Source organism: Streptomyces sp. NBC_00647 (assembly GCF_045207245.1).
In the GTDB taxonomy this organism is placed as follows: domain Bacteria; phylum Actinomycetota; class Actinomycetes; order Streptomycetales; family Streptomycetaceae; genus Streptomyces.
In genome coordinates this window covers 2,693,082-2,750,600 of record NZ_CP109040.1, presented here as the reverse complement: position 1 = coordinate 2,750,600, position 57,519 = coordinate 2,693,082, and the positions used below count along the sequence as shown (strand labels likewise).

The following is a 57,519-nucleotide window of genomic DNA, read 5'->3' as shown; positions in this document are numbered from 1 at the left end:
TCGCCGGAATGCCGCGCGCCCTGCGCTTCCCCAGCCCCCGGGCGGCCGAGGACTGGCTGCGCGTCCGGCAGCCCGCGCTGCTCGCGTCGGCCCGGCTGGCGGTCGCCGACGGGGAGCTGGACACCCTCGCCCGACGGCTGATGGCCGCCCTGGTGCGGGCGATGGTCGTCCATTTCGGCACCCAGGCCGCGGCGTCCGAGCTGTACGGGATCCACCGTCTCGTCCTGGACGTCGCCGAGCGCCGGAATCTGCCCCGCGAGAAGGCCGCGGCCCTGCTCAACCTCGCCGACCTGGACGCGCAGACCGGCCGTACGGCCGACGCCCTCGCCCGCTACCGGGCCGCGCTCGACGCCGGACGCGAGGCGAACGACCCGTACGCGACCGGCCGCGCGATGGAATCCGTAGGCGGTGCCCACCAGGAGCTCGGGGACTACGACCGGGCGGCCGACTGGTACGGCAGGGCGCTCGCCCAGCGGCTCGCACGGGGGGAGCGCGTGGACGCCGCCCGGCTGTACGGGCGCATCGCCACCGTGCACACCTACGCGGGCCGCTACGGCGAGGCGCTGGTCAACTGGCGCGCCGCCGTCGCGGGACACCGCAAGGACGGCGATGTCGCCGCCCAGGCAAGGGCGTTGAGCGAGATGGCGCGCGTCCAGGAGTACGCGGGACGGCCCGAGGAGTCGCTGCGTACCTGCCAGGAGGCCGTCGAGTGGGCGCGCCGCGCGGACGACGTACGCCTGCAGGCCGCGTTGCAGCTGAGGCTGGCCGACACCCTGGACCGGCTGGGCGACCCGGCCGCCGCCCGGCTGCACCGCGCGGCGGCCGAGCGCATGCTGGGAGATGAGCTCCCTGAGAGTGCATCCGGCATGGAACACGACGCTAATGCCTGCGAAATCCGCAGTGCATCCGCTGAAGATTGATGCATTGAAAGGCTAGACAGAGAGAATCCCTTCATTAGACTGGCTCCGCCGCGTTCTTCCGTGGTGTTTCCCGGTGTGCTCCCGTACGTCGGGTATGACATGCATTGCCAGGCTTGTGCCGCCTCGGCATGCATAGCCCCAGAGCCCTCTGAGTCAAGGACCGTGATCGACGTGAAGGTCGGCATCCCCCGCGAGGTCAAGAACAACGAGTTCCGGGTGGCCATCACCCCCGCCGGCGTGCACGAGCTGGTGCGCCACGGCCACCAGGTCTTCGTCGAGCAGAACGCCGGCGTCGGCTCCTCGATCACGGACGAGGAGTACGTCTTCGCCGGAGCCCAGATCCTCGGCACCGCCGACGAGGTCTGGGCCACCGCCGACCTGCTGCTGAAGGTCAAGGAGCCCATCGCGGAGGAGTACCACCGGCTCCGCAAGGACCAGACGCTCTTCACCTACCTGCACCTGGCCGCCTCCAAGGAGTGCACGGACGCGCTCCTGGAGTCCGGCACCACGGCGATCGCGTACGAGACCGTCGAGCTGCCCAGCCGCGCGCTGCCGCTGCTCGCCCCGATGTCCGAGGTCGCGGGCCGTCTCGCCCCGCAGGTCGGCGCCTACCACCTGATGCGCGCCAACGGCGGCCGTGGTGTCCTGCCCGGCGGTGTCCCGGGTGTGCTGGCGGCCAAGGCCGTCGTCATCGGCGGTGGCGTCTCCGGCTGGAACGCCGCGCAGATCGCCATCGGCATGGGCTTCCACGTGACCCTGCTCGACCGCGACATCAACAAGCTCAAGGAGGCGGACAAGATCTTCGGTACGAAGATCCAGACCGTCGTCTCCAACGCCTTCGAGCTGGAGAAGGCCTGCCTCGAGGCCGACCTCGTCATCGGTGCCGTGCTGATCCCCGGCGCCAAGGCTCCGAAGCTGGTCACCAACGAGCTCGTCTCGCGGATGAAGGCGGGAAGTGTCCTTGTCGACATCGCGATCGACCAGGGCGGCTGCTTCGAGGACTCGCGTCCGACCACGCACGCCGAGCCGACCTTCCCGGTCCACAACTCGGTCTTCTACTGCGTCGCCAACATGCCCGGCGCGGTGCCCAACACCTCGACGTACGCGCTGACCAATGCCACGCTGCCGTACATCGTCGAGCTCGCCAACCGCGGCTGGGCCGAGGCGCTGCGCCGTGACAACGCGCTGGCCAAGGGCCTCAACACCCATGACGGCAAGGTCGTTTACCGCGAGGTGGCCGAGGCGCACGGGCTGGAGCACGTCGAGCTCGAGACCCTGCTCGGCTGAGACCCCCGGCAACTCCAGGAGTCGACATTCCGGCCGACTCCGGGCCGACAAAAGGCGATACGTCAACACAGGTCGTCAACACCGCGCACCCGGCCGGACCTTGCCCGACAAGGTCCGGCCGGGTGTGTGTCGGGTCACTTTGCGACACTCGTTCAACTCGCCGCGAACGTAACTCTTCAACCGATTCGCACACCGGTGAAACCTGCCGTGCGACGGCCTTACGCCCTTGACAGAGGGGTGTTCGGTTGCCGACACATCGGGTCGGGTCCGGCGGATTGTGTTGCTGCGGAGCGGTGACACGCCATAGAGTCGCCAACCGTCGGCATGGTGCCACGCTGACCTATCTAGAAGTTTCCTGGTCACCAAGGAGGTAAGACGACTTGTGAATGAGTCGACATTTACTCCCGGGGGTGGTCAACCAGGAATGCCGGCGCGGGGCCAGAGCCCCACGGGGCTCGAGGCTGTCGGCTCCGTCGCTGTCCGAACCTTCGCAGCCCACCAGAGTCCCCGGATGACTCAGACAGCACACCCGAGCATGGATGGCCATCACGTGAACGCCATGGCCGGCAACGGAAGTGGCGAGAACCACACCCACTTCGCCGACTACGACGAACTGCCCGAGGGGCACTTCTACGACCCCGACGCCGAGTACGAGCCCGATCCGGAGTACGCGGCCACGCTCGCGCCCGACGCGGCCCGCCAGCGCCGTGAGCGCATCGGCCCGACGGGGCGCCCGCTGCCCTACTTCCCGATCCCGGGTCCGCTGACCAGTCACGGCCCCGCGACGATCATCGCGATGTGCAACCAGAAGGGCGGCGTGGGCAAGACCACGTCGACCATCAACCTGGGGGCCGCGCTCGCGGAGTACGGACGCCGGGTGCTGCTCGTCGACTTCGACCCGCAGGGCGCGCTGTCCGTGGGTCTCGGCGTCAACCCGATGGAGCTCGACCTCACCGTCTACAACCTGCTCATGGAGCGGGGCATGGCGGCCGACGACGTGCTCCTGAAGACAGCGGTCCCGAACATGGACCTGCTGCCCAGCAACATCGACCTGTCCGCCGCCGAAGTGCAACTGGTGAGCGAGGTCGCCCGCGAGTCCACGCTGCAGCGCGCCCTGAAGCCGCTGATGGCCGACTACGACTACATCGTGATCGACTGCCAGCCCTCGCTCGGCCTGCTCACCGTGAACGCGCTGACGGCGGCCCACAAGGTGATCGTGCCGCTGGAGTGCGAGTTCTTCGCGCTGCGCGGTGTCGCCCTGCTCACCGAGACCATCGAGAAGGTCCAGGAGCGGCTCAACCCCGAGCTGGAGCTCGACGGCATCCTCGCCACGATGTACGACTCCCGCACGGTGCACAGCCGTGAGGTGCTCGCACGCGTCGTCGAGGCCTTCGACGATCACGTCTACCACACCGTGATCGGCCGGACCGTCCGCTTCCCGGAGACCACGGTCGCCGGTGAGCCGATCACCACCTACGCCTCCAACTCCGTCGGTGCCGCCGCTTATCGCCAGCTCGCCAGGGAGGTGCTCGCCCGGTGTCACGCCGAGTGAGTCTGCCGGGGGCCGACGAACTGTTCCGTACCACCGGGGGCATGGCGCTCCAGTCGTCCACGCCCTCGCGCCGGACCAACGGTGAGGCCCGGGTGCCGGCTCCGGCCGGCGAGAGCGACGCGGCGGCCGCCGGGGAGGACGGGCCCCAGTCGGTGCCGGTCCGGGGCGGCGACGGCGAGGGCGACGAACACGTCGCCTCCGACGCCGAGTCGTCCGACGCGGGAGAGTCCCGCAGCCGGGGCGGTGCCCCGGACCGCTCGGGGCGGCGTCAGCCGGCGCAGGAAGGTTCCGCAGCCCCCGCCACCTCCGTGCAGTCGTCCCGCAAACGCGGGCGGGCCGCCAACCGCCGGCCCAGTGGGCGGGAGCGGCACGACGAGAAGATCACGGTGTACGTGTCCGCCGAGGAGCTGATGGACCTCGAGCACGCGCGCCTGGTGCTCCGCGGTGAGCACGGGCTCGCCGTGGACCGCGGGCGGATCGTCCGTGAGGCGGTCGCGGTGGTCCTCGCCGATCTGGAATCCCGCGGGGACGCGAGCATCCTCGTACGACGTCTGCGCGGGCGGTAGCGGTAGCCTGCGACGGCTATGACCTCGAACGTCCCGCCCCCGTCCGCCGCCTCCGGCGGTCGTCGGCGTGCGCTGGGGCGCGGGCCGGGGACGGCACCGTCCGAGGTGCCCGAGGTGCCCGCCGACCTGCCGGAGGCGCCCGCCGAGACACCCGCGGAGGGCGCTGAGCCGTCCGCGACGGCCACGGAGGTCGCAGAGCCGTCCGAGACGCCCGCAGAGGGCGGCGCCGAGCTGTCCGCGACGCCCACAGGGGTCGCTGAGGCGCCCGCGGGGCCGGGCGCGTGGTCACAGGCGCCCGGAGAGGCCGCTGAGGCGGCTCCGGGGTCCTCGGGGTCCGACGGGCCGCCGGAGGAGCCGACAGGGCTGTTCCAGGCGCCTGGAGAGGGCCCGGTGCGATACGCGGGGCCGGACGCACCGGTCGAGTTGCCCGAGACGCCGGGGGACGGCCCAGGGGCGCCCGGGACTCCGGCCGGCCCGGCCGGGGTGTCCGCGGAGGTCTCCGACGGCGCTCCCGGTGCTCCCGGTGACGGTGTCTTCAAGGTGCGGCTCTCGAATTTCGAGGGCCCCTTCGATCTGCTGCTCCAGCTCATCTCCAAGCACAAGCTCGATGTCACCGAAGTGGCGCTGTCCAAGGTCACCGACGAGTTCATGGCGCACATCCGGGCGATGGGCCCGGACTGGGACCTCGACCAGACGACCGAGTTCCTGGTCGTCGCGGCGACGCTGCTCGATCTGAAGGCCGCCCGGCTGCTCCCGACCGCCGAGGTCGAGGACGAGGCCGACCTGGCTCTCCTGGAGGCGCGGGACCTGCTGTTCGCCCGGTTGCTCCAGTACCGCGCCTACAAGCAGATCGCGGACATCTTCAACGCGCGGCTCGAAGAGGAGGCCCGCCGCTATCCCCGTACCGTCGGGCTCGAGGCGCATCACGCCGAACTGCTGCCCGAGGTCGTCATCAGCATCGGGGCGGAGGGGTTCGCGAAGCTCGCCGTGAAGGCGATGCAGCCGAGGCCCAAGCCTCAGGTGTACGTCGACCACATCCACGCGCCGCTCGTCAGCGTGCAGGAGCAGGCCGGGATCGTGGTGGCGCGGCTCCGGGAACTCGGCGAGGCCAGCTTCCGCTCGCTCGTCGAGGACACCGACGACACCCTCACCGTGGTCGCCCGGTTCCTGGCCCTGCTGGAGCTCTACCGGGAGAAGGCCGTCGCCCTGGACCAGGAAGAGGCCCTCGGCGAACTGATGGTGCGCTGGACGGGCGGAGAGGGCGACGACCGGCCCAGGGTGACCGACGAGTTCGACCGGCCCGCGGAAGCGGTGCGGGACGAGGCAGGGCGCGGGACCAAGGAGGAGAAGGCGTGAGCGAGGAGACCACCGACACCCCCGCGGGGCCGCGCACCGTCGCCGACCTCGATCTCAGGCCCGCCCTGGAGGCCGTCCTGATGGTGGTGGACGAGCCGGCCACCGAGGAACATCTCGCCAAGATCCTCGAGCGGCCCAGGCGGCAGATCGCGGACGCGCTGCGCGCACTGGCCGACGAGTACACCGTCCAGGGACGCGGTTTCGAGCTCAGACTGATCGCGGGGGGCTGGCGCTTCTACTCGCGTCCCGCGTACGCGAGTGCCGTCGAACGCTTCGTCCTGGACGGTCAGCAGGCCCGGCTCACCCAGGCAGCCCTGGAGACGCTCGCCGTCGTCGCGTACCGTCAGCCGGTCAGCCGATCAAGGGTCTCGGCGGTCCGCGGAGTCAACTGCGACGGCGTGATGCGCACCCTCCTCCAGCGGGGTCTGGTCGAGGAGGCGGGCACGGAACCCGAAACAGGTGCGATCCTGTACACGACGACGAACTACTTCCTGGAGCGAATGGGCCTGCGCGGTCTGGACGAGCTCCCGGAGCTCGCGCCCTTCCTCCCCGAGGCGGACGCGATCGAGGCCGAGACGCTGGAAGGGGTCCCGTCGTTCGATCCGGATGCACCGGATGCAGATGCAGACGACACGACGACGACGGAACTTTGATGCGAAGCAGTGGCAGCGGCAGTGGCAGGAACAGCGGGCGCGGCAACCCGCGGGGAACCGGCGGGAGCGGCGGTGGCGGTGGCTCCCGTGGGGCCGGCGGGAGCGGCGGTGGCTCCCGTGGGGCCGGCGGTGGCGGTGGCTCGCGCGGCGGAAGCGGCGGAAGCGGCGGTGGCTCGCGCGGCAGCGCCGGAGGCGGCGGTTCGCGTGGGACCGGCGGAAGCGGTTCGCGTGGGACCGGCGGCAGCGGCTTCCAGCCGAGGAGCTCGGCGGCAGGGCGCGACGACCAGCCGAAGCGTCCCAGCAAGCCCCGTCCCGAGGAGCGTCGCTACGACGTAGGCCCCGGAGGCACGCACGAGGGCCCGAAGTCCGGGCGAGGAGCCTCGGCGCGCGGTGGCGCCAAGGGCGGCCCCAAGCAGGGCCAGCAGCGCGGCGGCCGGACGGAGCCCGCGCGCTCCCGCGAGTACGAGACGCGGACCGAGGAGCGCAACCGGGACCGGTACGCGGGCAAGCCGGAGATCAAGCTGCCCAAGACCTTCCCGGGCGCCGAGCAGGAGGGCGAGCGCCTTCAGAAGATTCTCGCGCGCGCGGGCTACGGCTCGCGGCGCGCCTGTGAGGAACTGGTCGAGCAGGCCAGGGTCGAGGTCAACGGCCAGATCGTCCTGGAGCAGGGTCTGCGCGTCGACACCGAGAAGGACGAGATCAAGGTCGACGGGCTGACCGTCGCGACGCAGTCGTACCAGTTCTTCTCGCTGAACAAGCCCGCCGGTGTCGTCTCCACCATGGAGGACAACGAGGGCCGTCAGTGCCTGGGCGACTACGTGACGAACCGCGAGACGCGGCTCTTCCACGTGGGCCGGCTCGACACCGAGACCGAGGGTGTCATCCTGCTCACCAACCACGGCGAGCTGGCGCACCGGCTGACCCACCCGAAGTACGGCGTGAAGAAGGTCTACCTCGCGCACATCGTCGGCCCGATCCCGCGCGACCTGGGCAAGCGGCTCAAGGACGGCATCCAGCTGGAGGACGGGTACGCCAAGGCGGACCACTTCCGCGTCGTCGAGCAGACCGGCAAGAACTACCTCGTCGAGGTGACCCTGCACGAGGGCCGCAAGCACATCGTGCGCCGCATGCTCGCCGAGGCCGGCTTCCCGGTCGACAAGCTGGTGCGCGTCGCCTTCGGCCCGATCACCCTGGGCGACCAGAAGTCGGGCTGGCTGCGCCGCCTGTCGAACACCGAGGTCGGCATGCTGATGGCCGAGGTCGGCCTCTAGCCCCGGAGTCCTCGCGGCTCTCGCAGCCCCTGGACGCCCCACGCGTACGACGGCCGGTCCCGGAACTTTTCCGGGGCCGGCCGATTCGTTCTCGGCGTCCCGCCGGTCTGTACCGGTGAACGGACCACCGGTGCGCTCCGAGGCGCCCCGGTGCGAACGAAGGGAGCGGCGATGACCGCGACGACGGACCGCGACGAGTTCGTCCGGCTGACCGATCCGTACCGGCGGGAGCTGCTCGCCCACTGCTACCGCATGCTCGGCTCGGTCGACGACGCCGAGGACCTCGTCCAGGAGACGTATCTGCGGGCCTGGCGGTCCTACGAGAGGTACGAGGGCCGGGCGAGCCTGCGCACCTGGCTCTACCGGATCGCCACCAACACGTGCCTGACGGCGCTGGAGGGGCGCGGGCGCCGTCCGCTGCCCACCGGGCTCGGCGGGCCGGGAGACGCGCCCGAGGAGCCTCTGCGGGCCCCCGCGACGGACATCCCCTGGCTCCAGCCGCTGCCCGACACGCTCGTCGACCCGGCGACGGTCGTCGCGGCGCGCGGAAGCCTGCGGCTCGCCCTGGTCGCCGCGCTGCAGAACCTGCCGGCGCGGCAGCGGGCCGTGCTCATCCTGCGGGACGTCCTGGCCTGGCGGGCGTCCGAGGTCGCCGCCCTGCTGGACACCTCGACCGCGGCGGTCAAGAGCACCCTCCAGCGCGCACGTGCCCGGCTCGACGAGGTCGCCCCGGAGGAGGACCTGGTGGTCGAGCCCGAAGGGACCGACGACCGCGAACTCCTCGACCGCTACATGAGCGCCTTCGAGAACGCCGACATGGAGTCGCTGCTGGGGCTGCTGCGCGACGGTGTCGAGCTGGAGATGCCGCCCTACCTGGAGTGGTTCAGCGGCAGGAAGGACGTGCTGCGGTTCCTGCGTGTGCGGGTGCTCTCGGGGCGCGAGGCCGGTTGGATCCGCATGGTGCCCGTCCGGGCCAACGGGCAGCCCGCCGTGGCGGCGTACGAGCGCGGGGTCGACGGGGTGCTCCGGGCGCACTCCGTACAGGTGCTCACCGTCGAGGAGCGCGCTATCGCGCGGCTCACCGTCTTCCTGGATCCGGGGCTGTTCGCCGGCTTCGACCTGCCCCGGATTCTCCCGTGAACCCGGGAGAGCTCCTGGAGCGGTCGCTCGCCTACGCGCTGGGCAGCGTCGCCGCGGTGCCGCGGGAGGGCCTGCGACGGCCGACGCCGTGCGCCGAGTGGGACCTGGGGGAGTTGCTCCGCCACCTGGACGACTCGGTGGACGCGCTCTACGAAGGCGTCGCGGACGGGCGGGTCGGGCTGTGTCCGGCCCCGCCCGCCGCCGATCCGGTGTGCGTCTTCCGCGAGCGGGCCCGTGCCCTCCTCGGCGCCTGGGCGGCCGTGTCCGTCGCGCCGTCCCCCGCGGCCGTCGGGGACCGGTCCATGGACGCGGGGCTGCTGGCGGCCGTCGGCGCCCTGGAGATCGCGGTGCACGGCTGGGATGTCGCCCGGGCCTGCGGGCGGGCGCGGCCGATCCCGTCCGGGCTCGCCGTGGAACTGCTGCCCGTCGCGCGCTTCGTGGTCGCGGACGCCGACCGCGGTGTGCGCTTCGCCGACCCGGTCGGCATACCGTCACCGGCCCGGCCGGATGACGTGCTCCTCGCGTTCCTGGGACGGCGCCCCGGCCGCGATTCCTTTTCGGCGCGGGCCCGGTCCGTCTTCCGTGAGTGATCCTCACGGAAGGAACCGTCATGACCGACACCACCGCACGCGCCCCCGTCCAGCAGCCGTCCGCCGTGCCCGCACGCCGTGTGTGGACCGTCGTCCTGGCCGGACTGGGGGCGCTGCTCTGTTCCCTCGACGTGGTCGTCGTGGCCACCGCGCTGCCCGCCCTGCGGGCCGATTTCGGGGCGAGCCTGTCCGACCTGGAGTGGACGATCAACGCGTACAACCTCGTCTTCGCCTGTCTCACCCTGACCGGTGCCGCGCTCGGCGACCGCTTCGGGCGGCGGCGGATGTACGTCGCCGGACTCGCCGTGTTCACCCTGGCCTCGGCCCTCGCGGCGCTGGCCGCCGGGCCGGGCCAGCTGATCGCCGCGCGGGCGCTCCAGGGCGCCGGCGCCGCCGTCCTGCTGCCGCTCACCCTGACCCTGATCAGCGAGGCGTTCCCGGCCGAGAAGCGGGGCGTCGCCATCGGGGTCTGGGGCGGGGTGACCGGACTCGGTGTCGCGGCCGGGCCGGTGCTCGGCGGCGCCGTCACCGAGGGCCTGTCCTGGCAGTGGATCTTCTGGCTGAACGTGCCGACGGGGCTGGCGATGCTGCCCCTGGCCGCGCTGAAACTACGCGAGAGTCACGGCCCGCGTCCGCAACTCGACATCGTGGGACTGCTGTTGGCCGCCGTCGGGCTGACCGGCCTCGCCTGGGCGCCGGTGCGGGCCCCGCAGGCCGGCTGGGGGAGCGCCGAAGTGCTGGGCGCGCTGGCCGTCGGAGTGGTCTTCGTGGCGGCCTTCCTCGGCTGGGAGCGGTCGCGGGCGCGCTACCCGATGCTGCCCCTCGGGTACTTCCGAAGGCGTGCCTTCTCCACCGCCAACGGCGTCGCCTTCCTGACGTTCATGTCGCTGCTCGGCTCCCTCTTCATGATCACGCAGCTGTTCCAGCTCGGCCTCGGGAGTTCACCGTTGCAGACAGGCGTCCGCATCCTGGTGTGGACCGGCATGCCGCTGCTGGTGGCACCGATCGCGGGCGCCCTGGCCGACCGGTTCGGGAACCGGCCCTTCATGCTCGGGGGACTCGTGCTCCAGGCCACCGGCCTCGGACTGCTGGCCTGGCAGGTGCAGCCCGGCGTCGGCTACGGACGGCTGGTGCTGCCGCTGATCGTCGCGGGCGTCGGCATCTCCATGGTCTTCCCCACCGTCGCGAACGCCGTGACCCTGTCGGTGCCGCCCGCCGACGCGGGCGTCGCGGCCGGCGTCAACAACGCGCTGCGCGAGCTGGGCGGAGTCTTCGGAGTCGCCGTCGCCGCGGCCGTGTTCACGCAGTACGGGGGCTACGGCTCGGCGGCGGACTTCGTCGACGGCTGTGGTCCCGCGCTGTGGGTCTCGGCGGGCGTAGCGGCCGTGGGGGCGCTCGTGGCCGCTCTCGCTCCGGCGCACGCTCGGGCGCAGGGTCAGGACGCGCGCCGTGCCGAGGTCCGGCGTCCGGAGGTGTCGCGCGCCCGGGTCCAGGGCTGATCCGAACGGCCTCCGCCCGTGACGGAACACCTTCCGTCGCCCCCGCCGCACGCGCGGACAATTTTCTCGCGGCGAGTCCGAGAAACCGCAACTTCGCCAGCGGAGAACCTTGTTGGTATCCTCCCGCCCCCTTTATAGTCGTACTGACCATAGTCAGGCTGACCATAAAGGGGGTGGAGTGTGGCGACAGGAGAAGGCCGCGCGCCGGGTGGCACGGCGCCCGAGGGATATGACAAGTACGCCTTCGAGCCCTTCGCCGTCACCGTCGACCTGGCCGTCCTGACTGTGCGCGCGGGCGCGCTGCAGGTGCTCCTCGTCGAGCGGGGCCAGGAGCCGTACGCCGGCCGCTGGGCGCTGCCCGGCGGCTTCGTGCTGCCCAACGAGTCCGCCGAGGCGGCGGCCCGCCGCGAACTCGCCGAGGAGACCGGGCTGTCGGACACCTCGGGGCTCCACCTGGAGCAGCTGCGCACCTACAGCGAACCCGACCGCGACCCCCGCATGCGGATCGTCTCCGTCGCGTTCGCCGCGCTGCTGCCGGACGCTCCCGAGCCGCACGGCGGCGGCGACGCGGCACAGGCCCAGTGGCTGCGGTTCAACGCGCTCGATCCGCTCGCCTTCGACCACGACCGGATTCTCGCCGACGCCCACGAACGCGTGGGCGCCAAGCTGGAGTACTCCTGTCTCGCCACCTCCTTCTGCTCGCCCGAGTTCACCCTCGGCGAGCTGCAGCAGGTCTACGAGACCGTGTGGGGCACCGTGCTCGACCGGCCCAACTTCCGGCGCAAGGTCCTCGCCACACCCGGATTCGTCGAACAGGTCCCCGGTGCCGCACGCCTGACCGGCGGACGCGGCAAGCCCGCCGCCGTCTACCGCGCGGGCGGCGCCAAAGCCCTGCACCCACCCCTGCTGCGTCCCACCTCGGAAGGACGGCCCTGATGACCACCACGACCCTCGCGAAGCGCGCCGCCACCGGATCCCTCATAGGCCTGGCCCTCGGTGACGCGCTCGGATTCCCCACCGAGTTCAACTCCGTGCCCGCCATCCTCGACAAGTGCGGTCCCTGGCGGCAGATGGCGCTGCCCCGGCCCGCGATCGTCACCGACGACACCCAGATGACGCTGGCGCTGGCGCGGGGGCTGCGCACCGCGATGAACCGCGGTCTGCTCGGCCCGCTGCGGATGGAACGGCCGGTGCGCGAGGAGTTCGTGGACTGGTACCAGTCGCCCGAGAACAACCGCGCCCCCGGCCGTACCTGTCTCGTCGCCTGCAACCTCCTCAAGAACGAGAAGCGCCGCTGGCAGGAGGCCAGCCAGATCGGCTCCAAGGGCTGCGGCGCCAACATGCGCGTCGCCCCCGTCGGGCTCGTCCGCGGGCTCAGTGACGAACAGCGCGCGGGCGCCGCGCAGTTCCAGGCCGCGCTGACCCACGGCCACCCCACCGCGCTCACCGCCGCGGACCTCACCGCGCACGCGATCTGGCTGCTCACCCAGGGCGTCGAGCCGATGGGACTGGTCGGCCGGCTGCGCTCGTACGCGTACGAGAACCGGCACCGCTATCACTCCCGCTGGCTCGGCGACCTGTGGTCCTTCAGCGAGGACGCCACGACGGAGCAGTACATCTCCCGCGGCTGGGACGAGTGCCTCGACGTCCTGGACAACCTCCGGCACGCCGTGCGCACCGTCTCGCCCGAGACCGACCCCTGCATGGCCACCGGCGGGGGCTGGATCGCCGAGGAGGCGCTCGCCACCGGCCTCCTGTGCTTCCTGCTGTTCGTCGACGAACCCGTCACCGCGCTGCGCCGGGCCGCCTGCACCTCGGGCGACTCCGACTCCATCGCCTGCCTGACCGGGGCGTTCGCGGGCGCCTACCACGGCTCGGAGGCCTGGCCGACGTCCTGGGCCGACCGCGTCGAGTACCAGGGCGACCTCATGGCGCTGGGGGCCCTCTGGGACGCTTGAGGGATGACAGACGTCCTCGGTGTCGGCACCGACCTCGCGAGCGTGGTGGGCGAACAGCCCGACCCGGTGCTCTTCGCCACCGTCTCCGGGGCGCACCTGTACGGCTTCCCCTCGCGCGACTCCGACGTCGACCTGCGCGGTGTCCATCTGCTGCCGACGGCCGACCTGGTCGGGCTGCGCGAGCCGGAGGAGACCCGGTCCCGCATGTGGTTCCAGGACGGGGTCGAGATGGACCTGGTCACCCACGACCTGCGCAAGTTCGTCCGGCTGATGCTGCGGCGCAACGGATACGTGCTGGAGCAGCTGCTCTCACCGCTCGTCGTGCACACCGGCGACGAGCACCGGGAGCTGGTCTCGCTCGCACCCGGGGTTCTCACCCGCCATCACGCCCACCACTACCGGGGGTTCGCGACCACGCAGTGGCGGCTCTTCGAGAAGACCGGCGAACTCAAGCCGCTGCTCTACACCTTCCGTGTGCTGCTCACCGGCATCCACCTCATGCGCAGCGGCGAGGTTCAGGCGGACCTGCCGACGCTGGCCGGGCAGGTCGCGTCTCCCTCGTATCTGCCGGACCTGATCGCCGCGAAGGCGGAACGGGAGCACGGGGCCGCGGACGTCCCCCGCACACGCGTGGAGGAGGACGTGGAGCGGCTGCACACGCTTCTCGACGAGGCGCAGGGTGCCTCAGCGCTGCCGGACGCCCCCTCCGCGTACGACGCTCTGCACGCCTTCGTCGTCAGGGTCCGCCTGGACGGCGTCCGGGGAGGTCCTGAGGGCCTTCGGGGGCCGGAGGACACCGTCGGCGTCCTGGAGCGCTGAGGCGCGGCGCACCCGGAAGAGGAAGTCCTCCACGCGCGCGTGGTCCGGCTCGGGCGCGAGCGGGCTGCGGTCGGCCGCCTCGTCGGCCTCCGCAGCCAGACGGGACATCCAGCTCTCGACCTCGCTCCACGGCACCTCGCCCCGCTTCACCGCGAGAAGCGGTTCGCGCTGCTCCGAGACATCGATCGTCAGGGTCCCCGTGCGCAGCAGGTCGCGGGAGCTCATCAGGAGGCGCAGCAGATGCATGGCGTGCTTCCAGCGCGGGGCGCCGTACGTGCGGACGTCCGCGTCCAGCTTCTTGTGCTGGCCCAGGGCATAGCGGGCGAACGTCTCGTGCGCCCGGCGGGAGAGGAACGCCGGCCGGAGGGCCAGGAGTTCACGCCCGGTGTCGTCCACGTACTCGACGAGGGGGGAGTGCAGGCACTCCAGGATGTTCGGGTTGGCGCGCAGGGCGAGCGCGCAGAACCGCTCCAGCTCCCAGCTGAACTGCTCCTCCGCCGGGCCCTCGACATGCGTCGGCGGCTTCTCGAAGCGCCAGAAGAGGGAGCTCGGGGCGAGGAAGACACCCCGGCGGTCCGTGTCACTGCCGTCCGTGGCCAGCCCGAAGGCCCGTGACCCCATCACACAGGAGTAGACCGTGTGGTCCCGAACCAACGAGACCGCCGACACGGGAGACGCGGGAGACGCCGGAGACGCCGGAGGCACGGCCGACGGCACGGCGGGCTCATGGGGCTCCGCCGGTGCCGGGGACGCGGTCGACGCAGGAGGCGTCTGGGGTACGCGGGGCTCGGAACGCATATCCGGAGCGTACGGGCCCTCTCATGCCAGGCGGATCGAGTTTCCCTGCACGGTGATCTTCTCCGCGGGCAGCGGGCGCGGCGCGGGACCGGCCTTGACCGCCCCGTCCTCGACACTGAACTTGCTCCCGTGGCAAGGGCAGTCGATGGTGCCGTCCGCGACCTTGTTCACCGTGCAGCCCGCGTGCGTGCAGATGGCCGAGAAGGCCTTGAAGTCGCCCTTCGCCGGCTGGGTGACCACGACCTTCTGTTCCTTGAAGATCGTGCCCCCGCCGACCGGGATGTCGCTCGTCGTGGCGAGCTGCTGGCCGCTGGACGCCTTCGGGGACGAGTCCGACGAGCTGTCGCCGTCGCTGTACTGACTGCACCCCGCCAGCAGCGCGGACGCCCCCGTCGCGAGAATCACCGTGCGCCGCGTCGAGCGGTTGGTCATGTCGTCACTCCGAATGTACGGAAGAACCAGAAGGCGGATGTCAGCCAGACGGCCGTGAGCACGGCGAAGACGAGGCCGCCGACGATCGGCAACAGCCAGCCGGGCAGGCGCTCCCAGCGGAGCAGCAGCATCTTGGCACTGAAGGCACCGAAGAAGAAGCAACCGAGGAGCGAGTGCCACAGGACGCGCGTTTCGTACGTCTGATAGCCCAACGCGTACAGGCAGTGGACGGCGACCGGCACCGCCACCAGGAACGCGATCCGTCCCGACCACCGGTGCAGTGTCGACGCCCAGCTCGGGCCCGGCAGCCTTCCGTACATCATGAGCGCCGAGACGAGCTGGACGAGCGCGAAGAAGAACGCCGTCGTCGCCAGCCATGACTTCACGGCGCCCGTGCTGCTGAAACCGGAGAGATTGAAGGCCGTTCCCGCCGGGTCGTGCACCTTGCCGTAGGCGCCGAGACCGACCGCGACGGCTGCGGCGACCAGGGCCGGGACGAGATAGCGGGCGGGACTCGGGCCGCGGCGGGCGGGCGGCGGAGAGGGGAAGCCCTGGGTGGCGGCGTTCGGGTCCACGGTCATGAGCAACTCCCTGCGGAAGAGGGGTCAGGGGGTGACAGGACGCGCGACGATCTTCTGCCCGTCGATGGTCACGGCGCCGGTCTCCGGGTCGATCACCGGTGCCGCCGAAGGTGTTCCGTCGCGCTTGACGACGCCGACCTGCTTGCCGCCGGGGAGCACGATCCAGCCACCGTCGACCTTCGCGCCGCGCACGGTGGCCGTCGCCCGGTACAGCCCGGAGGGCTTGACCGCCTTGTCGGCCGTGAAGCCGTACGCCTGCCCGCCGACCTCGGCGGTGCCGCGGATCCGCCTGCCGTCCTGGAGGGTCCCGTTCAGCTCGTCGCCGTGGCTGCCCGTGAGCTTCATGGTGCCGTCGTCCTTCACGTCACCCTTCAGCCAGGACTCCTTGTCGTGCCCGTCGCAGAAGTACGCGATCGCCTTGCCGCCCCGCAGGGAGACGGCGATCGCCGAGGAGTTGTCGTCGGTGCGGCCCGCGTAGTCGGCGTTGGGCACGGCGCTGCGGGTCGGCGAGGGGCTCGGCGACGGCGACGAAGTCGTCGGCGGCGCACTGGGCGACACCGAGGCGGCAGGTGACTCCTCCTGGTACGTCGACGCGTTCTTCGTCCCTGTCGTCGCGTTGAGCGACAACATGAACACGCCGAGCACGAGCCCCGCGAGAAGGGTGAGAAGGGGTCCTGGACGTTTCATTCGGGCCTCCCCCGAGGCGAGTCTCCTGCCATGAGAGCGGACCTGCGCGCCCGCGTCCAGAGGCGCACGGGCGCGTTCTCACCACAAGTAGCGGAATAGGGCGATTCGGGTGACATTGACAGGGTCTGAGGCCGGTCGGTCACCGCCGCCGGCCGCATCCACGAAAGGCGGGACCATGGCGGGCGACGATCTCGGCAGCTTGCTGGGCGGCCTCCTCGGCGGAGGCGGGCAGTCCGGCGCCTCCGGCGGCGGCACCATCCTGGGCGCGCTGCTCGGCGCCCTCGGCGGCGGTGCGAGCGGCAACGGAGGCAATCCGCTGGGCGGCCTGCTGGAGATGCTCACCAAGTCCGGCCTGGCCGACCAGGCGCAGTCCTGGGTCGGCACCGGCGAGAACAAGCCCGTCAGCGGCGAGCAGATCGCCGGCGCGCTGCCCGACGACACACTCCGGAAGGTCGCCGAGCAGAACGGCGTCAGCCCCGAGCAGGCCGCCGACCAGATCGCCCGGACGCTGCCCCGGACGGTCGACAGGCTCACCCCTGGCGGGGAGATGCCGGCCGGCGCCTCCCTTGAGGACCTCATCAAGCAGCAGTCGCTCTGAGGCGGCGGCACGAGCCGCTCCCGGCCGGGCCCGGTGCGCGGCCCCCGTCTCGTCAGGCGGGCGGCCCGCACCGGTACGCGGGGGCCTGACTACGCTGGTGTGACACGACGTGCACACAGATCAGCGAGGAGCATCACCGTGGCGGTACGAGCGGTCCGGGGCGCCGTCCAACTGGAACGGGACGAGGCCGGCCACATGGACGAGCAGGTCAGCGAGCTGCTCACCGCCATCCTGGAGCGCAACGCGCTCACCACGGACGACCTGATCAGCATCTGGTTCACGGCCACGCCCGATCTGCACAGCGACTTCCCGGCGGCCGCGGCGCGCAAGCTCGGCATCGTCGACGTCCCGCTGATCTGCGCGCAGGAGCTGGACATCGAGGGCGCGATGCCCCGCGTCGTCCGTGTCCTCGCCCACATCGAGTCGGACCGGCCGCGCGCCGACATCGTGCACGTCTACCTGGGCGCCGCGGGCGCGCTCCGCAAGGACATCGCCCAGTGAGGACCGCACTCGTCATCGGAACCGGGCTGATCGGCACGTCCGCGGCCCTCGCGCTCGCCGCCCGCGGCGTCGTCGTGCACCTCACCGACCACGACCCGGAGCAGGCCCGTACCGCGGCCGCGCTGGGCGCCGGCACGGACGAGGCACCCGAGGGTCCGGTCGACCTCGCGATCGTCGCCGCCCCGCCCGCGCACGTCGCCGCGACCCTCGCGGACGCCATGCGGCGCGGCGTCGCCCGCGGCTACCTGGACGTCGCCAGCGTCAAGGGCGGTCCGCGCCGCGAGCTCGAGGCGCTCGGCCTCGACCTCACCTCGTACATCGGCACGCACCCCATGTCCGGCCGCGAGAAGTCCGGCCCGCTGGCCGCGACCGGCGACCTCTTCGAGGGGCGGCCCTGGGTGCTCACGCCGACCCGCGACACGGACACCGAGGTGCTGAACCTCGCCCTGGAACTGGTGTCGCACTGCCGGGCCGTTCCCGTCGTGATGGACGCGGACGCCCACGACCGTGCCGTGGCGCTCGTCTCGCACATGCCGCACCTGGTGTCCAGCATGGTCGCCGCGCGCCTGGAGCACGCCGAGGAGTCGGCGGTACGGCTCTGCGGGCAGGGCATCCGCGATGTGACCCGGATCGCGGCCTCCGACCCCCGGATGTGGATCGACATCCTCTCCGCGAACCCGGGACCGGTCGCGGACCTTCTCGCGGACGTCTCCGCCGACCTCGACGAGACGGTCCAGGCGCTGCGGGCCCTGCAGTCCTCCGACGAGGCCAAGCGCCGCGAGGGTGCCACCGGCATCGGGGAGGTCCTGCGCCGCGGCAACGCGGGCCAGGTCCGTGTCCCCGGCAAGCACGGCTCCGCGCCGCGCACCTATGAGGTCGTGGCCGTCCTCATCGACGACCAGCCCGGTCAGCTGGCCCGCATCTTCGCCGACGCGGGGATGGCCGGGGTCAACATCGAGGACGTGCGCATCGAACACGCGACCGGTCAGCAGGCCGGTCTCGTGCAGCTGATGGTGGAGCCGAAGGCCGTGCCGGTGCTCGGCGCGGCGCTGCGGGAGCGGGGCTGGGCGCTGCGGCAGTAGGGCCGGGGCCGCCCGGGGCGGCCCTCTCGGCGGGCGGGAAGATCCCTCGCCGACGGTCGCCGGCCGGCCCGGCCGTGCCCGGCCCGGCAGATGCCGCGGTGCCGAGAGGTACGAGGGCGGCGTCGAGGATCGAGCGCGGCCGTGCGCCGCTGCGGCGGGGCTCCGTGACCGGCCCGGGGAAGGGCCAGTAATACGGGGTCCGCGGAGCCAGTAACCTTGTGCGGGGCGCGATCGCGTCCCGCAGAGACCTCCACCCCGCACCAGGAAGGTGTTCCCACCGTGGACAACGGCGCCGCCCGTACCGCTCCGGCTGTGATTGTCGCCATCGACGGCCCCTCCGGCACGGGCAAGTCGAGCACCTCGAAGGCCGTGGCCGCGAAGCTCGGGCTGAGTTACCTGGACACGGGGGCGCAGTACCGCGCGATCACGTGGTGGATGGTCAGCAACGGCATCGACATCACGGACTCCTCCGCGATCGCCGCCGCGGCCGAGAAGCCGGAGATCATCTCCGGCACCGACCCGGCCGCGCCGACCATCACGGTCGACGGGACCGACGTCGCCGGCCCGATCCGTACGCAGGAGGTCACCTCCAAGGTGAGCGCGGTCAGCGCCGTGCCCGAGGTGCGTGCCCGGATCACCGAACTGCAGCGCACCCTCGCCGGGTCCGCGCCGGTCGGCATAGTGGTCGAGGGCCGGGACATCGGCACCACCGTGCTGCCCGACGCCGACCTGAAGATCTTCCTCACCGCCTCCGCGGAGGCGCGTGCCGCCCGCCGCAGCGGCGAGCTGAAGGGCGCGGACATCGACGCGACCCGCGAGGCGCTGATCAAGCGGGACGCGGCCGACTCCAGCCGCAAGACCTCCCCGCTCGCCAAGGCGGACGACGCGGTCGAGGTGGACACCTCCGACCTCACGCTCCAGCAGGTCATCGAGTGCGTCGTCACTCTCGTCGAGGAGAAGCGGGCCGCCAAGTGACCGCACCCTCCGCAAGAGGCGCCGAGGTGGGGCGCCGGATCGGCGTCGGCCTGATGTACGGGCTGTGGAAGCCGCGCGTGCTCGGAGCCTGGAAGGTCCCCGCGACCGGCCCGGTGATCTTCGCCGTGAACCACTCGCACAACATCGACGGGCCGATGGTCATGGGCGTCGCGCCCAGGCCCACGCACTTCCTGATCAAGAAGGAAGCGTTCATCGGCCCGCTCGACCCGTTCCTGCTGGGCATCGGCCAGCTGAAGGTGGACCGCGAGATCGCCGACCGCACGGCCATCACCGACGCCCTCGGCGTCCTGGCCTCCGGCGGCGTCCTCGGGATCTTCCCGGAGGGCACCCGGGGCGAAGGCGACTTCGCCTCCCTGCGGGCCGGGCTCGCGTACTTCGCGGTGCGCAGCGGAGCCCCGATCGTCCCGGTGGCGGTACTGGGAAGTTCCGAGAGGACCAGCCGGTTGACAAAGGGGCTGCCCCCGCTGCGCAGCAGGGTCGACGTCGTGTTCGGCGACCCCTTCGAAGCAGGCGACGGCAGCGGACGGCGTACGCGCCAGGCGCTGGACGAGGCCACCGGCCGTATCCAGAAACAGCTCAGCGCCCACCTGGACCACGCCAGGCGTCTGACCGGACGCCCGGAAAACGCCGGGCGCCCCGTCGGGCGCTAGGCGACACTTAGTAGTGGATCACCCGGTTTACGGGTGTTCCACCGATCACCACGAATGAACGACGAGGTACGGACTTCATGAACGACCACATCCAGCCCGACGGCTCGGCGGAACACGAGCACGGGGCGCTTGGCGATGCCGAGTACGCGGAGTTCATGGAGCTCGCCGCGGAAGAGGGCTTCGACCTCGAGGACGTCGAGGGCGCGATCGGGGAGGCGGGCCACGGCCCGCTGCCCGTCCTCGCCGTCGTCGGCCGCCCGAACGTGGGCAAGTCGACCCTGGTGAACCGCATCATCGGCCGCCGCGAGGCCGTCGTCGAGGACAAGCCCGGCGTCACCCGCGACCGCGTGACCTACGAGGCCGAGTGGGCGGGCCGCCGCTTCAAGCTCGTCGACACCGGCGGCTGGGAGCAGGACGTCCTCGGCATCGACGCGTCCGTCGCCGCGCAGGCCGAGTACGCGATCGAGGCCGCCGACGCGGTCGTCTTCGTCGTCGACGCCAAGGTCGGCGCGACCGACACCGACGAGGCGGTCGTACGCCTGCTCCGCAAGGCCGGCAAGCCCGTCGTCCTGTGCGCCAACAAGGTCGACGGCATGAGCGGCGAGTCCGACGCCTCGTACCTCTGGGCCCTCGGTCTCGGCGAGCCGCACCCGGTCTCCGCGCTGCACGGCCGCGGCACCGGCGACATGCTGGACGCCGTCCTGGAGGCGCTGCCCGAGGCCCCGGCACAGACCTTCGGCACCGCGGTGGGCGGCCCCCGCCGCATCGCCCTCATCGGCCGCCCGAACGTCGGCAAGTCCTCCCTGCTGAACAAGGTGGCGAACGAGGACCGCGTGGTCGTCAACGAGGTGGCGGGCACCACCCGTGACCCGGTCGACGAGCTCATCGAACTCGGCGGCATCACCTGGAAGTTCGTCGACACGGCGGGGATCCGCAAGCGCGTCCACCTCCAGCAGGGCGCCGACTACTACGCCTCGCTGCGCACCGCCGCCGCCGTCGAGAAGGCCGAGGTCGCGGTCATCCTGATCGACGCGTCCGAGACCATCTCCGTGCAGGACCAGCGCATCGTCACCATGGCCGTCGACGCGGGCCGCGCCATCGTCCTCGCCTTCAACAAGTGGGACACCCTCGACGAGGAGCGCCGCTACTACCTGGAGCGGGAGATCGAGACCGAGCTCGCCCAGGTCGCCTGGGCGCCCCGGGTGAACGTCTCGGCCCGCACCGGCCGCCACATGGAGAAGCTCGTCCCGGCGATCGAGACCGCCCTGGACGGCTGGGAGACCCGCGTCCCGACCGGCCGCCTGAACGCCTTCCTCGGCGAGCTGGTCGCCGCCCACCCGCACCCCGTGCGCGGCGGCAAGCAGCCCCGCATCCTGTTCGGCACGCAGGCGGGCACCAAGCCCCCGCGGTTCGTGCTCTTCGCCTCCGGCTTCATCGAGCACGGCTACCGGCGCTTCATCGAGCGCCGCCTGCGCGAGGAGTTCGGCTTCGAGGGCACGCCGATCCACATCTCGGTGCGGGTGCGCGAGAAGCGCGGCGCCAACAAGAAGAAGTAGCGCCTGAAGGCAAGAAGAAGGAGCGCCTGAAGGCGACGCGAAGGGGCGGCTCCCACAGGAGCCGCCCCTTCGCGTCGCCACGCGAGGTCCCGCCGTTCAATGACCCCTGCGCGGTGCGGGCGGCAGCGCGGCCGGGATGTGGTGCATCCCGGTGCCGTGCTGGCGCGCGCCCGGCTGCCAGACGGCGGTCGCCGTCGAGGTCTGCCCGTGCTGAGCGGCGATCTGCCGCGCGGTCTGCGCCCCCGCGCTGTACGAGCTGTAGGAGTTGTACGAGCCCGACGAGCTGTAGGAGTTCGAACCGCTCCCGAGGCTCCCGAAAGCCTTGAAGCCCAACTCCTCCTCGCCGTGCCGGTCGCCGGGCAGAGTCCTGAAGGATCTGACCCACTCGGCGTGGAGCGCGTCGTAGATCGGCGTGGGGGACGGGCCGTCCTGAGGATTCTGCACCGGTCGCGACGCCGGCACCTCTCTGCTCGAACGGAGGGGAGAGCCCGAGGGCGGGACCGGCTGGAAGGGTCGGCGGCCGGGGGCGTCGTAGGTGTGCACGTACGTGCCAACGACCCCGCCGCCCAACAGATGCGGCCGACGCGGTCATTTCGCAGGCCGTCCGGTGTGAGCGGCGCGCGCGAGGGCGCGGGGAACCGTGCGGACGACCCTCCCCGGCCGGAGCCGGCCGGACGCCCTCAGTTCCCCGGCGAACCCCGCCGAGCGTGCGCCTACCGCCCCGTCCTCAGGTACCGGCGAGCGGCATCGCGGCCGCGACCAGCTTGCCGTTGGCCGCCGCCTTGTCGAGCGCGTCGCGCAGCAGGTCCTCCCGGGGCTGACGGCCGATGGAGCCGACCGGCGCCGCGAACAGCAGCACCTGCTGGTGCTTGTTGGCGGCGGCGCGCCAGCTGTCGGTGACCTGGAGTGCCTGGTGGGCCTGCCACCAGGCGACGGGCGAGCCGCCTCCGGTGCCCGGCTGGAGCACGGCGTGCAGCTGGCCCGCCGCGAGCAGTACGGACCAGCCGTGCAGGACCGGCGGCACCGAGTTCAGCTCGGTCGCGGGCATGAAGCCCTGCTCGATCAGCAGGGGCAGGAAGTCGTCGCCGATGTCGGTCGAGCCGGGGCGCACGATCGGCCCGGTCGGTTCGACGACGAGCGCCGGGTGCAGCTCGCCGTTGATGAGGACGAGTCCGCTGGTGACGCCGAGCACGGCCTGCTCGGGGGCGGAGTCGGCGGGCGGGCCGTCGGGGTGGATCGAGCGGACGGCGCCCTGGAGTTGCTCCTCGGTCACCTGCACGACCTGTGAGGGCAGGCAGGTGGCGTGGGCGAAGGCGAGGACGGCGGTCTCGTCGCCGATGAACAGGACGGTGCTGGTGCGCTCCTGTTCCGAGTCGCCCGGGGTGCGGCACGACGTGCAGTCGTAACTGCCGGGGGCGTTCTCTCCGGCGAGCAGCCGGTCGGCTTCTTCGTCGCCGATCTCGGCGCGTACGTCGTCGCTGACGTCGAGCATGCGCGGCACGGTGGCTCCTCGGGATGCGGTGCGTGGCGGTGCCGGGTGGCTCCCGGCCCATGAATCGGGGGTTCCCGGCTCATGAAGATGTCAACGGGTGATCTGTGGCCGGAGTCACGCTCGAGAGCGAACGGAATCGAACCATCCGACGCCCACGGTGAAGCCGCCCCCGGAATTGGTTACTCCGAGTCAACTTCCAGGAGTCCGAAGGAAGTTGACTGGGTGAAGTGGGTCACAGATCACAAGGGGAGCAGGTCGACAAATCCGGAAATCACCCAATGAAGTGGGTGGCCGAAAATCGATGATACCTGCGGTAACGGCTAACTGGCCTCGAATGACGAAGAGTTGGTTGATATCAGGGCGCCCGGCTCCATAGATTCCTGCGCCGTGTGCACAGAGCACCGCTCGGGTACGTCCGCCGGCCGCACCACACCGGACCACAGCACAGCCTTCGGCGGACGGGGGCGGAGCGCGACGGCCGCGTCCTACACGCGGGCCGCCGCGTCCCGTCCTGGGGGACCCCGGGTGTTTCGAGAGGGAACTACATGTCCGCATGTGCCGATAGCACTCACGAGAACAGTCACAAGGCTCGTCCGGCGAACAAGACGCGCACGACGGCGGTCCTCGCCGGGGCGGCACTGCTCGCCCCGCTCGGACTGCTCGCCGCGACCGGCGACGCCACCGCGGCCGACAGTGGAGTGTGGGACCGCATCGCCCAGTGCGAGAGCGGCGGCAACTGGCACATCAACACCGGCAACGGCTACTACGGGGGGCTTCAGTTCTCCGCCGGCACCTGGCGCGCCTACGGCGGCACGGCGTACGCGCCGACCGCCGACCGGGCCTCCAGGAGCGCGCAGATAGCCGTCGCGTCCAAGGTCCAGCGCGCACAGGGATGGGGGGCCTGGCCCACCTGCTCGGCCCGCGCCGGAGCCTACGGAAACGCGCCCGCCTCGGGTGGGGGCTCGGCCGCGGGAGCGGCGACCACCAAGTCGGCGCCCAAGTCGGCGCCCAAGTCGACCACCAAGTCGGCGCCCAAGTCCGCCCCGGCGAAGCAGGCACCGGCGAAGACGCCGGCACGTCCGTCGGGCCACAGCAACCGCGGCGCGTCCCGCGGCGACTACACCGTCCGCGCCGGCGACACCCTGAGTGCCATCGCCGCGCGGCACGGGACCACCTGGCGGAAGCTCTACGCCGCCAACGAGACCGTCATCGGCGGTGATCCCGACCTGATCGTGCCCGGGCAGCGGCTCGACGTCTGAGCCCCGCTCCCCCTCGTCCCGGGCACGGGGCCCCGCCCGGTCGTCCGACCGGGTGGGGCCCTGGGCGTGCCGGGCGCGGCTGGGCGGGACGGCGCGCCGGTCTGCTTAGCGTGGCCCGATGCCTTTCATGCCGACCAGCCGGACCCTGCCGACCACATGGACCGTGCCCGGTTCGCCGGGCGGACACGTCCGGTACGCGGCCGTGGTCGCCGCCTTACTGACCGCCCTCGTTCCCCAGGCCGCGGCCGCCGTGCCGCGATCCGCGCTTCCCGGCCCCCGGACGGCCGGAGTGTCCTACGACTGCGCGGACGACGAGTGGCCCTGGGGCTGTCTCGCCGAGTGCGAGAGCAGCGGACGCTGGCACCTGAACACCGGGAACGGCTACTACGGGGGGCTCCAGTTCTGGCAGCCCACCTGGAAGGAGTTCGGGGGGCTCGCCTACGCACCCCGCGCCGATCTCGCCACCCGCGCGGAGCAGATCAAGGTCGCCAAGAAGGTGCTGGCCGTCCAGGGGTGGGGTGCCTGGCCCGCCTGTTCCAAGAAGTACGGACTGGAGATCCGCTTCCATGTGGTGAAGACCGGCGAGACACTCTCGTCGATCGCCCGCAAGTACCGCATCAAGGGCGGCTGGCAGGCTCTCTACCAGGCCAACACGAAGAAGATCGGTACCAGCCCGGACCGGCTCAAGCCGGGCACCCAGCTCGTCATCCCGTAGGCCGCGCCCCTCTCCGGGCCGCCTCGGCCGCTTCTCCGCTGAACACGACGGCGCCACGGCGCAGTTCATGGACGAACGTCGTCCGGCCCGGCCGCGCGCGCAGCCCCGGCGGCATGCGCTGCTCGGCGACCACCACGCACGCGTCGAGAGCGCCGAGCAACTCGTACGTCCGGGCCGCGACCGTCGGCGACATGCCCTGCGCGGGTTCGTCGACGAGCACCACGCGCGCGCGTGCCAGCAGGGCGCGGGAGAGGGCGAGCATGCGCTGTTCGCCCCCGGAGAGGGTCCCGGCGCGGCGGGTGAGGAGCGGCGCCAGGTGCGGATAGGCGTCCAGGGCGGCCGTGATGTCGCCCGCCGCGAGCTCCAGGTTCTCGCGGACGGTCAGCGAACCGAACACGGCCCGGCGTTCCGGGACGAGGCACAGTCCGCGCCGGGCGCGCTCGAACGCGGGCACGCGCGTCACGTCGGCGCCGTCCCAGACGACGGCGCCCGCGGACAGCGGCACGGTCCCGGCGAGAGCGCGCAGCACGGTCGTACGCCCGGAGCCGTTGCGGCCCAGCAGGACGGTGAGGCCGGGGCCGGGGGCGACCACGGTCACGCCGTGCAGGGCCTCCAGGGGGCCGTAGCGCACGCGCGCGTGGCGCAGGGCGATGCCGCTCATCCGCCGGTCCTCGTGTCCAGGACACGGTCGGCGGGCCCCGAGGTGACGATCCGTCCGGCCGTCATGACGTGGACGGTGTGGGCCAGGTCGGCGACCAGATCGAGATCGTGCTCGACGACCAGGAGGGCCATGCCCTCAGCGGCCAGCGCCCGCAGCACGCGGGCCAGCGCGGTCACCTCGCCGGTGTCGAGACCGGCCGCGGGTTCGTCGAGCAGCAGCACCCGGGGGCTTCCGGCGAGCGCCCGGGCCAGTTCGACGCGCCGGAGCGTCCCGGTCGGCAGTCCCGCCGCGGGCAGCGACCGCACCGGCCCGTCCAGCTCGAACAGGCGCAACGCCCGCTCCACCGCCCCCGGATCGGCGATCCGCCCCTGCTCGGCGCCGACGCGCACGTTCTCGGCCACGGTCAGCGACGGGAAGACCGCCAGCTGTTGGAAGGTCCGCGCGATCCCCAGCCGTGTCCGCGCGTGCGCCGCGAGACGGGTGATGTCCCGCCCGCCGAGGAGCACCCGTCCGCCCGAGGGCCGCAGCGTCCCCGCGAGACAGTGGAAGAGGGTGGTCTTCCCGGCGCCGTTGGGTCCCACGACCGCGGTGACCCGCCCCGGCGGGATGTCGAGCGAGACCCCGTCGAGAGCGGTGAACCCGCCGTAGGCGACGTGGAGCCGACGGGCGGTCAGCGGGGGCGGCGGAGTCCGGGCGGGGCGGCCGGTGCCGTCCGCCGCCGGCCCCGTCACGCCGGGGCGGTCAGGAGACTCGGCCGCCCCGGAGGGAGCCGGGGGTTCGGCACGCGCCGGGCGGCCGGGCGGCCCCGCCGGTACCGCGGGAGGAGGACCGGCGTCCGGCGCCGGGGACGCCGGTCCCGGGCGGGACGGGCGGCCGGGTCGCGGCTGCCGTGCCGGGTGCGCACCGCGTACCGGACGCCGCGGGTCCGACGCGCTCCCCGGCCCGTGGGCATCCTCGCCCGGACGGCGGGAGGCGGGTGGGGCGGGCAAGGCGGGCGAGCCGGGTGGGGTGGGCGAGGGGAAGGAGCCGGTCGGGGTGGGGGAGCCGGGGCGCGGTCGCCCGGAGGGGCTCGGCTCCCTCCGGCCCACGTCGGCCGGAGCCGTGGCCCCCGTGGCCGCTTGCCGCACGAGGGCCGCGGGCCGCCCCTCCACCGCCGGGCGCAGGTTCCGGCGGACGCGCGCGCCCAGCGGGGTCAGGGTCGCCCCGCGGCGGAGCCGGAGCCGGGACGTCGCCGCGCGCATGGCCTCGTAGGGGCCCTCGGGGAAGCGGCCGACCAGGACGGCGAGGACACCGATCAGCGCCGCCGCCACCCCGCCGCGAGCCCCCGCGTCGAGCCCGACCAGCAGCGCCGCGGCGACGAGCGCCCCGAGAACACTGTCGGCGCCGAGCACGACGACCGCCGCGAACCAGAGCAGACCGCGGACGGGGTCGTAGGCGGTGGCGTCGAAGGCGCGCAGGCCCATGCCGAGCATGCCGCCGCCCAGCGCGGCCAGCGCGGCCCCCGCGACGAACGCGGTCAGTTTCAGGGCCGGGACGCGGACGCCCGCCGCCGACGCGCCCGCCTCGTGGTCACGCATGGCGGCCAGGGCGCGGCCCGTCCGGCCCCGGCGCAGCGTGTGCGCCGCGAGCAACGCGGCCGCCAGCAGGACGAGTTCGAGGACGTAGTACGCGCGGTCGCCGTCGAACCCGGCGGGACGGCCAAGGGACAGGCCGGCCACCGCGTACGGCTGGGCGAAGACGAAGCGGCTGACGCCCACGCCCACCGCGAAGGTGGCCACCGCGAGCGCCAGACCGTGCCGTCTGATGGCCGGCCATCCGGTGAGCACACCGAGCGGGGCCACCAGGAGCACGGCCACCGCCAGCGCGGCCAGTTCCGGCAGCCGGGGCAGACCCGGGAAGCGGCCCGCCGCCAGCAGCGCGGTGAAGAGGGCGCCCAGACCGGCGTACGCGGCCTGCCCCAGTGAGATCTGGCCGCCGCGGCCGGTGACCACGACGAGGGACAGCAGGACGACACCGAGCGCGGGCACCTGGACCGAGGTGTGCAGGTCGGAGCCCGCGAGTCCGAGGGGCAGCAGGAACAGGACCACGGCCACGGCCCAGGCCCCGGGCGGCGTCGACACGCGCGCAGGCGCCGTGCGCGGGAGCGCGTCGCGGGAGCCGATGCCGGGCAGGACGAGCGCGGCGACCAGCAGCGCGACCACGAAGAGGTTGGCGCCGACCGCCTGGAGCAGCGGTTCCGCCCACCCCGAGGGGTGCAACCGGGTGAGCTGGCTCTGCGCGACGCCGATGCCCAGGGCGACGACGACGGCCACCGGGAGACTGCGCATCCGGGCGGCCACCGCGACCGCCATGACCTCCATGACGAGCAGCGGCATGCCGTACGGGTCCAGCCGTACGTACGGCGCGAGGAGCACGCCCGTCAGGCCCGCCGTGAACGAGCCGAAGGCCCAGCCCGCCGCGGCCACCCGGTCCGCGTCGATACCGCCGAGCACGGACAGCGAGCGGTCGTCGACGACGGCTCGCAGCTCCGTGCCGAAGCGGGTCCAGCGGGTCACCGCGCCCACGCCCAGGGCCAGCGACACCGCCACCGCGAGCTGCCCCCACGGATCCGCCGACACCAGCGTCGGCGCGTCCGACTGGGCCCCGGTGCCCCACACCAGAGCCGCCCCGCCGACCAGCAGCACGAAGACACCGATGGACGCGACGAGGGTCTGCGCCGGGTCACCGCCGAGGACGGACAGCGGCCGGAACACGAAGCGCTCCAGGGCCATGCCGATGGCCGGGGCCACCAGCAGCAGCGTCACCGAGGCGCCGAGCGCGAGCGGCCAGCCCCACTCGACCGTGAACTGGCGCAGCAGATACGCGCACACCATCGCGATCGCGCCGTGCGCGAAGTTGAGCACGCCGGTGGCGCGGTAGGTGACGATCAGCCCGATCCCGGTGAGCGCGGCGGCGCTGCCGACCGAGAGACCGGCGAGGGTGAGGTCGTACGTCAGCGAGGACATCAGTCGTCCGGATCGGTGGGCGCTCGCTCGGGGTCGGACGGGCGTTCTGTGAGGGGTGGCCCACCCTGGGCGGCGGCGGGCCGCCCGTGCCCCTCGGCATCGGGCTCGTCGGCGTCGTCCGGTTCGCAGATGGGGCAAGGCCCGAGGTCTCCGCTCGCCAGGACGCGCGAGTCGGCCGGCACGGCCTCCGGTTTCCCGGCGACCAGGGGGCAGTCCGCGCGGTGGTACAGGGTGCCGCCGGGCACCATGAGGAGGTCGCCGCTCACGGCGAGAGGAGCGGCCACCGCCCGCCCGGATTCCTCGGCGTCGACGGACCCGGCGGCCACCAGCAGCCCGTACAGCTCCTCGACGCGGGCCGCCGCCAGCGCGTTCCTGCCGTGTGTCAGCAGCACCGCGCCGGCGATGATCAGCGCGGCTCCGGGCACGGTGCAGGAGGCGAGATAGGGCAGCTGACGTTCCGCGTACCGCTCACCGGAGATGCCGTACCAGCCGATGACACACAGCACCGCCCCGGCGGCGAGCGCGGCCCAGCCGGCCCACAGGACGGGGTGCACGGTCCGCAGTCGAGCTGTCCGCATCCGGACTCCCACACGTCGTGTATCTGTCCATGTCAGCCGATGGCTTGCACTATGCCCTCTGGAAGCTGACCCTGAAAGCACCGGGCGCGGATGGCCCGGACCGACACCCGGTGGTGAGCCAGATGGTTCTCGGGAGCGACCTCAGGCGGGGGACCGCGCGGGGAGTGGCGGCGACGGCGGTTCTCGTCCTCGCCGCGGCCCTCACGGCATGCAGCGACGACAGCGGCGGCGCGAGTACGGCTCCGCCCACACCCTCCGTCGATCAGTCGACCAGCGCGCAGCCCAGCGCCACGGCCCCGTCCGACCCGGCGGCGGCCGAGCAGGAGATCAAGCAGAACTGGGAGAAGTTCTTCGACCCGGCAGTCTCCACGAAGGACAAGCAGGCCGTTCTGGAGAACGGTGATCAGATGGCACAGGTGCTCCAGGGCTTCAACGGCGACCAGCGTGGTCAGCAGGTGAAGGCGAAGGTCGAGAAGGTCGAGTTCACCTCGCCGACCGACGCGAACGTCACCTACACGCTGACCCTGAAGGGCGCCACGGCCCTGCCGAACGCCTCGGGGACGGCCGTCGAGCAGGGCGGCACCTGGAAGGTCTCCGTCAACACGCTCTGCGCGCTGGTCCAGCTGAGCGGCGACGCATCCTCGAGCGCTGCCCCGGGCTGCTGAGCGGCGGTGCGGCGCACAGCGGCCGGGGCCGCCGTCGCGTGCCTGGCGCTCCTGCTGGGCACGGCCTGCGGCAGCCGGCTCCCCGAGAGCGACTTCGAGGACCGCGCCACGCCCCCGTCCCCGGGAAGCGCCGAGCCGATCCGCGTCGGCGTCATCAGCAGCGCCACCAGCCCCGTCGGCGGCTCCGCCTTCACCGGGCCGCGTGACGGGGCGAAGGCGTACTTCGACCGGCTCAACGCCCGGGGCGGCATCGACGGGCGGCGGGTCGAGGTGCGGCTGTGCGACGACGGCGGCAGCGGCGTCGGCAACAACGAGTGCGTGCACCGGCTGATCGACGAGGACAAGGTCGTCGCCCTCGTCGCCACCACCGCACTCGACTACGCGGGCGCCTCCCGGGTGTCCCACGCGCGCGTGCCCGACATCGGCGGCCAGCCCATCGGACCGGCGTACGACACCTATCCGCACCTGTACGGGATCTACGGCAGCCTCGCGCCGCGCGACGGCACGCCCGGCTGGGACGGCAAGCTGTACGGCGGCACCGAGGTCTACCGCTACTTCAAGCGCGTCCACGGCGCCCGTACGGCCGCCGTCGTCTCCTACAACCAGTCCGCCTCCGCCGCCTACGCCCGGCTGGTCACCCAGGGGCTCAGGGCCGACGGCTACCGGGTCGTCACCGAACAGGTCGACTTCGCGCTGCCCAACTTCCGTGCCGCCGCGGCCGACCTGAAGGAACAGGGCGCCGATCTCGTCTTCGACGCCATCGACACCCACGGCAACGCCCAGCTGTGCAAGGCCATGGACGACGTCGGCGCCCAGGTCACCGCCAAGGTCACCAACGTCCAGAACTGGACGTCCACCGTGCCCGAGGACTACAAGGACGCACCGCGCTGCCGCAACGCGCTGTGGGCCACGGGGTCGAGCCGCGACTACGAGGACGTCGGCGATCCCGCCGTACGGGAGTTCCGTGACGCGACCGCGGGACTGAAGACGCATTCGCAGTGGCAGCTGGAGGGGTGGGCTGCGGCGCGGTGGTTCACGGACGCGGCGAGGGCGTGTGCGCGGGCCGGCGTCACGCGCGGGTGCGTCGACGCGTTCATGAACCGGGGCGAGCCCTACAGCGCGGGCGGGCTGCTGATTCCGGTCACGTACGAGCGGCTGCCGAACCCGCCGAAGACGCGTCGGGCCTGCCTCTCGGTGGCTCGCTGGCGCGACGGCCGGGGCTGGGTCTCCCAGGGGGACATGAACGCGACCTGCTTCGACGTGCCGCAGATCGCCTACCGGCCGTGAACCGCTGTCCCGCTCGCCGCGGGGAGGCGAAGGGCCCGGCGTCGGAGCCGCCCGGCAGCGGGCGTCCTTGCGGACAGTCGCTGTCCGCAAGGGCTGGCAGACTCGCGAGCATGTTGGAGACATCCGCACGACTGCTGCGCCTGCTCTCACTGCTGCAGGCCCACCGCGAATGGTCGGGCGCGGACCTCGCCGGGCGGCTGGGCGTCACCCCGCGCACGGTCCGCCGCGACGTGGACCGGCTGCGCGAGCTGGGCTATCCCGTCAACGCGAGCCCGGGCACGGGAGGCGGCTACCAGCTCGGCGCGGGGGCCGAGCTGCCGCCGCTGCTCCTGGAAGACGACGAGGCGGTCGCCGTGGCCGTCGGACTGCGCACGGCGGCCGGGCAGGGCATCGACGGCATCGGGGAGTCCTCCGTGCGCGCCCTCGCCAAGCTGGAGCAGGTCCTGCCGAGCCGGCTGCGGCGCCGGGTCGGAGCCCTGAACGCCTTCACCGTGCCGATGCTGCGCGGTCCGCAGCCCTCCGCCGTGGACCCCGCCGTGCTCACCGAGCTGGCCAACGCCTGTCGCGACAGCGAGCGGCTGCGTTTCGAGTACCGCGACCACGGTGGCTCCTCGACGCGCCGCACCGTCGAGCCGTACCGGCTGGTGTGCACCGAGCGTCGCTGGTACCTGGTCGCCTGGGACGTCGACCGTGACGACTGGCGTACGTTCCGGGCCGACCGCGTCACTCCGACGCCGCCGCACGGACCGCGCTTCACGCCCCGCACGCCACCGGCGGAGGATCTGGCCGCGTACGTCTCCCAGGGCGTCTCCACGCGCGCCTACGCCACGAACGCCGTCGTCCGGCTGCTGGTGCCGCTGGAGGAGGCCGCCGCGCGGATCTCACCCTCGGCCGGCACCCTCGAGGCCTCCGGGGAGGACAGCTGCATTCTGCGCACCGGGGCGGCGAGCCTCGACGTCATGGTCATTCACGTGATGCTGATGGGATTCGAGTTCGAGATCATCGAACCCGCCGAGCTCGCAGACGCGATCGGAACGGCCCGGGACCGGCTGTCCCGGGCACTGGAGAGACAGGGTTCTCGGGCGGAGCCGAGCACGGCCGCGATGCCGTAGTGGCCACCCCGGGAGCCGACGGATGCAGTGCGGCGGTTCTGTGCCGGAACCGTGTATTTCTTATGCGGCGTCAGCTTCCGGGTCACGCGGCGGAATCGGGGCGCGCGGGAATGGAAAGGCGCCACGGCCGCACGGATCCGCGCATTCCCCACGGCTATCCGGGACGCTCTCGCGATGGATCCGAATTACGTTCGAAGGCGTGCGGAACACGTAGGGAACCCCTCATACGTGTGACGGAGTTCGGCGAAACGCGTGTCGTGATCCTGTGACAGAAGCGTGACCGGCGGAGGATAGGTGACTCCTTGTCGCCGGTCGGGCTTCCACCGCCGGGGCGCGCCGCCTACCGTGGCGGTCATGGCACCTATTCACCCCTCCAGCACAGAGCCGCAGGACAGTCCGGAGAGCTATGTCGGGCTGGAGGTGAGCACCGCCGAGGAGCGCGCGCGGGAGCACGGCTGGTCCTCGGTGCGCTCGCTGCCGCCCGGTGCGATCATCACGATGGAATACCTCGTGGGGCGGCTGAACTTCGAGGTCACGGACGGCACGGTGACGCGCTGCTGGAAGGGCTGAGCGCCCGGCCGCGGCAGGCGGTGCGTCCGGTGTGGCGCCGGTGCGCCGAGCGTGAGAGGCACCGGGACGCGAGAGGCGCCGGGACAGGAACGTGCGAAGGCCCCGGCTCGATGAGCCGGGGCCTTCGCGGTGCGGGGAGAGGTTGTGCGTACCGGCCCCGCAGCTCTCAGCCGCCGCCCGCCAGGGGGCGGGCCGAGGCGGTCGTGGCCGCGCGGGCCGCGTGCGGCGGGCGGCGGCTGCCCACCGGTGTCACCGGGGTGCGCTCCGAGCGGGCATTGTGCAGGCCCGGGGCCAGGTGGGCGGGGGCTCTGCTCGGGCGCGAGGCGACCGTCTCGCGGGCCGGCACCTCGCCGTCCACCGTGGCGGGCCGCGTGGCCATGACGGGTGCGCCGACCGGCGCGGGTGCCGGTGCGGGTGCGGGCGCCGCAGCGCCGCGGCGGGAGCGCACGAGGTCGCGCAGCGCGAAGATCCAGGCCTCGGCGCGGGCGATCAGCGGCTCGCACCAGGGCAGCGCCAGCAGGATCAGCAGGCCCGCGGCCCAGCCCAGCAGGACATCGCTCAGCCAGTGGGTACCCAGGTACACGGTGGTGAGGCCGACACCGAGGGAGGTCACGGCGGACAGGGCGGAGAGCCAGCGTCTGGCCCTCGGGGTCGACGCCAGATAGGCCAGAATTCCCCAGGTCACGACGGCATTGGCGGTGTGGCCCGAAGGGAATATATCGCCGCCCAGGCCCATTTCGTTCGAGCCGATCGTGATCGCGTAGTGCGGGCCGAGGCGGCCCATGCCGAGCTTCGCGGCGCCGACCGTGACGTTGAGGAGCAGCAGGGACGCGCCCAGGGTGAGCAGCGGGCGCAGCGTGTGCTGCCGCCAGGAGCGCCAGCCCAGCCAGGCGGCGACCATCACGGCGGTGGGGCCGCGCTGGCCGAGCACCACGTAGTAGTCCAGGAACGCGTGGATCTCCGGCCACTGCTGGTAGGGCCGGAAGAACATGACCTGCCAGTCGAACCGGACCAGCCACGACGTGATCGCCACGGCCCACACGATCGCCAGGTAGAAGGCCAGGGTCGCCGTGAAGAGGACAACCCTGTGCCTGGTCATCTTCGGCACATCGATGTTGGCCGGCCGTTCGGGCTCACGGTCCAGCCGGGCGAAGACCCGTTGAAGACGGGTGAGGTTTCGTTCGGTACGCACCCAATCGACGTTACAGCGAGTGAGCTGCGTTCCAGGCCGATTCGCTCGGTTTGTGATGACGATGTGATGTGGGATTCCTCTCAGGATCATGTTTATTTCCAATGAATCTCAAATCCCCGACGCGCGGAGCCTTCAATTCCATTGATCTTTCGCGCCTTCGGTTTTATGGCGCTTATGCATTCGTTCACCGAATGATGGTGTGGAATTGTCCGGCCGCTCACCGGCCGACCTGCGGTGCCGACCGGCGCCGCAGGTCGGCGCGATGATCATGCCGAGGGCGTGCCGCCGCACACGCGCGCCGCCCGCCCGGGGCGCGCTTCCTTCCCGCCGGTGATCTCCCACGAACGAGGTACCCCCGTCACCCGTGGGAGAGCGGGTGACGCGCGGCGGGGGAGGCCTCGCAGGGTGTGACGAGGTCCGGGGGAGCGTGGCGTACGCCACACGCCCTGCCGGGAGAACGTGAGAGGTCCGCCACGTGTCATCGGCGGGAACTCGCGTACGCTGACGGCTCACTCGCCTTTGTTGCGTGGGTCCGGGATTCGCTCTTCGGGCCGCAGCCCCAGGGAGTCCCCACCCTGCGGATCCGCCGATCGCGAGGGAACCTCTGGAGGTACGTACATGTCCGGGACGACCACGGCCGCTGCGCGATGCCGTCGGGAGACCGGGGCCGGTGCCAACCGCTGGGTCGTTCTCGTCGTTCTGTGCGTCAGCCTGCTGCTGGTCGCCGTCGACGCCACCGTGCTCCACGTCGCGGTGCCCGCCGTCACCGAGGACCTGAAGCCCGGCGCGATAGAACTGCTCTGGATCGTCGACGTCTATCCGCTCGTCTGCGCCTCGCTCCTCATCCTCTTCGGCACACTCGGTGACCGCGTGGGCCGACGGCGGGTCCTCCTCCTCGGATACGCCCTCTTCGGCGTCGCCTCCGGCATCGCGGCCCTCGCCGAGAACGCCCAGGTCCTGATCGGCGCCCGCGCCCTGCTCGGCGTCGGCGGCGCGATGATCATGCCCGCCACGCTGTCGATCCTGCGCCAGGTCTTTCCCGACCGGCGTGAACGGGCGCTCGCGATCGGCATCTGGAGCGCGGTCGCGGCCGTCGGCGCGGCGGTCGGACCGCTGCTCGGAGGCTTCCTCCTCGAACACTTCTGGTGGGGATCGGTCTTCCTCATCAACATCCCGCTGATGATCGTCAGCCTGCCGGTCGGACGGCTCCTGCTGCCCGAGTCCCGCGGTGACCGCGACGGTCCCTGGGACGTGGTCGGCGCGCTGATGGCCGCCGCCGGTCTGTTCGGCCTCGTCCTCGGCGTGAAGCGCCTCGGTGGCGGTGAGGCGCCCTTCAGCCCCTTCACCCTGGGACCGCTGCTCATCGGCGGTGCGCTGATGGCCGGCTTCGTACGGCGTCAGCGGCGGCGCACGCATCCACTGGTGGACCTGCGGATGTTCGCGCGTCCCGCGTTCAGCACCTCGGTGGGATGCATCGTCCTCGCCATGCTCGCCCTGGTGGGCCTCGAACTGATCGCCGCGCAGTACCTGCAGCTCGTGCTCGGCCTGTCACCGCTCCAGACCGGGCTGCGGCTGTTGCCGCTCACCTTCGCGGCGATGGCCGCCGGCCTCGCGGGAGCGAAGCTGCTGCGGCGGTTCGGGCCGCGCGCGATGGTCTGCTTCGGCTTCTGTCTCACCGCGGCCGCCGTGGTCACGCTCACCGCGATGGGCGGCAACGACAACACCGGGCTGCTGCTCTTCGGCTTCGTACTGCTCGGCTTCGGTCTGGAGACCACGCTCTTCGGGGCGTACGAGTCCATGCTGAGCGAGGCGCCGCAGGAGCAGTCCGGCGGGGCCGCGGCGATCGGCGAGACCTCGTACCAGCTGGGCGCGGGGATAGGGATCGCGCTGCTGGGCAGCGTGATGAACGCGGCGTACGCGCCCGGTCTGTCCTCCGTCCCCGGTGTCCCGGCGGCCGATTCGGAGGCGGCGGGGCATTCGCTGGGGGAGGCGTACGAAGTCGCCGACCGGCTCGGCGGGACCTCCGGCGGCGCCCTGCGGCAGGCGGCCCGGGACTCCTTCGTGCACGGACTGCACGTGACGCTGCTGGTGAGCGCCGTGCTGTTGCTGCTGGGCGCCGTGATGGCGCTGCGATTGCCGCGGGTCATGGACTGCTCGGCACCCGCGACGGACTCCGCCCCGGACGTGAAGTCCGGCCCGGCCGGGATCCCGGCCCCCCGGGACGTCGCCGAGACCCGCGTCTCCGCCTAGGAGCCGACGGGTCCGCCGGCCCCCGCGTCCGCGGCATGATCCACACGGCAGTCCCGGAGCCTCCCTGGACTTGCGGGACACTGCGTCGTAACGTCGGGTCGAGATCCTTAACTAGCGGTGCTAGTTATCACCTTGCCGGAGGCTGTCGTATGTCCGCGTCCTCGAAGCTCCCGCCCTTCGACCCCGCCGATCCGCTCGGGATCGACGACCTGCTCGACGCGGAGGACCTGGCGATCCGCGACACCGTGCGGACCTGGGCCGCGGACCGGGTGCTGCCGTACGTCGCCGACTGGTACGAGAAGGGCGAGCTGCCCGGGATCCGGGAGCTGGCGCGGGAACTGGGCGGCATCGGCGCCCTCGGCATGTCGCTCGAGGGATACGGGTGCGCGGGGGCCAGCGCCGTGCAGTACGGCCTCGCCTGTCTGGAGCTCGAAGCGGCCGACTCCGGGATCCGTTCGCTCGTCTCGGTCCAGGGCTCCCTCGCCATGTACGCCATCCACCGGTTCGGCAGCGAGGAGCAGAGGCTGGCCTGGCTGCCGCGCATGGCCTCCGGAGAGGTCATCGGGTGCTTCGGACTGACCGAGCCCGACCACGGCTCCGACCCCGGCTCGATGCGGACGCACGCCAAGCGCGACGGCGGGGACTGGGTCCTCAACGGCCGCAAGATGTGGATCACCAACGGTTCCGTCGCCGGAGTCGCCGTCGTCTGGGCGCAGACCGACGACGGCATCCGCGGATTCGTGGTGCCCACCGACGCACCCGGATTCTCCGCCCCCGAGATCAAGCACAAGTGGTCACTGCGGGCGAGCGTGACCAGTGAGCTGGTCCTCGACGACGTCCGGCTGCCCGCCGACGCCGTCCTGCCCGACGTCGTCGGCCTCAAGGGTCCGCTCGGCTGCCTCTCGCACGCGCGGTACGGGATCGTGTGGGGCGCGATGGGCGCGGCACGCTCCAGTTTCGAGTCCGCCGTCGCGTACGCGAAGACGCGGGAGCAGTTCGGACGCCCCATCGGCGGTTTCCAGCTCACCCAGGCCAAACTCGCCGACATGGCCGTCGAACTGCACAAGGGGATCCTGCTCGCCCACCACCTGGGCCGCCGTATGGACGCGGGACGGCTCCGTCCCGAGCAGGTCAGCTTCGGCAAGCTCAACAACGTACGGGAGGCCATCGAGATCTGCCGTACCTCGCGCACCATTCTCGGCGCCAACGGCATCTCGCTGGAGTACCCCGTGATGCGGCACGCCACGAACCTCGAGTCGGTGCTGACGTACGAAGGCACCGTCGAGATGCATCAGCTCGTGCTGGGCAAGGCGCTCACCGGGCTCGACGCCTTCAGGTGAAGGCCCCGCTCGTGAAGCCCCGGGAAGGCAGGGCCGGTGAGCGGCCCTGCCTCAGCTCTGGTTGAAGAAGCCGTCCGTCTGACGGCTCGCGGCCTCGCCGCTGACGATCTCCGTGTTGGCCGGGGTCAACAGGAAGACCCGGGTCGCGACCCGCTCGATGGTGCCGCGCAGGCCGAAGGTCAGGCCGGCCGCGAAGTCCACCACGCGCTTGGCGTCGGCGGGCTCCATAGCCGTGAGGTTGATGATCACCGGGACGCCGTCCCGGAAGAGTTCGCCGATACCGCGTGCGTCCCGGAAGCTGTCCGGGGTGACCGTGCCGATCCGGCGGCCCTTCTCCTCCGCCGTCTCGGAAGCAACCTTCACGCGCGGGTCGGTGACCCAGGCATCGCCGGACTCCTGACCCTCGGCGTAGTCGTCGTCGTAGTAACGCTCGTCATCGTTGTCGTCGACGAGGCCAAGCCAGGCACTCGCCTTGCGCACCGATCCCATGGACGCCTCCTCTCACAGCGGTCTTTCGTGCTTCCGCATCCCCATGGTCGTCCATGATGCGGATGTCGCGCCAAGTGGATAGACGCCGCGCGGGGGTTTCGTGACGGTACTGGTGCACAGCGAATCCGTCGAGAGCCCGCGTCTCCCAAGGGTCGTACGGGGTACGGCTGCTGACTGAGAGTGAAATATGATTTCTCACGGCGATCGGGTGACGGGCGGTGCGTACGGGTGAACGGAACGGTCGATACGATGCCGCAGCTCAACGTCGTACGTGTCACGGGGGAGTGTCGTGTTCGGAATCGTGAGGCCATGCAGTCACCGTCTCGGTGAAGGGCTCAAGACGCAGTGGATGGCGCATTTGTGCGGGCTTTGCCTCGCACTGCGCGGGGACCACGGCCAGTTCGCGCGGGTCGTCACGAACTATGACGGCCTGCTGATATCGGTTTTGACGGAGGCTCAGGCCGAGCGCGCGACGGGATGGCGGCGCACCGCCGGGCCGTGTCCGCTGCGCGGCATGCGGACCGCCTCCGTCGCGCAGGGCGAGGGCGCGCGGCTCGCCGCCGCCGTCTCGCTGGTGCTCGCCTCGGCGAAGGTGCGCGACCATGTCGCCGACGGGGACGGCCTGCTGGCCCGCAGGCCGGTGGCGGTCGCGGCGCGCCGGGTGGCCGCGAGCTGGGGCAGGGCCGGGGCGCGTACGGGATCCGACGTCGGATTCGACACGGCCGTGCTCGTCGACGCGGTGGACCGGCAGCTCGGGATCGAGGCGCTGGCCGGGCCCGGAACGCCGATCCTGACCGTCACCGAGCCCACCGAGACCGCCACCGCCGCGGCGTTCGCGCACACCGCCGTCCTCGCGGGCCGTCCCGGCAACGCCGCGCCGCTGGCCGAGGCCGGGCGGCTCTTCGGACGGCTCGCGCATCTGCTGGACGCCGTGGAGGACCGGGAGACCGACGCCGCGGCGGGTGCCTGGAATCCGCTGACGGCCACCGGTACCCCGCTCACCGAGGCCCGCCGGCTCGCCGACGACGCGCTGCACGGTATACGGCTCGCCCTGCGGGAGGCCGAGTTCACCGACAGCCGGCTGGCGCACGTGCTGCTCGCCCACGAACTGGGCCGGTCGGTGGACCGCGCGTTCGGGACGTCGGGGTGCGGGCACACGCCGGGCGCGTCGCACCGGGCGGACGGCTCTCTCGACGCGCCCGATTCCCTCGGCTCGCCGGGCGTGGCGGTTCTGCTCGGGCCCGAGGGCTCCTTCGGGCCGCCGCCTCAGCACGGCGGCAATCCGTACGTCGGTGGCGGCAACCCCTTCGGCGGCGGGCCCTCCGTCCAGCCGCCGGCCCCGGGCAAGCGCGGATTCTGGGCCGGCTGCGCCGCCGCCATCGGGCTGTGCTGCACCTGCAAGGTGTGCTGCGCCGACGAGTACGAGGGACCGTGGTCGCGCAAGAAGCGCGAAGGGTGCCTGAACAACTGTGACTGCGACTGCGGTTGCTGCGAGGCGTGCAAGTGCTGCGAGTGCTGTGAGTGCTGCTCGTGTTGTGACTGCGGTCTGTGACCGCGAGCTCGGAGCACTCCGGTCCGGGGTGCTCCGAGCGGGCCGGGGGAGCGCGATCAGTCCTTCAGCTCCGGCGGGGAGATCCGTGACGTCGGGATGGCCGAGCCCTTCGTGCCCCACTTGGCGAGGATCTTCTCGTACGTCCCGTCGGCGATGAGCCTGTTCACCGCGGCCCGGAACGCGGGCGTCAGCGCGCTGCCCTTCTTGAAGGCGAAGCCCACGTCGAGGCGGTGGAACTCGTTGAGGAACTTGACCCCCTGCTGGTGGGCGACGGCGTAGCGCAGGCCGTTGATGGTGCTCATCACGACATCGCTGCGGCCCTGTTGCAGCGAGGACCATATGGCACCCTGCTCGCTGTACGTCTGCACCTTGTACGCCTTCTCGCCGGCCTCCGAGCAGACCTTCTTGTTCGCCTCCAGCGTCGCCTCGAACGTCGTACCGGCCGCGGTCGCGACGTTCAGCCCGCACAGCTGCCGGAGCTCGGTGATCTTCGAGAGCTTGCTGTCCGTACGCGTGGCGAAGCCCTGGCCGTCGTTGACGTAGGTGACGAAGTCGATGGTCCTGCGGCGTTCGTCGGTGACACCGAAGTTGCTGGCCCCGAAGTCGTATTTGCCGCTGTCGAGGGCCGGCAGGATCGCCTCGAAGCTCGCGGACTCGTGTTTCAGCTCGATGCCGAGGGTCTTGGCCACGGCGTCCGCGAAGTCGACGTCCTGCCCGGTCAGCGTCTTGCCGTCGGCCAGGTAGGAGGTACCGGGCGGTGAGCCGGACACGCTGATCGCCACATTCAGCGAACGGGTGCCGGGCGGCAGCAACTTGGCGGCGGAGGCATCCTTGCGGATCGGCGAGACGACGTCCTGGGTGGGAATCTTGTCGGCCCGCGCCGCGGCCTGCGCTGTGCTTCCGCCGGCCGCGTCGTCCGTACCGGAGCCGCACGCGGTGACCAGCAGGGTCACGGACGTGAGCAGGGCAAAGGACGCAAAATGCCTGTTTCGGGTACGCGAGAACGTACGCATGGTGTGCGGTCTCCTGAAGGCAGGGGGTGAAGAGGCGCAAGGGAGGGGAGGGGTGCGCGTGTGAAGGCGTGGGGAAGAGGAGAAAACGCGGAAGGCGCCCGTCACGGACGGGCGCGCAGGGGGTCAGCTCAACAGGAGGAGGACCACACGCGACCGAAGTCGATGTGGGAGCGCTTGACCAGCCACTGCTGCGAATGCATGGGCCAAGTGGAACAGGCATCCGTTTGTGCGTCAACTGACTTGAGACGTAAGGCTCACAGTGTGGACAGCCTTGACATCGAGGGGAAACGGCCCCGTACTCTCGTGTCACGGCCCTGCTGAGGGGCTCGGCCGTACGGCGCTCCCGGGCGCCCGTCTGGCCTGTGTGAAGGCACCCGTGTTCGACTCGACGCATCACGGAGCCCTCGCATGTCCTCCGACACCCTCACCAAGGTCGCCGCCGCGCCGGACGAAGCGGCCTCCCTGCGCATCGTCCCGCGGCGCCGTCCCGGCCTGTGGACCGCCGCCGTCGCGGTGCTGGTCCTGCTCGGGCTCGCCCTCAACTCCGTAGTACGCAATGACGCGTTCCAGTGGGACGTCGTCGGCGAGTACTTCACCTCCGCCTCCGTGCTGCGCGGACTGTGGCTCACCCTCTGGCTGACCGCGGTCGTGATGGCGCTCGGCTTCGCCCTCGGCACCCTGCTCGCCGCGTTCCGGCTGTCCAGCAACCCCGTTCTGCGGACGGTGAGTTGGGGATACGTCTGGCTCTTCAGGTCGATGCCGATCCTGGTCCAGCTGCTGTTCTGGTTCAACATCGGGGCGCTGTACCCGCAGATCCTCGGTGTGCGCACCGTCGACCTGCTCGGCCCCGTGACCGTCGCCGTCGTCGGCCTCACCCTGCACGAAGCCGCCTATGCCGCCGAGGTGGTGCGCGGCGGCATCCTCTCCGTCGACCGTGGGCAGATAGAGGCCGCGCAGGCTCTGGGCCTGAGCCGGTGGCGCCGCTGGTGGCGGATCGTGCTGCCGCAGGCGATGCGCTCCATCGTGCCGCCGGCCGGGAACATGCTGATCGGCACCCTCAAGGGCACCTCCATCGTCAGCGTGATCGCCGTGCAGGACCTGCTCTACTCGGTACAGCTCGTCTATCACCGCACCTACCAGGTCATGCCGCTCCTGATGGTGGCCACCCTCTGGTACGTCATCGTCACCTCGGTCCTCGGCGTCGGCCAGTACTACGTCGAGAAGCACTATGCGCGCGGTTCGGAGCGCACCCGATGACCGCCGGACGCCCGTCACTGGTGATCGTCGGAGCCGGTCCGCGGGGGACCGGTCTCCTGGAGCGGATCGCGGCCAACGCGGCCGAGCTGTACGGCGGTTCGGGGCTCGACATCCATGTCGTGGACCCGTATCCGCCGGGCGCCGGACGCCTCTGGCGCGAAGAGCAGTCACCGCTGCTGTGGATGAACTCCGAGGCGCAGGACGTCACGATGTTCACCGACGAGACGGTCGACATGGCCGGGCCCGTGCTCGAAGGCCCCACGCTCGACGCGTGGGCGGGTCTCGACGGGCGCACCTTCGCGGACCGGCCCCGACAGGGCGCCTACCTGCGGTGGGTGTACGAGCGTGCCGTGGCCGCCCTGCCTCCCGGCATCAGGGTGCACCGTCACGCGTGCCGCGCGCTGCGGGTGAGCGGACCCCGCGAAGGCCGCCAGCAGGTGTGGCTGGAGGGCCGCCCCCGCCCGCTCCTCACCGACCTCGTCGTACTGACGATCGGCCACCTCGACGCCGAACTCGACCCCGAACAGAGCAGGTTGGCCGCGTACGCGACGGAGCACGGGCTGGTCCACCTGCCGCCGGACTTCACCGCCGACAGCGACCTGTCGGCGCTCGCGCCCGGTGAACCCGTCCTGGTCCGCGGGTTCGGGCTCGCCTTCGTCGACCTGATGGTGCTGCTCACCGAAGGGCGCGGCGGGCGGTACGAGGGCGACGGCTACCTGCCGTCCGGGCGGGAGCCGATCCTGTACGTCGGCTCCCGGCGCGGGGTCCCCTACCACTCCAAGATCGGCTACGGCCTGGAGGGTGAACGGCCCCCGCTGCCACGGTTCTTCGGGCCCGCCGAGGTCGACGCGCTTCTCGCGCGCCCCGAGAGGTTCGACTTCCGGCGGGATGTGTGGCCACTGATCGAGAAGGAGCTGGGGTTCGCGCACTACCACCGTCTGTTCACGGCACACCCCGAGCGCACCCGGGTCGCCTGGAGCGACTTCGAGGAGAAGTACGCCGCCGTTTCAGGTGCCGAGATCCAGGCCCTGGTCGCGTCCGCCGTGCCCGACCCGGCCGACCACCTCGACCTCACCGCGCTCGACCGTCCGCTGGACGGGGTGCGCCACGCCTCGTACGACGATCTCCAGGACGGACTGCGGACGTACATCGAGGAAGACCTGAGAAGACGTCATGATGCCTCGCGCAGCCCGGACCTGGCCGTCTTCCTCGGGTTGCTCTCGGTCTACGGACAGCTGGTCCGGCTCGGTGACGTCGGCCCGTGGTGGCACGGCTTCTTCAGCTGCGTGGCGTCGGGGCCGCCCGGCCCCCGGCTGCGCCGGATGCTCGCCCTGTCGCGGGCCGGAGTCCTGCGGTTCATCGGCGCGGACATGACCGTCACCGCCGAGGACGGGGTCTTCCGGGCGGGCAGCGCGACCGTGCCCGGCGCGACGGTCGAGGCCCGGGCGCTCGTCGAGGCCCGGCTGCCGCACCCCACCGTCGAGCGCACCCGGGACGCACTCCTGCGCGAGCTGTACGCGGACGGGGCCGCCGCGACGCCCGAGGGACTGCTCGCCGTCGACCCCGCCGACGGGCGTGTCCTGGAGCGTTCCGGGGCCCCGCACCCCCGGCGCTTCGCCCTCGGCCCGCACACCGATGCCCGGGGCTCGGGCGCCTTCACCAGGCCGCGTACCGGCGGCCCGGCCTTCCGGCAGAACGACGCGACGGCGCGCGCCGCGCTCACGTTCCTGCGGGCGCTGTCCTGTCGCGTCGCGGCCTGAAGCCCCTCCGGCATCCCGCAGAACGACACTTCGCGAAGGGAATCACCCGATGAGCACAACGACGTCCCGCCCACCGGTCATGGTCGACATCAAGTCCGTCCACAAGCGCTTCGGTCCGCTGGAGGTGCTCAAAGGGGTCGACCTGGCGGTGCGGGCCGGAGAGGTCACCGTGATCCTCGGACCCTCCGGATCCGGCAAGTCGACGCTGCTGCGGACCATCAACCACCTGGAGAAGGTCGACCAGGGCCGGATCAGCGTCGACGGCGCGCTCGTCGGCTACCGGCGCTCCGGCGACACACTGTACGAGCTGCCGGAACGCGAGATCCTCAAGCAGCGCACCCGGATCGGCTTCGTCTTCCAGAGCTTCAACCTCTTCCCGCACCTCACGGTGGTGGAGAACATCGTCGAGGCCCCGGTCTCCGCGCTGAAGCGCCCTCGCAAGGACGCCGCCGAGAACGCGCGGGCCCTGCTCGACCGGGTCGGGCTCGCCGACAAGGCCGACGCCTATCCGAAGCAGCTCTCGGGCGGGCAGCAGCAGCGGGTGGCCATCGCCCGCGCGCTCGCCCTGGAGCCGAAGCTGCTGCTGTTCGACGAACCGACCTCCGCGCTCGATCCCGAACTCGTCGGTGAAGTGCTCGACGTCATCAAGGACTTGGCTCATCAGGGCACCACGATGATCGTCGTCACCCATGAGATCGGGTTCGCCCGCGAGGTCGCCGACACCGTGGTCTTCATGGACGACGGCCGCATCGTCGAGCAGGGCGCCCCGGGCGACGTACTCGACCGGCCGAGGCACGAGCGCACCCGGGCGTTCCTCTCCAAGGTCCTCTGAACCCGGCCCCACCACTCCGCGCCGGTCTTCCGGCCTCCCACCACTCCGCGCCGGTCTTCCGGTCTCCCACCACTCCGCGCCGGTCTTCCGGCCCCGCGACTCCCCCCACCCGAAAGGCCTTCCCCGATGACCGCACCGCACGGCCGGGCGCTGCTGCACCTGGCCGCCGCCCTCGACCAGCGGGCGGCCCACGACGCCGCCTCCTTCGTGGAACAGGCCCAGCTCGCGGAGCGCGGTGTCCTCGACTTCGTCACCCTCGGGGACACCTTCGCGCGGCCGGGACTCGACGCGCTCGCCGTGCTCTCCCGGGTCGCGCCCGTCACCTGCCGGATCGGGCTGGTGCCGACCGTCACCACCACACACACCGAGCCCTTCCACGTCCAGGCCGCCGTCGCGACCCTCGACTGGGTCAGCCGAGGCCGGGCCGGCTGGCAGATCGACGTGTCGAGGACCGAGGCTGAGGCCCGGCTGTTCGGCCGCCGCACGTCCGAACTCCCGGACGCACCGGGCCGGGTGACGTCCCCGCGGCCCGTCGACGCCCTCTGGCAGGAGGCGGGCGAGGTCGCCGACGTCGCCGCCCGGCTCTGGGACAGCCGGGAGGACGGCGCCGAGACACGCGACGGGACCACCGGCCGCATCGGTGACCGGAACAAGCTGCACCAGGTCGACTTCGAGGGCGGCACCTTCTCCGTGAAAGGCCCCTCGACCGTCCCACGGCCTCCGCAGGGCCACCCCGTCCGGGTCGTCGACGCGACCGAGGGAGCCGCCCGGCGGACCGCCGCCCGGTACGCGGATGTGGCGATCGTGCGGGTCGCCGGCCCGGCCCAGGCGCGTGCCGTGCGCACCGAACTGCGGGACACGGCAGCCGCGTTCGGGCGCGACCCCGACGATCTGCGCGTCCTCGCCGGGCTCGGGGTCGACCTCGGTGACGGCGAGCGCGCGGCCGATCCCGGCCAGGGCGGAGGCGGGCCCCGGCAGACCGCGCAGGGCCCGCAGTACCGCGGCGGGCCCGTCGGCCTCGCCGAACTGATCACCGCCTGGCACCGGGCGGACGCCGCCGACGGCTTCCACCTCACGCCCCTCGAGCCGCGCCGTGACCTGGAGCGGCTCGTCAACGGCACGGTCGCGCTGCTCCAGCACCGCGGACTGTTCCGCACCTTCTATCCGGGCAGCACCCTCAGGGAACATCTGGGGCTCGCCCGGCCCGTCAACCGCTACGCCGTGGCGGGGGGATCGTCATGACCGTACGCAAACGGATGCACCTCGCCGTCCGCCTTCCGGACCTCGCCGGCACCACCGCCGGGACCGGCCGGCGCTCCGGGTCCCCGGCCGAGTTCGCCGCCTTCGAGCGCTTCGCGCGCACCGCCGAGCGCGGTCTGTTCGACTTCCTCCTTCTCTCCGGGGGAGGGCGGTCCGGCGGGACCGAGGAGCGTGTCCATGACCCGGACGTCGTGGGCCGGCCCGAGGCCGTCACGGTCCTCAACGCGCTCGCCGCCGTCACCGAACGGCTCGGGCTCGCCGCCACGGTCGACACGGCCTCCCACCAGCCGTACGAACTCGCGCGCAGACTCGCCACGCTGGACCATCTCAGCGAAGGCCGGGCCGCCTGGAACATCGTGACGTCCACGACGGCCGCCACCGCTGAGAACCTCCGCCGCGGCAGCCGTCCGGACACGACGGGCCGCCACCCGGTCGCCGCCGAATTCGTCCAGGTGTCACGGGAGTTGTGGGACTCCTGGACCCCCGACGGAGTGTCCCGCCCGGTCGAGTACCGGGGCCGGCACTTCGACATCGCGGGCGCGTTCACCGTGCCGCGCCCACCGCAGGGACACCCCGTGATCATCCACGCGGGGGACTCGCCCGCGGGCCGGGACTTCGCGGTCCGTGCCGCCGATGTCGTCCTCGCCGGCCCGGGGGCAGGGCACTGTCTCCCGGGAAGGCAGGGCTCCCGGCAGGAGACGCTGGAGACGGGCCGGGCGTTCTACGCCGAGGTGAAGGGGAGACTCGCGGCCCACGGCCGGTCGCCCGAGGAGCTGAAGATCATGCCCCTGGCCACCTATGTGCTCGGCGACACGGCCGCCGAGGCGCGGGAACGGGCCGCCGAGATCCGCCGGGAACAGACCCCGCCGCGGAACGCGGTCGGCACCCGGGAACGGAGCTGGGGCGCCGGCTTCTCCTCCGGCGGCCCGGACGGGCCGCTTCCCGCCGCCGGCCCGGACCCGGGACCGCTGCCGGCACAGGGCCGGGCGACTGCGGCCGACGTGCTGACCGTCGCGGAGAAGCGGCGGGCCCGCGCACTCGAGAAGGCCCCGCCCATCCGGCAGACCGTCATCGAGGCATCACGGCACCCCACGTTCGTCGGCACGCCGGAGTCGGTCGCCGCCGAGCTCGACGCGTTCGTACGCACCGGCGCCGCCGACGGATTCGTCCTCGTGCCCCGTGCCACACCCGGCGCACTCGAGGAGTTCGTGGACCGGGTGGTGCCGCTGCTCCAGGAACGCGGCGTGTTCCGCACCGCATACACGGACACGACGTTGCGCTCGCACCTCGGCCTGGCCGAGCCCGTATGGAAGGGTTGATCACATGACGACGGACGCACCCGAGGAATGGAAGCACTGGCAGGAGCATCGTGTCGCGACGGTGTCCGCGCCGTACGGCCCGCTCTCGCTCACCGGAACCCACTGGATCGAGGACTATCCGGAAGGGCGACTTCCGGACATCCCCGGGCGGTGGGCCGCCAAGGGGGACGGAGTGGCCCTGACGGCGGCCGCCGAGGACGGGCTCACCGTCGACGGCGAGCCCTTCACCGGCGAGATCGTGCTGGACGCCGACTACGGACCGGCCGACGGGGCCCGGGTCGGGCGCGGGGAGCGGCGGTTCGTCGTCCTGGTGCGCGAGGGAATCTGGGGCGTACGCGACTACGACCCCGCGGCAGCCACCCGGCAGGCCTTCAGGGGCATCGAGGCGACTCCGTACGACGGGCGCTGGTCGGTGCCCGGACACTTCACCCCGTACGGCGAAGGGCGCACCGTGCGCGTCGAGAACGCGGACGGAGTCGCCCGCGGGCTCGCCCTCGGCGGTGTCCTCGCCTTCACCCTGGACGGGCAGGACCTCACCCTCCAGGTGTCGGTCGAGAGCGACGGCTCGCTGTGGGCGGTCTTCGCCGACACCACCAGCGGGGACAGCAGTTACCGCTTCCGGTTCCTGCGCCCGGTGGCTCCCGACGCCGAGGGGCGCACGACGGTGGACTTCAACCGGGCCGTGCTTCCGCCGTGCGCGTTCGCCGACCACTTCGTCTGCCCGTTCCCGCCGCCCGGAAATACGCTGAGCGTCGCCGTCGCCGCGGGGGAGCGCCGTTTGGGCTGAGGCCTCCGGGACGTCCGAAGGCGTGGGGGAAATCTGAGGCCTTCAGTGATCCGATGATCAACCTCCTTGATACGTACGCAAGTTGAACGCTGCACGGCCGAAAGGCGCCCTTGCGCCTCTCGGCCGTGCCGCCGAATACTCCCCCTCAGCGCTTGTCAGGAGCACGGCTTGTCCGGAATCCGGACGGGCGGCTCCCGGCTGCGCCTCACGGGCCCCAACCCCACGACACGAGGGCCCCTTACTTCCCTTCGGAGGAATGAAACGTGAGGATCAAGCGCACCACCCCCCGCGGCGGCATAGCGAGACGGAGTCGGCTGATCGCCGTGTCCACCGGACTCGTCGCCGCGGCGGCGTTCGCGATCCCCAGCGCGAACGCGTCCGACGTCCAGACCTTCAGCACCACCCAGCTGAGCAGTGTCAACAAGTCGGTACTCCAGTCCGACATCGCGGGCACCGCCTGGGCGGTCGACGCCAAGACGAACCGTGTGGTCGTCACCGTCGACAGCACGGTCTCGAAGGCCGAGATCGCGCAGATCAAGAAGGACGCGGGCGCCAACGCGGCCGCGCTCACCATCAAGCACACGTCGGGCACCTTCAAGAAGCTGATCTCCGGCGGCGACGCCATCTACGGCGGCGGCTACCGCTGTTCGCTCGGCTTCAACGTGCACAGCGGGAGCACCTACTACTTCCTGACCGCCGGCCACTGCGGTGAGGTCGCCTCCACCTGGTACTCCAACTCGGGCCAGACCACGAAGCTGGGCACGAACGTCAGTTACAGCTTCCCGACCAACGACTTCGCGCTGGTCCGCTACACCAACACTTCGGTCGCGCACCCGAGTGCGGTCGGCAGCCAGACGATCAGCAGCGCGGCCACGCCCAGCGTGGGCACGACGGTCTACCGGCGCGGCTCGACCACCGGTACGCACAGCGGCCGGGTCACCGCCCTGAACGCCACGGTGAACTACGGCAGCGGCGACGTCGTCTACGGCATGATCCAGACCACGGTCTGCGCCGAGGGCGGAGACAGCGGTGGTCCCCTGTACGGCGGCAGCGTGGCCTACGGTCTGACGTCCGGCGGCAGCGGCAACTGCTCCTCCGGCGGTACGACCTTCTTCCAGCCGGTCACCGAGGCGCTGAGCTACTACGGCGTGAGCGTCGGCTGACCGACCGGTCGCGCGGCGGACGGCCGTTCGGCCGGCACAACGTCCGGCCGATGGAACCGGCACCCCCCACTGAGCTCCGCATGACCGGACCCCCGGCGAGAAGGCGAGCCCCCGCACGCAACCGGCGTGCGGGGGCTCGCCCTTGCTCGGGCGGCGGCGTTACCGTCGACGTACACGCTGTACGTCCCGATGCGCCACTTCGGACCCTGGGGGGCCGTGATGGTCGAGGAACTGGTCGCGGCGGGAGTCTCCGTCGCCTCCGTGGGCATGGTCTACGTGATGGCCGGTGCCCGTGTCGTCAAACAGTACGAACGAGGCGTGGTGCTGCGGCTCGGCAAGCTGCGCCCGGCCGTACGCGGCCCCGGATTCACCCTGGTGATCCCCGGCGTCGACCGGCTGCGCAAGGTCAACATGCAGATCGTGACCCTTCCCGTGCCGGCCCAGGAGGGCATCACGCGCGACAACGTGACCGTGCGGGTGGACGCGGTCGTCTACTTCAAGGTGGTGGACGCGGCCGACGCGGTCATCCAGGTCGAGGACTATCGCTTCGCGGTCTCGCAGATGGCGCAGACGTCCCTCCGCTCGATCATCGGCAAGAGCGACCTGGACGATCTGCTGTCCAACCGCGAGAAGCTCAACCAGGGCCTGGAGTTGATGATCGACAGTCCGGCGATCGGCTGGGGTGTGCAGATCGACCGGGTCGAGATCAAGGACGTGTCGCTGCCGGAGACGATGAAGCGGTCCATGGCCCGGCAGGCCGAGGCCGACCGTGAGCGGCGCGCCCGGGTCATCAACGCGGACGCGGAGTTGCAGGCGTCCAAGAAGCTGGCGCAGGCCGCCGAGGTGATGTCGGAACAGCCGGCCGCGCTCCAACTGCGGCTGCTCCAGACGGTGGTGGCCGTCGCGGCCGAGAAGAACTCCACGCTCGTCCTGCCCTTCCCGGTGGAGCTGCTGCGCTTCCTGGAACGGGCCCAGCAGCCGGTCGCGCCCGGGCCGTCCGCCGACCCGCGGGAGTCGGTCGTTCCGGCGGCCGAGCAGGTGCCGCCGCTCGACGGCCGACGGCCCGAGCAACCGGTGCAGAAGCAACCACCGCCCGGGGAAACCTCCTTGGACCGATCCCCTGAAGGATCGATAACAAGACAGGACTAGACCTCGCAGGCCGCATCGGTTCGACCATCGGACCGTGTTTGCGGAGGGAATCCATAGGGCGTGACCACGCACGGTCAAGGCGTAGGGCGGGTACGGCCGTTGTCGTACACGCGTCCTGAAGTCGACCTTGTGTGTTGCCTGTGCGTCTCGGAATAGTGGGCGAGGAACAACTGGCATGGACGCGACGGGACGGGGTTTTTTGCCGTTCTCAGGGTCCATTTCCGTACGCCTTCCGGTCCTCGAGGCCACCACAGCCTCTCGGGCCGACCCCCCACAGGAGGACGTGAGTTGAAGCACCGACGCATACCCAAGAGGCGTGCCGTCATGACGGGTGCGGGCATAGCCGCACTGGTCGCCGCCGGAGTCACCTTCCAGACTGCGAACGCGAGCGAGGCTCCCAGGACCTCGGCGCCGCACACCCTCTCCATCACGGCGGCCGGAAAGCTCGCCTCGACGCTCGGCAAGGACCTGGGCACCGACGCGGCGGGAACGTACTACGACGCGAAGTCACGGAACCTCGTCGTCAACGTGGTCGACGAGACCGCGGCCAAGGCCGTCACGGCGGCCGGCGCCAGGGCCAGAATCGTCGAGAACTCCCTCGCCGAGCTGACGGGCGCCCGCACCACGCTCAAGAAGGACGCGACCATCCCGGGAACGTCCTGGGCGACCGACCCGGAGACCAACAAGGTCGTCGTCACCGCCGACCGCACGGTCTCCAAGGCCGAGTGGGCCACGCTCACCGAGGTCGTCGACGGCCTCGGCGCCAAGGCCGAACTCCAGCGCACGAAGGGGGAGTTCAAGCCCTTCATCGCCGGTGGTGACGCCATCAGCGGTTCCGGCGGGCGCTGTTCGCTCGGCTTCAACGTGGTCAAGGACGGGCAGCCGTACTTCATCACCGCCGGTCACTGCACCGAGTCGATCTCCACCTGGTCCGACTCCAGCGGCAACCAGATCGGCACGAACGAGCAGTCCAGCTTCCCGGACAACGACTTCGGCCTGGTCAAGTACACGGCGAGCGTGGATCACCCGAGCGAGGTCAACCTGTACAACGGCTCCTCGCAGCCCATCGCCAAGGCCGGCGACGCCACCGTCGGCATGAAGGTGACCCGCAGCGGTTCCACGACCCAGGTGCACGACGGCACGGTCACCGGCCTGGACGCCACCGTGAACTACGGCAACGGCGACGTCGTCAACGGCCTCATCCAGACCGACGTCTGTGCCGAGCCCGGCGACAGCGGCGGCTCGCTCTTCTCCGGCGACACCGCGATCGGTCTCACCTCCGGCGGCAGCGGCGACTGCACCGCGGGCGGCGAGACCTTCTTCCAGCCGGTGACCGAGGCGCTCTCGACCTTCGGCGCCCAGATCGGCTGACGGCCTCCCCGGCCCGACGGAGCCCCGCCCCCGCGCACTCGCGGGGGCGGGGCTCCCGGCTCTCCCTGCCGTGGGACCGACGTGCGGAACTCTGGGCTACGAAGGCTGAGCGGAGGCCCCGGCCGGAGCGGAGTGGGGCCTGGCGCGGAACGCGGCAGCGAGGAGCGTCACCGCGCTTCCCACCACCGCCCACGCCGAGAGCACCAGCATCGAGCCGGTCATGTCGTTGCCCCAGCCGGGTCACCGCCTGCTGGACCGCCACCTGCGGGGCGACGACCCCGAACGGCACATCCTTCGGCTTCGGGTCGTGGAGCGCGCCCACATAGGAGGCGATGAAGAGCAGCTGGAGCGCGATCACACCGATGACGAGCAGCGTGGCCCGGGGGGTGACGGCGTCCTTCACCTCGGCGAGGAAGGACGGGCGCGGGGCGTCGGTGCCGGCTGTCTGCGTCATGTCCCCACGGTCCGAGCCGTCCGGTGTTTGCGCAGGTGGGACGGGCCCGAACGGATGTCGCACAAGAGTTCGAAAATTGGTCTATGGTGGGGGTGAGGTAGCTGGGAACAAGTGTTCGAGAGCTCGTAAGGGCTCACAGGTCGGGAGGTGTGTGTGCCGGGTTTCACGCATCTGCACACCGCCTCCGGATTCTCCCTGCGGTACGGGGCCTCGCACCCGGAGCGTCTCGCCGAGCGTGCCTCCGAGCGAGGCATGGACGCCCTCGCGCTCACCGACCGGGACACCCTCGCGGGCACGGTCCGGTTCGCCAAGGCCTGCGCGAAGGCGGGCATCCGCCCGCTGTTCGGCGTGGAGCTGGCGGTCGGGGAGCCCGTACGGGGGGAGCGCCGCCGCACCCCGGTGCGCGGCGGCGCCTTCATCGACGAGTCGGCACCCCGCGCGACCTTCCTCGCCCGGGACGGCGCGACCGGCTGGGCCGACCTCTGCAGAATCGTCACGGCGACCCATGCGGGCGGCAGGGAGGACGGCCCGCCGGTACTGCCCTGGCCGGACAACCACGCCGAGGGTCTGACCGTGCTGCTCGGCCCCGCCTCCGACGTCGGCCGCGCGCTCGCCGCCGGCCGCCCCGACCGCGCGGCCGGGCTGCTCGCGTCCTGGCGGGAGATCTATGGCGACGCCCTGCGTCTCGAAGCCGTCTGGCACGGTCGGCAGGGCACCGGTCCCGGCTCCCTGCGCCTCGCCGCCCGCACCGTCGGGTTCGCCGCCGAACAGGGCGTACGGCCCGTGCTCAGCAACGCCGTCCGGTATGCCGACGCGGGTCTCGGCCCGGTCGCCGACGTCCTGGACGCCGCCCGCCGGCTCGTTCCCGTCGACCCACGGCGCGAGCTGGACTCCGGCGAGGCCTGGCTCAAGGGCGAGGCCGCCATGCTGGGCGCCGCCGAACAGATCGTCGAGGCGGCGGGCTACCGCCGTGACACCGCGCACCGGCTGCTCGAACAGACGCGGGCCACCGCCGCCGCGTGTCTCGTCGACCCCGAGGACGACCTCGGCATCGGCGGCGTGCACTTTCCCGAACCGCGTCTCGTCGGCGCGGACCGCCGCACCGCCCAGCGCGTCCTGGCCTCCCGGGCGGCGGCGGGCATGGTGCTGCGCGGCTATGCCGGCCGGCGCGCCTACTGGGAACGGATGCACCACGAGCTGGACATCATCGCCCACCACAACTTCGCCTCCTACTTCCTGACGGTCGCTCAAGTAGTGGACGACGTGAGGAAGATGGGCATCCGGGTCGCGGCACGCGGTTCCGGGGCCGGCTCCCTGGTCAACCACCTCCTCGGCATCGCGCACGCCGACCCCGTCGAGCACCGGCTGCTGATGGAACGCTTTCTGTCCAAGCGCCGCCCGGTGCTGCCCGACATCGACATCGACGTGGAGTCCGCGCGCCGCCTGGAGGTCTACCGCGCGATCATCGGCCGGTTCGGCACCGAGCGGGTCGCGACCGTCTCCATGCCCGAGACGTACCGGGTCCGGCACGCCGTCCGCGATGTGGGCGCGGCCCTCTCCCTGGACCCGGCCGAGATCGACCGGATCGCCAAGGCCTTCCCGCACATTCGCGCCCGTGACGCCCGCGCGGCCATGGACGAACTCCCCGAACTACGCGAACTCGCCGGGGGGAAGGACCGATACGGCAAGCTGTGGGACCTGGTCGAATCCCTCGACGCCCTTCCGCGCGGCATCGCCATGCACCCGTGCGGGGTGCTTCTCTCCGACGCCTCCCTGCTCGCCCGTACGCCGGTCATGCCGACCAGTGGCGAGGGCCTGCCCATGTCGCAGTTCGACAAGGAGGACGTCGAGGACCTCGGCCTGCTCAAGCTCGACGTGCTGGGCGTGCGGATGCAGTCCGCGATGGCGCACGCGGTGGCCGAGGTGGAGCGGGCCACGGGGGACCGGCCGGACGTCGACGCGGTGGCGCCGGGCGACCCGGCGACGTACCGGCTCATCCAGTCCACCGAGACGCTGGGCTGCTTCCAGATCGAGTCGCCGGGCCAGCGGGACCTGGTCGGACGCCTGCAGCCCGCGACCTTCCACGACCTCGTCGTCGACATCTCGCTCTTCCGGCCGGGGCCGGTCGCCGCCGACATGGTGCGGCCGTTCATCGAGGCGCGGCACGGCCGGGCGCCGGTCCGCTATCCGCACCCGGACCTGGAGAAGCCGCTGAAGGAGACGTACGGAGTCGTCGTCTTCCACGAGCAGATCATCGACATCGTGGACATCATGACCGGCTGCGGGCGCGACGAGGCGGACCGGGTGCGCCGCGGGCTCTCCGACCCCGAGTCGCAGGGGCGGATCCGGTTCTGGTTCGCGCAGCACGCGGCGGTGAAGGGGTACGACGCCGAGACCATCGCGCGCACCTGGGAGATCGTCGAGGCCTTCGGGTCGTACGGCTTCTGCAAGGCCCACGCGGTGGCTTTCGCCGTCCCGACGTACCAGTCGGCTTGGCTGAAGGCCCATCACCCGGCCGCCTTCTACGCCGGGTTGCTCACGCACGACCCCGGGATGTATCCGAAGCGGCTGCTGCTGGCGGACGCGCGGCGGCGCGGGGTGCCGGTTCTGCCGCTGGACGTGAACCGGTCGGCGGTCGCCCATCGTATCGAACTGGTGTCTGAATCTACCGATGTCGCCGTCCCCGCCACCTCCGCCGTCTCCGCCGACGCCGTCACCTCCGCCGACCCCGCCGGTCGCTGGGGCGTCCGGCTGGCGCTCTCCGACGTGCACGGCATCAGCGAGGCCGAGGCCGCGCGGATCGCGGACGGGCAGCCGTACGCCTCGCTGCTCGACTTCTGGGAACGGGCCCGGCCGAGCCGGCCGCTCGCCCAGCGGCTCGCGCAGGTCGGCGCGCTGGACGCGTTCGGCGCCAACCGCCGTGACCTGCAACTGCACCTGACCGAACTGCACCGCGGCTCCCGGGGAGCGGGCGGAGGCCAACTCCCCCTGTCCGGCGGGCGGAACACCGCCTCCGCCGGGCTGCCCGACCTGTCCTCGGCGGAGCGGCTGAGCGCCGAGCTGGGCGTGCTCTCGATGGACGCCTCACGCAATCTGATGGACGACCACCGCGCGTTCCTGGGGGAGTTGGGCGTGGTCACGGCGCGTCGGCTGCGCGAGGCGCGGCACGGTGAGACGGTCCTGGTCGCGGGCGCCAAGGCGGCCACCCAGACCCCGCCGATCCGCTCCGGCAAGCGGGTCATCTTCAGCACGCTGGACGACGGGACGGGCCTGGTCGACCTCGCCTTCTTCGACGACTCCCACGACGCCTGCGCCCACACCGTCTTCCACTCCTGGCTCCTGCTCGTACGCGGAGTGGTGCAGCGCCGGGGCCCGCGCAGCCTCAGCGTGGTGGGCGCGGCGGCCTGGAACCTCGCCGAACTGGTCGAGCTGCGCGCCGAGGGCGGCCTCGACGTGGTGGCGGCACGACTGGCGGAGCCCGTACGGGAGGAACCGGGGGAGCCGGAGAGGCAGGGACCGGGGCGGCCGGGGAAGTCCGTAGACGGTGATCCGGCCGGGAGTCGGACGATCCGGATGTCCACGGGGTACGAGATGCACCCCTGGGCCGATCTGCGTCCCGCGGGCGAAGGGCCCGCGGGAGGAAAGAAGTTGTGGCACCAGAGCCCGGGGAGTGCGGGATGACCATCCTCTGCGTACGTTTCCAGCTGCCTCCGATGTATGAGGCCGCGTTGCCTCAACTCCTCGGTGTGCTGGAGGAGTTCACCCCTGTCATCGAGGCGCTGCCACCCGACGGCGCGCTGCTCGATCTCCGGGGTGCCGAGCGGTACTTCGGGCGCGGTGCCGTCGAATTCGCCTCGCTGATCCGGGTGCGGGCGCTCGCCCTGTACGGGATCGACTGCGTGATCGGGGCCGGGCCCGGACCGATGCTCGCGCGGATGGCGCTGCGGGACGCCGCACCCGGGGTGACCTGTGTGGTGCCCGGAGAGCCGGACGCCGTCACGGAGTTCCTCGCCGGCCGGCCCGTCGCCACGCTGCCAGGCGTCGGCGGCGCCACCGCCCGCACCCTGTGCGAGTACGGCCTCGACACCATCGGCAAGGTCGCGGCCGCGCCCCTGTCCACGCTTCAGCGTCTCACCGGCGCCCGGGCCGGCCGCGACCTGCACGAGAAGGCGTCCGGCATCGACCGGAGCCGGGTCGTACCGAACGCCACCTCGCGTTCTCTTGCCGCCGAACGGCCCTTCCAGCACGACGAGTTGGATCCATCCAGGCATCGTCACGCCCTGCTCTCCGCCGCCGAGGAACTCGGCACCCGGCTGCGCGCCCTGGAGAAGGTCTGCCGCACACTGACCCTCACCGTGCGCTACGCCGACCGCTCCGCGACCACCCGCAGCCGCACCCTCAAGGAGCCGACCGCGCACTCCTCGACGCTGACCGGCACCGCGTACCGCATGTACGAGGCGCTCGGCCTCCAGCGTGCCCGGGTCCGTGTGATCGCCCTGCGCGCGGAGGGTCCGACCCCCGCGGCGCGAGCCTCCCGCCAGCTCACCTTCGACCCGGTCGACGAGAAGGTCCGCCGCATCGAGGAGGTCGCGGACCGGGCGCGGGCGAAGTTCGGCCCGCATGTGATCGGGCCGGGGACGCTGGCCGCGTGACCTCCGTACGAGGGCGGGCGGCCTCCCGTCCCGCCCTCGTACGGTCCTAGTTGGCCCAGGGCGGGGTGAGGACCGAGCCGTCGGCCAGTTCCGCCCGCAGGCCGATGGAGGTGGTGACCCAGGAGACCGCGGTCTCCTGGGCCGGGTTCTCGATGCCGACGGTCGCGCCCGGCGTGATGATCACGGTGTCGCCCGCGGCGATCCGCTCGGTGACACCGTCGAGCGTGACCAGCAGCTCGCCGGAGAGGAGATGGAAGATCTCCTCGCGACTGACGGTGTGCACCGGGGCCTTGTGCCCCGCGGGGATCTCCGTGCGCCAGGCGCACAGCTCCTTGCTGCCGCTGCGCGGAGCGGCGTGCGAGAGGAAGCGGCCGCCGTGGATCTCGTGGACGACGGCTTCGGACGAACGGACGACGGGCACGGGTGCCTCCTGGGTCGACGGATGCATGGTCAAGCTGCTTGACCATAAGCTCAGGCAATATGGTCAAGCAGCTTGACCGATTCGTCAAGGGTGTTTCAATGCACGCGTGCAGAACTCCGAGGCCATGGCCCTGTCCGCCGCCCTGCTCGCCACCGCCGGCGAGCTGACGCAACGCATCCATGAGGGCGTGGTCGCCCGTGGATTCGAGGGGGTGCGGCCCGCGCACGGCTTCGCCTTCACGCGGCTCGCGCCGGACGGGGCGACGGTCACCGACCTCGCCGCCCATCTCGGGGTCACCAAGCAGGCCGCCAGCCAGCTGGTCGAGGAACTCGTCCGCAAGGGGTATGTCGAGCGGCGGCCGCACCCCGACGACGCGCGCGCCAGGCTCGTCGTGCTCACCGAGCTCGGCTGGGCCTGCACCC

51 protein-coding genes and 3 pseudogenes (2 of these 54 running past the window's edge) are annotated in these 57,519 nt (G+C 71.9%); 40 read left to right on the top strand and 14 right to left on the bottom strand.

What is annotated here, in order from left to right; translation table 11 throughout:
* The 13 genes from OG788_RS12125 to OG788_RS12065 all read left to right on the top strand — a co-directional run.
* Positions 1-920, top strand: partial view of a tetratricopeptide repeat protein gene (locus OG788_RS12125; protein ID WP_406370657.1) — the 3' portion only. 1,162 nt of this gene lie to the left of the window's left edge; the window shows 920 of its 2,082 coding nt (coding positions 1,163-2,082); the start codon falls outside the window, past its left edge; the stop codon is at positions 918-920.
* A 162-nt stretch (positions 921-1,082) separates the two neighbouring features.
* The gene (gene ald / locus OG788_RS12120) at positions 1,083-2,207 is read left to right on the top strand and encodes an alanine dehydrogenase (protein ID WP_351551845.1); all 1,125 of its coding nucleotides are present in this window, start codon (positions 1,083-1,085) and stop codon (positions 2,205-2,207) included.
* 424 nt (positions 2,208-2,631) lie between these two features.
* Positions 2,632-3,759 (top strand): ParA family protein, encoded by a 1,128-nt coding sequence (locus OG788_RS12115; protein ID WP_266757100.1) that lies wholly within the window; start codon positions 2,632-2,634, stop codon positions 3,757-3,759.
* Positions 3,744-4,325, top strand: a complete 582-nt coding sequence (locus OG788_RS12110) for a hypothetical protein (protein WP_266757098.1) — start codon at positions 3,744-3,746, stop codon at positions 4,323-4,325. Before OG788_RS12115 ends, OG788_RS12110 begins: the two co-directional genes overlap by 16 nt.
* 18 nt (positions 4,326-4,343) lie before the next feature.
* On the top strand, positions 4,344-5,681 hold the full coding sequence (locus OG788_RS12105) for a segregation/condensation protein A (RefSeq protein ID WP_406370655.1): 1,338 nt from the start codon (positions 4,344-4,346) through the stop codon (positions 5,679-5,681).
* Positions 5,678-6,334, top strand: a complete 657-nt coding sequence (scpB, locus tag OG788_RS12100) for an SMC-Scp complex subunit ScpB (protein ID WP_356758158.1) — start codon at positions 5,678-5,680, stop codon at positions 6,332-6,334. The genes OG788_RS12105 and scpB overlap by 4 nt, the downstream gene beginning before the upstream one ends.
* Positions 6,334-7,605 carry a pseudouridine synthase gene (locus OG788_RS12095; protein WP_406370653.1) on the top strand — a complete coding sequence of 424 codons (1,272 nt, stop codon included), beginning with the start codon at positions 6,334-6,336 and terminating at the stop codon, positions 7,603-7,605. The genes scpB and OG788_RS12095 overlap by 1 nt, the downstream gene beginning before the upstream one ends.
* A 171-nt stretch (positions 7,606-7,776) precedes the next feature.
* On the top strand, positions 7,777-8,745 hold the full coding sequence (locus OG788_RS12090) for a sigma-70 family RNA polymerase sigma factor (protein ID WP_406370651.1): 969 nt from the start codon (positions 7,777-7,779) through the stop codon (positions 8,743-8,745).
* Positions 8,742-9,335, top strand: coding sequence for a TIGR03086 family metal-binding protein (locus OG788_RS12085; RefSeq protein WP_406370649.1), 594 nt, complete (start codon positions 8,742-8,744; stop codon positions 9,333-9,335). Before OG788_RS12090 ends, OG788_RS12085 begins: the two co-directional genes overlap by 4 nt.
* Positions 9,336-9,355: 20 nt before the next feature.
* Positions 9,356-10,834: a DHA2 family efflux MFS transporter permease subunit gene (locus OG788_RS12080; protein WP_406370647.1), complete on the top strand. Its 1,479-nt coding sequence runs from the start codon at positions 9,356-9,358 to the stop codon at positions 10,832-10,834.
* A 180-nt stretch (positions 10,835-11,014) separates the two neighbouring features.
* On the top strand, positions 11,015-11,770 hold the full coding sequence (locus OG788_RS12075; protein WP_406370646.1) for an NUDIX hydrolase: 756 nt from the start codon (positions 11,015-11,017) through the stop codon (positions 11,768-11,770).
* Positions 11,770-12,792, top strand: a complete 1,023-nt coding sequence (locus OG788_RS12070) for an ADP-ribosylglycohydrolase family protein (protein ID WP_406370645.1) — start codon at positions 11,770-11,772, stop codon at positions 12,790-12,792. The genes OG788_RS12075 and OG788_RS12070 overlap by 1 nt, the downstream gene beginning before the upstream one ends.
* A gap of 3 nt (positions 12,793-12,795) precedes the next feature.
* Positions 12,796-13,611: a DNA polymerase beta superfamily protein gene (locus tag OG788_RS12065; protein WP_356758169.1), complete on the top strand. Its 816-nt coding sequence runs from the start codon at positions 12,796-12,798 to the stop codon at positions 13,609-13,611.
* Between the two features lie 30 nt (positions 13,612-13,641).
* Here OG788_RS12065 and OG788_RS12060 read toward each other — a convergent pair.
* From OG788_RS12060 to OG788_RS12045, 4 genes and pseudogenes are all read right to left on the bottom strand, one after another.
* Positions 13,642-14,409, bottom strand: a pseudogene (locus OG788_RS12060) (DNA polymerase beta superfamily protein); the annotation flags it as partial.
* 21 nt (positions 14,410-14,430) lie between these two features.
* The gene (locus OG788_RS12055; protein WP_406370643.1) at positions 14,431-14,841 is read right to left on the bottom strand and encodes a Rieske (2Fe-2S) protein; all 411 of its coding nucleotides are present in this window, start codon (positions 14,839-14,841) and stop codon (positions 14,431-14,433) included.
* A complete protein-coding gene (locus tag OG788_RS12050; RefSeq protein ID WP_406366873.1) occupies positions 14,838-15,422 on the bottom strand; it encodes a DUF6529 family protein in 585 nt (194 codons plus the stop codon). Before OG788_RS12050 ends, OG788_RS12055 begins: the two co-directional genes overlap by 4 nt.
* A gap of 24 nt (positions 15,423-15,446) precedes the next feature.
* Entirely contained in the window at positions 15,447-16,109 is a 663-nt protein-coding gene (locus OG788_RS12045; protein ID WP_406370641.1) for a hypothetical protein, read from the bottom strand.
* Between the two features lie 109 nt (positions 16,110-16,218).
* Here OG788_RS12045 and OG788_RS12040 point away from each other — a divergent pair, with 109 nt between their 5' ends.
* From OG788_RS12040 to der, 6 genes are all read left to right on the top strand, one after another.
* Positions 16,219-16,707: a YidB family protein gene (locus OG788_RS12040; RefSeq protein WP_406370640.1), complete on the top strand. Its 489-nt coding sequence runs from the start codon at positions 16,219-16,221 to the stop codon at positions 16,705-16,707.
* Between the two features lie 138 nt (positions 16,708-16,845).
* Positions 16,846-17,208 (top strand): chorismate mutase, encoded by a 363-nt coding sequence (gene aroH / locus OG788_RS12035; RefSeq protein ID WP_266757076.1) that lies wholly within the window; start codon positions 16,846-16,848, stop codon positions 17,206-17,208.
* On the top strand, positions 17,205-18,290 hold the full coding sequence (locus OG788_RS12030; RefSeq protein WP_351551798.1) for a prephenate dehydrogenase: 1,086 nt from the start codon (positions 17,205-17,207) through the stop codon (positions 18,288-18,290). Before aroH ends, OG788_RS12030 begins: the two co-directional genes overlap by 4 nt.
* A gap of 279 nt (positions 18,291-18,569) precedes the next feature.
* Positions 18,570-19,265 carry a (d)CMP kinase gene (gene cmk, locus OG788_RS12025; protein ID WP_351551795.1) on the top strand — a complete coding sequence of 232 codons (696 nt, stop codon included), beginning with the start codon at positions 18,570-18,572 and terminating at the stop codon, positions 19,263-19,265.
* Positions 19,223-19,936 (top strand): lysophospholipid acyltransferase family protein, encoded by a 714-nt coding sequence (locus OG788_RS12020; protein ID WP_406370637.1) that lies wholly within the window; start codon positions 19,223-19,225, stop codon positions 19,934-19,936. Before cmk ends, OG788_RS12020 begins: the two co-directional genes overlap by 43 nt.
* A gap of 77 nt (positions 19,937-20,013) precedes the next feature.
* Positions 20,014-21,492: a ribosome biogenesis GTPase Der gene (gene der, locus OG788_RS12015; protein ID WP_351551792.1), complete on the top strand. Its 1,479-nt coding sequence runs from the start codon at positions 20,014-20,016 to the stop codon at positions 21,490-21,492.
* A 96-nt stretch (positions 21,493-21,588) separates the two neighbouring features.
* On the opposite strand, the gene OG788_RS12010 is transcribed toward der, so the two are convergent.
* Entirely contained in the window at positions 21,589-21,936 is a 348-nt protein-coding gene (locus tag OG788_RS12010; RefSeq protein ID WP_351549263.1) for a hypothetical protein, read from the bottom strand.
* A 283-nt stretch (positions 21,937-22,219) separates the two neighbouring features.
* A complete protein-coding gene (locus OG788_RS12005; RefSeq protein ID WP_351549266.1) occupies positions 22,220-22,993 on the bottom strand; it encodes a hypothetical protein in 774 nt (257 codons plus the stop codon).
* Between the two features lie 536 nt (positions 22,994-23,529).
* On the opposite strand from OG788_RS12005, the gene OG788_RS12000 reads away from it, so the two are divergent.
* Together OG788_RS12000 and OG788_RS11995 are read left to right on the top strand one after the other, a co-directional pair.
* Positions 23,530-24,243, top strand: a complete 714-nt coding sequence (locus OG788_RS12000; RefSeq protein ID WP_406370634.1) for a transglycosylase family protein — start codon at positions 23,530-23,532, stop codon at positions 24,241-24,243.
* 118 nt (positions 24,244-24,361) lie between these two features.
* A complete protein-coding gene (locus OG788_RS11995) occupies positions 24,362-24,958 on the top strand; it encodes a transglycosylase family protein (RefSeq protein WP_406370632.1) in 597 nt (198 codons plus the stop codon).
* Here OG788_RS11995 and OG788_RS11990 read toward each other — a convergent pair.
* The 3 genes and pseudogenes from OG788_RS11990 to OG788_RS11980 all read right to left on the bottom strand — a co-directional run.
* Positions 24,948-25,619, bottom strand: a complete 672-nt coding sequence (locus OG788_RS11990) for an ATP-binding cassette domain-containing protein (protein ID WP_406370630.1) — start codon at positions 25,617-25,619, stop codon at positions 24,948-24,950. The genes OG788_RS11995 and OG788_RS11990 overlap by 11 nt on opposite strands.
* Positions 25,616-28,624 (bottom strand): ABC transporter permease subunit, encoded by a 3,009-nt coding sequence (locus OG788_RS11985; RefSeq protein ID WP_406370628.1) that lies wholly within the window; start codon positions 28,622-28,624, stop codon positions 25,616-25,618. Before OG788_RS11985 ends, OG788_RS11990 begins: the two co-directional genes overlap by 4 nt.
* Before the next feature lie 104 nt (positions 28,625-28,728).
* Positions 28,729-29,202 (bottom strand): annotated as a pseudogene (locus OG788_RS11980) (hypothetical protein); the annotation flags it as partial.
* 122 nt (positions 29,203-29,324) lie between these two features.
* Between OG788_RS11980 and OG788_RS11975 the strand changes: the two are divergent.
* The 4 genes from OG788_RS11975 (at position 29,325) to OG788_RS11960 (ending at position 32,836) form a co-directional block, all read left to right on the top strand.
* The gene (locus OG788_RS11975) at positions 29,325-29,867 is read left to right on the top strand and encodes a hypothetical protein (protein ID WP_351549277.1); all 543 of its coding nucleotides are present in this window, start codon (positions 29,325-29,327) and stop codon (positions 29,865-29,867) included.
* A 6-nt stretch (positions 29,868-29,873) separates the two neighbouring features.
* Positions 29,874-31,154 (top strand): ABC transporter substrate-binding protein, encoded by a 1,281-nt coding sequence (locus OG788_RS11970; RefSeq protein ID WP_406370625.1) that lies wholly within the window; start codon positions 29,874-29,876, stop codon positions 31,152-31,154.
* A 110-nt stretch (positions 31,155-31,264) separates the two neighbouring features.
* A complete protein-coding gene (locus OG788_RS11965) occupies positions 31,265-32,266 on the top strand; it encodes a helix-turn-helix transcriptional regulator (RefSeq protein ID WP_406370623.1) in 1,002 nt (333 codons plus the stop codon).
* Between the two features lie 354 nt (positions 32,267-32,620).
* Entirely contained in the window at positions 32,621-32,836 is a 216-nt protein-coding gene (locus tag OG788_RS11960; RefSeq protein ID WP_351549286.1) for an I78 family peptidase inhibitor, read from the top strand.
* Positions 32,837-33,002: 166 nt separating this feature from the next.
* Here the strand turns inward: OG788_RS11960 and OG788_RS11955 are convergent, their stop codons facing one another.
* Positions 33,003-34,028 carry a phosphatase PAP2 family protein gene (locus OG788_RS11955; RefSeq protein WP_406370621.1) on the bottom strand — a complete coding sequence of 342 codons (1,026 nt, stop codon included), beginning with the start codon at positions 34,026-34,028 and terminating at the stop codon, positions 33,003-33,005.
* A gap of 618 nt (positions 34,029-34,646) precedes the next feature.
* Between OG788_RS11955 and OG788_RS11950 the strand changes: the two genes are divergently transcribed.
* Positions 34,647-36,278, top strand: coding sequence for an MFS transporter (locus OG788_RS11950; protein WP_351549291.1), 1,632 nt, complete (start codon positions 34,647-34,649; stop codon positions 36,276-36,278).
* Positions 36,279-36,427: 149 nt separating this feature from the next.
* Positions 36,428-37,618, top strand: coding sequence for an acyl-CoA dehydrogenase family protein (locus OG788_RS11945; protein WP_406370619.1), 1,191 nt, complete (start codon positions 36,428-36,430; stop codon positions 37,616-37,618).
* Between the two features lie 51 nt (positions 37,619-37,669).
* On the opposite strand, the gene OG788_RS11940 is transcribed toward OG788_RS11945, so the two are convergent.
* Entirely contained in the window at positions 37,670-38,107 is a 438-nt protein-coding gene (locus tag OG788_RS11940; RefSeq protein WP_406370618.1) for a cell division protein SepF, read from the bottom strand.
* A 289-nt stretch (positions 38,108-38,396) separates the two neighbouring features.
* On the opposite strand from OG788_RS11940, the gene OG788_RS11935 reads away from it, so the two are divergent.
* Entirely contained in the window at positions 38,397-39,659 is a 1,263-nt protein-coding gene (locus OG788_RS11935; protein WP_406370617.1) for a DUF5685 family protein, read from the top strand.
* A 56-nt stretch (positions 39,660-39,715) separates the two neighbouring features.
* Here OG788_RS11935 and OG788_RS11930 read toward each other — a convergent pair whose 3' ends face one another.
* Positions 39,716-40,672, bottom strand: a complete 957-nt coding sequence (locus OG788_RS11930) for an ABC transporter substrate-binding protein (protein WP_406370615.1) — start codon at positions 40,670-40,672, stop codon at positions 39,716-39,718.
* 408 nt (positions 40,673-41,080) lie between these two features.
* Between OG788_RS11930 and OG788_RS11925 the strand changes: the two genes are divergently transcribed.
* The 9 genes from OG788_RS11925 to OG788_RS11885 all read left to right on the top strand — a co-directional run bounded on the left by OG788_RS11925 (position 41,081) and on the right by OG788_RS11885 (position 51,570).
* A complete protein-coding gene (locus tag OG788_RS11925; protein ID WP_406370613.1) occupies positions 41,081-41,929 on the top strand; it encodes an amino acid ABC transporter permease in 849 nt (282 codons plus the stop codon).
* Positions 41,926-43,689: an FAD/NAD(P)-binding protein gene (locus OG788_RS11920; protein WP_406370611.1), complete on the top strand. Its 1,764-nt coding sequence runs from the start codon at positions 41,926-41,928 to the stop codon at positions 43,687-43,689. The genes OG788_RS11925 and OG788_RS11920 overlap by 4 nt, the downstream gene beginning before the upstream one ends.
* A 49-nt stretch (positions 43,690-43,738) precedes the next feature.
* Positions 43,739-44,521, top strand: coding sequence for an amino acid ABC transporter ATP-binding protein (locus tag OG788_RS11915; protein ID WP_406370609.1), 783 nt, complete (start codon positions 43,739-43,741; stop codon positions 44,519-44,521).
* Positions 44,522-44,647: 126 nt separating this feature from the next.
* Positions 44,648-45,763, top strand: coding sequence for an LLM class flavin-dependent oxidoreductase (locus OG788_RS11910; protein WP_406370607.1), 1,116 nt, complete (start codon positions 44,648-44,650; stop codon positions 45,761-45,763).
* The gene (locus OG788_RS11905; protein ID WP_406370605.1) at positions 45,760-47,100 is read left to right on the top strand and encodes an NtaA/DmoA family FMN-dependent monooxygenase; all 1,341 of its coding nucleotides are present in this window, start codon (positions 45,760-45,762) and stop codon (positions 47,098-47,100) included. Before OG788_RS11910 ends, OG788_RS11905 begins: the two co-directional genes overlap by 4 nt.
* A gap of 4 nt (positions 47,101-47,104) precedes the next feature.
* Complete coding sequence (locus OG788_RS11900; protein WP_406370604.1) at positions 47,105-47,887, top strand: DUF1684 domain-containing protein; 783 nt, start codon at positions 47,105-47,107, stop codon at positions 47,885-47,887.
* A gap of 263 nt (positions 47,888-48,150) precedes the next feature.
* Entirely contained in the window at positions 48,151-49,050 is a 900-nt protein-coding gene (locus tag OG788_RS11895; RefSeq protein WP_406370603.1) for a S1 family peptidase, read from the top strand.
* A 219-nt stretch (positions 49,051-49,269) separates the two neighbouring features.
* Positions 49,270-50,199, top strand: a complete 930-nt coding sequence (locus OG788_RS11890; protein ID WP_406376730.1) for a slipin family protein — start codon at positions 49,270-49,272, stop codon at positions 50,197-50,199.
* A 288-nt stretch (positions 50,200-50,487) separates the two neighbouring features.
* Complete coding sequence (locus OG788_RS11885) at positions 50,488-51,570, top strand: S1 family peptidase (RefSeq protein ID WP_406370601.1); 1,083 nt, start codon at positions 50,488-50,490, stop codon at positions 51,568-51,570.
* Between the two features lie 232 nt (positions 51,571-51,802).
* Here the strand turns inward: OG788_RS11885 and OG788_RS11880 are convergent.
* Positions 51,803-52,024 (bottom strand): annotated as a pseudogene (locus tag OG788_RS11880) (DUF3533 domain-containing protein); the annotation flags it as partial.
* A 153-nt stretch (positions 52,025-52,177) separates the two neighbouring features.
* On the opposite strand from OG788_RS11880, the gene OG788_RS11875 reads away from it, so the two are divergent.
* The gene (locus OG788_RS11875; protein ID WP_406370599.1) at positions 52,178-55,705 is read left to right on the top strand and encodes a DNA polymerase III subunit alpha; all 3,528 of its coding nucleotides are present in this window, start codon (positions 52,178-52,180) and stop codon (positions 55,703-55,705) included.
* Positions 55,702-56,676 carry a DNA polymerase thumb domain-containing protein gene (locus OG788_RS11870; protein WP_406370597.1) on the top strand — a complete coding sequence of 325 codons (975 nt, stop codon included), beginning with the start codon at positions 55,702-55,704 and terminating at the stop codon, positions 56,674-56,676. The genes OG788_RS11875 and OG788_RS11870 overlap by 4 nt, the downstream gene beginning before the upstream one ends.
* Positions 56,677-56,722: 46 nt before the next feature.
* On the opposite strand, the gene OG788_RS11865 is transcribed toward OG788_RS11870, so the two are convergent.
* On the bottom strand, positions 56,723-57,097 hold the full coding sequence (locus tag OG788_RS11865; RefSeq protein ID WP_406376728.1) for a cupin domain-containing protein: 375 nt from the start codon (positions 57,095-57,097) through the stop codon (positions 56,723-56,725).
* Between the two features lie 106 nt (positions 57,098-57,203).
* Between OG788_RS11865 and OG788_RS11860 the strand changes: the two genes are divergently transcribed.
* Positions 57,204-57,519 carry the 5' portion of a MarR family winged helix-turn-helix transcriptional regulator gene (locus OG788_RS11860; protein ID WP_351549346.1) on the top strand. The gene runs 131 nt beyond the window's last position, so only the first 316 of its 447 coding nucleotides appear in the window; it begins with the start codon at positions 57,204-57,206; the stop codon falls past the right edge of the window.

Excerpts from the sequence above, each read along its gene's own strand:
- OG788_RS11890 (WP_406376730.1), top strand. The coding sequence starts at position 49,270 with ATGGTCGAGGAACTGGTCGCGGCGGGAGTCTCCGTCGCCTCCGTGGGC.
- OG788_RS11940 (WP_406370618.1), bottom strand. The coding sequence starts at position 38,107 with ATGGGATCGGTGCGCAAGGCGAGTGCCTGGCTTGGCCTCGTCGACGAC.
- OG788_RS11920 (WP_406370611.1), top strand. The coding sequence starts at position 41,926 with ATGACCGCCGGACGCCCGTCACTGGTGATCGTCGGAGCCGGTCCGCGG.
- OG788_RS12080 (WP_406370647.1), top strand. The coding sequence starts at position 9,356 with ATGACCGACACCACCGCACGCGCCCCCGTCCAGCAGCCGTCCGCCGTG.
- OG788_RS12090 (WP_406370651.1), top strand. The coding sequence starts at position 7,777 with ATGACCGCGACGACGGACCGCGACGAGTTCGTCCGGCTGACCGATCCG.
- OG788_RS11960 (WP_351549286.1), top strand. The coding sequence starts at position 32,621 with ATGGCACCTATTCACCCCTCCAGCACAGAGCCGCAGGACAGTCCGGAG.
- OG788_RS11965 (WP_406370623.1), top strand. The coding sequence starts at position 31,265 with ATGTTGGAGACATCCGCACGACTGCTGCGCCTGCTCTCACTGCTGCAG.
- OG788_RS12055 (WP_406370643.1), bottom strand. The coding sequence starts at position 14,841 with ATGACCAACCGCTCGACGCGGCGCACGGTGATTCTCGCGACGGGGGCG.
- OG788_RS11990 (WP_406370630.1), bottom strand. The coding sequence starts at position 25,619 with ATGAGCGGCATCGCCCTGCGCCACGCGCGCGTGCGCTACGGCCCCCTG.
- OG788_RS12050 (WP_406366873.1), bottom strand. The coding sequence starts at position 15,422 with ATGACCGTGGACCCGAACGCCGCCACCCAGGGCTTCCCCTCTCCGCCG.
- OG788_RS11995 (WP_406370632.1), top strand. The coding sequence starts at position 24,362 with ATGCCTTTCATGCCGACCAGCCGGACCCTGCCGACCACATGGACCGTG.
- OG788_RS11870 (WP_406370597.1), top strand. The coding sequence starts at position 55,702 with ATGACCATCCTCTGCGTACGTTTCCAGCTGCCTCCGATGTATGAGGCC.
- OG788_RS12045 (WP_406370641.1), bottom strand. The coding sequence starts at position 16,109 with ATGAAACGTCCAGGACCCCTTCTCACCCTTCTCGCGGGGCTCGTGCTC.
- OG788_RS11900 (WP_406370604.1), top strand. The coding sequence starts at position 47,105 with ATGACGACGGACGCACCCGAGGAATGGAAGCACTGGCAGGAGCATCGT.
- OG788_RS12000 (WP_406370634.1), top strand. The coding sequence starts at position 23,530 with ATGTCCGCATGTGCCGATAGCACTCACGAGAACAGTCACAAGGCTCGT.
- OG788_RS12070 (WP_406370645.1), top strand. The coding sequence starts at position 11,770 with ATGACCACCACGACCCTCGCGAAGCGCGCCGCCACCGGATCCCTCATA.
- OG788_RS11985 (WP_406370628.1), bottom strand. The coding sequence starts at position 28,624 with ATGTCCTCGCTGACGTACGACCTCACCCTCGCCGGTCTCTCGGTCGGC.
- OG788_RS12115 (WP_266757100.1), top strand. The coding sequence starts at position 2,632 with ATGCCGGCGCGGGGCCAGAGCCCCACGGGGCTCGAGGCTGTCGGCTCC.
- der (WP_351551792.1), top strand. The coding sequence starts at position 20,014 with ATGAACGACCACATCCAGCCCGACGGCTCGGCGGAACACGAGCACGGG.
- OG788_RS11930 (WP_406370615.1), bottom strand. The coding sequence starts at position 40,672 with ATGCGTACGTTCTCGCGTACCCGAAACAGGCATTTTGCGTCCTTTGCC.
- OG788_RS11950 (WP_351549291.1), top strand. The coding sequence starts at position 34,647 with ATGTCCGGGACGACCACGGCCGCTGCGCGATGCCGTCGGGAGACCGGG.
- OG788_RS11910 (WP_406370607.1), top strand. The coding sequence starts at position 44,648 with ATGACCGCACCGCACGGCCGGGCGCTGCTGCACCTGGCCGCCGCCCTC.
- OG788_RS11945 (WP_406370619.1), top strand. The coding sequence starts at position 36,428 with ATGTCCGCGTCCTCGAAGCTCCCGCCCTTCGACCCCGCCGATCCGCTC.
- OG788_RS12095 (WP_406370653.1), top strand. The coding sequence starts at position 6,334 with ATGCGAAGCAGTGGCAGCGGCAGTGGCAGGAACAGCGGGCGCGGCAAC.
- OG788_RS11925 (WP_406370613.1), top strand. The coding sequence starts at position 41,081 with ATGTCCTCCGACACCCTCACCAAGGTCGCCGCCGCGCCGGACGAAGCG.
- OG788_RS11915 (WP_406370609.1), top strand. The coding sequence starts at position 43,739 with ATGAGCACAACGACGTCCCGCCCACCGGTCATGGTCGACATCAAGTCC.
- OG788_RS12065 (WP_356758169.1), top strand. The coding sequence starts at position 12,796 with ATGACAGACGTCCTCGGTGTCGGCACCGACCTCGCGAGCGTGGTGGGC.
- OG788_RS12105 (WP_406370655.1), top strand. The coding sequence starts at position 4,344 with ATGACCTCGAACGTCCCGCCCCCGTCCGCCGCCTCCGGCGGTCGTCGG.
- OG788_RS11905 (WP_406370605.1), top strand. The coding sequence starts at position 45,760 with ATGACCGTACGCAAACGGATGCACCTCGCCGTCCGCCTTCCGGACCTC.
- OG788_RS11975 (WP_351549277.1), top strand. The coding sequence starts at position 29,325 with ATGGTTCTCGGGAGCGACCTCAGGCGGGGGACCGCGCGGGGAGTGGCG.